Consider the following 55,529-nt stretch of genomic DNA (forward strand, 5'->3'; position numbering starts at 1 on the left):
CCGCCACGATCACCTACGACCCCAACGCCCGCCCCGCGCTCATGGGCGACCCCGCCGACGCCCGCGCCCGGATCGAGGCGCTCGTCGCGCTCGCCGACGTCGTCAAGGTCAGCGACGAGGACCTCGCCTGGCTCGTGCCCGGGACGGACCCCGTCGCGGTCGCGCGCGACTGGCTCGCGCTCGGCCCCGCGCTCGTCGTCGTCACCTACGGCGGCGAGGGCGCCCTCGCCCTGACCGCGGCAGGCGAGCAGCGCGTCACGGCCCCGCGGGTCGAGGTCGTGGACACCGTCGGCGCGGGCGACTCCTTCATGGGCGCGCTCCTGGACGGGCTCTGGGACGCCGGCCTGCTCGGCGCCGACCGCCGCGACGCCCTGCGCGCCGTCGACACCGCCACGCTCACCCGCCTCCTCGAGCGCTGCGCCGCCGTCGCCGCCGTCACCGTCTCGCGCGCCGGCGCCAACCCACCGCGCCGCGCCGAGCTCACGACCGCCTGAGCGGCCGAGCATGGGATCTCGTCACCGCGAGCTCTCGGCCCTCCACGACGACGTCGTGACGCTCGCCCGGTCCCGGTGTGAGCGGCCGGCTCTGCCGAGGGAATCACGTCAGGCCGTGGTGGGCCCGGAGACGTTCACCAGCCACCCGACGCCGAACCGGTCGGTGAGCATGCCGAACTCGTCTCCCCACGGCGCGGTCTCCATCGCCATGACCTCCCGCGCGCCGTCGGAGAGCGCGGCGAACCACGCACGGAGGCGCTCGCGGTCGTCGGGGCCGCCGAACAGCGCGACCGACGCGTGGTCCGTGAGCGTCGTCCCCGGCGGCACGTCGGACGCCATGAGCGTCCCGACGCCCTCGATGGGGAGCTGGGAGTGCATGACCTTCGTGGCCTGCGCGGGATCGTCGACGGGCCCGATCGAGTCGTAGGTGCTGATGTCCGGCGCGACGCCGAAGACGGTACCGTAGAACTCGACGGCCTCGCGGGCGTCGCCGTCGAAGTTCAGGTAGGGGCTGAGCTGAGCGGCCATGATGACCTCCACGTCGTGGGTGCGGACCTGACTCGTGTAGGGACCGGTGGCGACGCCCGGACTGAGCGGACCGCCGCTCCGTCGGTCGGCTAAGGTGTGCGCGGCCCGACGGCGCGGCCACCGGACCGCGGGCCGCTCACCCGCGTGCGGCCCACGGACCGAGGAGCGCGACAGGGGGAGCGGGCGTGCAGCGCAACCTCGTCCACGTCTTCGACGTGACGGGCGCGGACCCGGCGCTGCTCGACGACGACCCGACCGTCCGCCGGTGCCTCGACGCGATCGTCCGCCACGCGGGCATGACGCCGCTCGGGGAGGCCTCCCACCGCTTCGAGCCGCAGGGCACGAGCGTCGTGATCCTCCTCGCCGAGTCCCACCTCGCCGTGCACACGTGGCCCGAGCACGGCACCGCCTACGTGACGCTCACGACCTGCCGCGCCCCGGCGTCCGCCACGTTCACCGACGACGTGCGCACCCTGCTCGCCGACGCGCTGGGCGCGGCCGACGTCGCCGTGCGGAGCCTCGTGTGAGCCGGACCCGACCGCGGCTCGCGATGCGGGTCGGCGAGGACCTCGTCGGCACGCCGCCCCAGCGCGCCACGCCGCGCGCCGTCGCCGTCCTGTCGACCGTGCACGGCGGCACCACGTTCACGTGGGAGGAGTGGCAGCTCCTCGGCCACGACGGCTCGGACGTCTGGGTCGAGTACGACCACGACACCCGCGACGTCACGCTGCTGCACCCGACCGAGGCGTGGCCGCCCGTGGTCGACCTCTCCGCGCTGCACACCGGGCGCACGCTCGCCCTGCGCCTCGACGGCCGGCAGCACTCGCTCGTCGTGCGCGAGCGCGGCACGGGTCGTGTCGAGCACGTCGAGGGGCAGTTCGCCGAGCCGTTCGTCGTGGGGCAGCAGGTCGAGTACGTCGACCTCTCGGCCCACGGGACGATCGTCTCGATCGAGCGCACGACCGGCCCGCTCGGTCCCGTGACCGCCGTCTACCGCGGCCGGCGCCTCGACGCCGCCGAGCAGCGCCGGCTCTTCGGTCGTCGCGTCGCGCCGCGCACGCTCCCCGGGGGACGGTTCGTGGCCCTCGCGGTCGCCGGCGTCGTGCTCGTCGGGCTCTTCGCGTCGTGCACGGCGCGGGCCGCGTCCGGCGACGGGGCGTGCACGCCCCGCACCGTCGAGACCGTCGCGCCCTCAGGCCAAGTGACCACCACCGAGCAGGGCAGCACGTGCGTGCGCCGCACCGTGTACGGCGGCGGTGGCGGGGGTCTCGGCAAGTGACCCGCCCGACCGTCGGAGGCCCTTGCGGGCGGGACGCCGTGCCCGGCCGCCGACCGCCGTTCCTGCCCGACGCACCCGACCGCCCCACGACCTGACTCCGGGAGACACCGTGATCGCAACCGCCGCCGCCCCGCTGGCGTTCCTCTGGTCCTTCTTCTCGACCATCCTGTACTCGGCGCTCGGCATCGTCCTGCTGCTCGTCACGCTCGTCGTCGCCAACAAGGTGTTCCGGCTCAACCTGCACCGCGAGCTCGTCGACGAGCACAACGTCGCGTTCGGCGTGATGATCGCGGGCCTCGCCGTCGCGATCGGCCTCATCATCGCGGGGACGATCAGCTCCTGACCGTGCTCGACCAGGAACAGCTCCCGCCCCGCGCGCCCGCGGCCCCCGAGGACGGCGTCGCCCCCGCGGCCGGCCGCGCCGGGCGCGCGCACCGCATGGACCGACCGACGGTGTTCGCCGCCGCGCTGCTCGTCGCCGTCGGCGGCCTCGTCTACGAGCTCATCCTCGGGACGGCGGCGTCGTACCTGTTCGGCGACTCCGTCGTCGCGTTCTCCGTCGCGACGGGGCTCACGCTGTTCGGCATGGGCCTCGGCTCGCTCCTCGCGCCGCGGCTCCAGCGCACCGCGGGCCTGAGCTTCGTCCGCAACGAGCTCGTGCTCTCGCTCCTCGGCGGGACGTCGGTGCTCGCGCTGTTCTGGGCGTACGCGTCGACCGAGCTCGCGTGGGTCGTGTTCGTGATCCTGTCGCTCGCGATCGGCACGGCGATCGGCGTCGAGATCCCGCTGCTCGTCGCGGTGCTCAAGGAGCGGGGGAGCGAGGGGTCCGTCTCGCTCCTGTCGAAGGTGCTCGCGCTCGACTACTTCGGGGCGCTCGCGGCGTCGCTGCTGTTCCCGTTCCTCCTGCTGCCGTACCTCGGGCTCGTCCGCACCGCGTTCGCCGTCGCCGTGCTCAACGTCGCCGTCGCGGCCTTCATGCTCGCGCGCATGGGCCACCCGCCGCGCTGGACCGTCCTCGCCGGCGTGACGCTCGCCGTCCTCCTCGCGGGGTTCGCCGCGTCCACGTGGCTCGAGACGCGCATCAGCGCCGGGATGTACCAGGACCCGGTCGTGGCGCAGGAGCGCAGCGCGTACCAGCAGGTCGTCGTCACCGAGTACCGCGGAGACACCCGGCTCTACCTGGACAACCAGCTCCAGTTCTCGTCCGTCGACGAGGCCCGCTACCACGAGACCCTCGCGCACGCGGCGATGACGTCCGTGGCCGCGCCCGCGTCCGTCGCGATCCTCGGCGGCGGCGACGGACTCCTCGCACGCGAGGTGCTGCGGTACGACTCGGTGCGGGAGGTCACGCTCGTCGACCTCGACCCCGCGGTCACCGACCTCGCGCGCGAGAACCGGCTCCTCACCGACCTCAACGAGCACGCGCTCGACGACCCGCGCGTGACGGTCGTCAACGCCGACGCCTTCCGCTGGGTCGAGGACACCCCGCAGGCGTTCGACGTCGTGCTCGTCGACCTCGTGGACCCGTCCACCGAGCGGGTCGCCAAGCTGTACTCGCAGGAGTTCTACGGCATGGTCGCCGCGCACCTGCGGCCGGGCGGCGCGTTCGCGACCCAGGCGACGTCGTCGTACTTCACGCCGGACGCGTTCTGGCAGGTCGTGTCCACCGTCCGCGCCGCGGCGCCCGACCGGGCGGTCGTGCCGCTCACGATCAACGTCCCGTCGTTCGGCGAGTGGGGCTTCGCGCTCTCCCTCCCCGAGGACGGGGCGGTTGGCGGGGCCGGGGCGCCCGACGACGTCCCCGGGCTCTTCGCGCGCACGCCGCTTCCCGAGGGCCTGCGGTTCCACGACGCTGCGTCGCTCGCCGCGACCACGCACCTGCCCGCCGACAATCCGCCGCGCGACCTGCCGCCGTCGACCCTGCTCTCCCCGACGGTGCAGCGCACGTACCAGGAGGACATGCGCGCCTGGCGCTACTGAGCCGCGTGCGCCACGGCTGGGAGAGGGTGTGCGTCGTCGCTGCAGTGTTCCGCACGCGCTCGTCCCGTGCACAGATCGAGTTGGAGCCACCGGCGCGGGCCATTCCATGCAGAACGTAGGCCAGGGCACGATCGGTGAACTCCTGATTCCCCTGCCGCCCATCGAGGAGCAGCGAGAGATCGTCGCGCGGATCGAGGCGAGGACTGCACGGATCGATCGGCAGATCCACGTCGTCCGCCGCGAGATCACGTCGCTCGAGGAGTTCCGAACGCGGCTTAAAGTCGGATGTGGTGACTTGACAGGTCAACGTGAGTTCGATCGCGGCCGTGCTACCACCGATCGACCCCGCCGAGGGGTTCGCTGCACCGTTGGGTGCATCTGACCTGGCCAACAAAGATAGCGATTCGACCGCCGCGGACCGATACCCGAACGTCCATCTGGGAGCGCACGCGTAGCGCCGGGAGTTCATCGGGTCAAGCCTCGCGCGATTCCACGGCGTCCAGGAATCGGTGCATCCCCGAGGAAGGGTTGTTGCGAGGGAATGGCGTCCCGTCCCTTTCGTGCCGCGTGTCGAGTGCGCGGGCACGTCGAGCGGCGTCGTGCCGTAGCGGGAGGATCACCGCGGGATCGAGGGCTTTGCCATTGACGCCGTGGCAGGCATTGGCCGCGGTCTCCGCATCATGTGTCGTCGTACCGGGGCGGTTCCAGTCCCGGTGGTGCAGCACGAGCCAAACCTCGAAGCACGGGTTGGAGACCGCCACCCGGATCCCGTACGCCTCCGCGAGACGTAGTGCTTCGTCAAGATGCGGATGCTGGTGCGGGTGTTCGACGTCGAACAAGCACCACACCTCGTCCACCTCCTCGCGGCTCGTGTACGGGATCGCCGCTTGCACGAGTGGGAGCGGTACGTCGCGCTCAGGAGCGAGTTCGATCGTGAGTGCGGTACGACCGCCGATCTCCGGCACGCGCTTGAGCCCACGAACGTAGGCAGGTTCGGAGACCTTGCCCTCGCACAGCACCACTATCGTTCGCCGCTCGGCTCGCGCGCCCGCCGAACGGCGTAGCGGCTTGCTCGGCCTCCTGCGTCGACCCGCCACCCGCGTCAGCCGATCAGACCGAGAGTGCGCAGAAAATCAGTGTGGTCGACGTCGGGCAGCCCGCCGAAGCGTCCCCCCAGGTAGCCGCGAGCGAGATTCTGTGACGTGCGTACTCGCTCTCCGGCGAAGTTCGAGAGTGCGCCAAGACGTGTAGACCCATCCGGTCGCTTTTCCGTCAACCACACCTCGTCGCGGTTGAGCTCGTTTAGCAGACTCGTGTCGTGAGAGGTGAAGACTAGTTGGGCGCCATGCGGGTTTGTGGCTGGCTCGCGGAATAGTCGCAGCAACTCTGCGGAGAGGGTCGGGTGAAGGCTCGCGTCGAGTTCGTCAAACACCACGATCGACCCGCGTTCTAGGGCGTGAAGAATCGAGGGGATGAGATGGAACCAAGCTTGAGTTCCTGCTGACTCCTCGGAAAACTCTAACGGTCGACGATCGTTGCCGGCGCGATGTAGGAGTGTCGGCCGTCGCCTAGTCCGGGAGTCACCGTCCTCGTAGGTGACCGTTTCTTCGATGTAGACAACGTCGTCGACACCCAGATCCGCCAACCGGAGAAGGGACACCGCCCGTGCTCGCCTGCTGGTAAACATTTCCTCGTCGTCCCCGAAGAGTGAGGGTTGGGCGACCGCTCGCCCAGCGTTGAACACGCTCTCCGCGGCGCGCGCGCCAACTCCGTACGTGTAGCCGCGGAAGTCGCGAGGGCCTTGGCGGAATCCGGCTCTGACTCCATGCACTTGCAGGCGTGAGATCGCCTCGGTTACCGGTGCTACGGCATCAACGTCGAACCGGCGCATCAGGGACAGCGTCAACGTGCGTTCAGTGAGCAACTGCCGAACTGCGGAGAGTTGCGTTGCCCCGCGGGGGACCTCGAGGTCGTTGCCCTCGCGCTCGAAGATACGCCGCGACCGCTTCTTGGGGTACTCGAACAACGCCTCGTACTGAACCGCGTCCGGCGTGAGTTCCAGGAGGTACTCGTAGCGAATTCCGTTCGACTCGAGGTCGAGGGTGAAAGACGTGACGCGGTCCGTCTGGTCCGTGAACGCGAACTGCTCGACGGGGATCGAATCCTCCCATCCGCGTAGCGAGAAAAGAACGGCCGCGCGGAGCCAGGCGAGGGCCTGCACGACGCTCGACTTGCCAGAGGCGTTCGGGCCGTAGATACCGGCGAGCGTCACGAGACTCTCGCCCAGCGCGGCGTGCTCGCGAGCACCCGGGCGGTCACGGTCGATCGCAACCATCGACAACTGGACGGGGGTATGGATCGACCGGAAGTTCTCGACCTCGAACCGGATCAGCATGCACCAAGCCTACGCATCATCGGCAGTTACAGCACCAGTTCCGTCGACTCTCCACAGAATCGACCGGCTGTGTGTCATCCTGGTCCGGGTCCGATCGCGCCAGCGAGGCAGGAGGCAGGGTGGAGCAGGGGTGTTACCGATGTGGTAACGGGGTTTGCTATGCTTGAGGTGACGTACGCCAGCGCGCACTTCGAGCGGGTCTGCACCGACGAGCGCGCGATGCGCAAGGAGGTGGGGGCTGAGGTCGCGAAGGCACTGAGGAGAAGGCTCGCCGAGCTGCGCTCTGCTGAGACGATGGCTGACGTCCTCGACGGGCCAGGCAGGTGGGAGCAGCTCACCGGCGACAGGCGAGGCACGTGGTCGGCACGGGTCTCCGCAAACTGGCGGCTCATCGTCGAAGTGGCCGGCGCCGACTCGACGTCCGTCGTCGTCGTCCGGCTCGAGGACTACCACTAGTGATGACCCAGGGGAGGGGCGCCATGACTGCACAGCCGAATTACGCCGTTCCGACCGGCGAGTTCATCCAGGAGTGGCTCGAGGAGAACGGCATCAACGCCGCTGAGCTCTCTCGGCGTCTCGGAGTCTCCCGCAAGCACGTCAGCGAGCTTCTACGAGGCAAGGTGACGCTCTCGCACGAGCTGGCTATCGGGCTGGAGAACGTGACCGGTGTCCCTGCGCGACGGTGGAACCAGCTCGAAGCCCTCTACCAGGAGGACAGGGCTCGCCTGGCGGTCGACGCCGTGCTCACCGGCCAGCATGCGCGCGCCACGGCATTCCCGCTGTCCTACCTCCGCCGACTCGGCTTCATCGACGCTCCAGCCCGGGACAAGGCCGGCACGGTCCGCCAGCTCGCACGGTTCTTCAAGGTGGCAGACCTGGATGCCTGGGACCACTCGTGGGCGCAGAGCGCGGTCGCGTACCGCAAGGCGGCGACGCGCAGTGCGTGCTCCGAGCACCTGGCCACCTGGCTGACGGTCGGCGAACGGTGGGTCGATCTCGACGATCTGCCGCCCTTCGATGCCGCGCGTCTCGAAGCCCTGCTTCTGCCGCTGCGCGCTCTGTCGCTCGAACCCCGCGATGCGCCGGAACGGGCTCGCGCGATGCTGGCGACAGTCGGGGTCGCGCTCTGCTATGTCCCACCGGTCCCGGGCCTGGGCGCCTATGGTGCGACTCGTTGGTTGCAGGGGCGTCCGATCGTCCAGCTCTCACTCCGCGGCAAGTCGGACGATCAGCTCTGGTTCACGGTGTTCCACGAGCTTGGCCACGTTCTCCTGCACCCGCATAGTGGGTTGTACGTGAACACGGACGAAGACTCTGCCGAGCACGAGGCCAACCAGTTTGCCGCGGACCTGCTCATCCCGCCTGGTGCCGCCGAGGCGCTCCCACGCAATCGCAGCAAAGCGGCTGTCAGAGAGATCGCCCGGCAGATCGGTGTCTCACCGGGCGTTGTCCTCGGGCGGGTGCAGAGACTAACGGGCGACTACGCTTGGGGGCACGATCTCAAGGTGAAGTATGAGTTCGGGGCCGACCACCACGGATGACTCGAGCGCTGTGACCGGCTGGACCCGTGACCGGCTGGGTTTCCACCTGCGAGTATGGGGCGCCGCCCAGCCGCGGAGGGGGGAGCGGGATGAGCAGGCTCGACGAGGAGTTGCTGGGGGAGCGCGATCGTTGCGGAATGATCTCAAATGAGCCGTACGGGGGCTGGACGCAGGGCGACCCGCAGGATGTGAATGGTGCCTATGCGCTCGACGTCGCTCGGTTCGACCCGTTCCTCGCCGACACACAGCCCCAGGTGCGGGATGCCCTGGACCTGTCCGGGCCGTTCTCGTCCACCGCGCGGCACGGGTTCCCCTCTCGCCTGCAGGGCGAGATCACCCGCCGCGGCGTGGTCGCCATCCCGCGTGACGGGGTCCTGCACCGGGCGTACCACGTCGAGGTCTGCTATCCGTTGCCTCCGCGGAGAATGCCGCTGCTGCGGCACTCCCATGCGCAGAACCGGTTCACCGTCACCCGGCAGGTGCAGTACAGCACCACGAACGAGAACTCGCTGGACCTCGTCACGTTCGTCAAAGGCATCGCCGTCGCCACGTTCAAGCTGAAGAACCAGATCACCAAGCGCAGCGCCTGAGCCTGCCGGTCCGGGCGTCAGCTATCACCCGCCACGGCCTCCAGCGCGTCGAGTGCCGCGAAGGGGTCGTCCGGGCGGGCCGGGTCCGGGCTCGTCGCGACGAGCACGACGCTCGACACCCCGCCCGCGCCGAGCTCGGCGAGCCGGGCGCGGAAGGCGTCCGGCGGACCGACGACGGCGAGCGCGTCGACCCACGCGTCCGGCATCGCGGCGGCGAACGCCTCGGGGGTGTCGCTCGCGTCGCGCAGGGCGCGGAAGTCGTCGGCGAACGGCAGCGGGTCGATCTGCGCCGACCAGTCCGCCTCGCCCAGGACGGCGAGGCTCGGCCGGACGATCGCGCGGGCGGTCGCGACGTCGTCGTGCACCGCGCCGAGCGAGAACGCGACGACGCGGTGCTCCGGCGGGGCGGCGTCGCCCGCGCTCGCCCGCCCGGCGTCGACAGCGGCGCGCGCGACGGCCAGGTACTCGGGCGTCACGGGCATGTCGAGGATCGTCCCGTCGGCGACGCGGCCGGAGACCTCGAGGGAGCGCGGGCCGCGCACCCCGGCAAGCACGGGCGGCGGCGAGGCGGGCGGGGCGTGCAGCGCGACGTCGTCGACCGTCACGTACCGGCCCGAGACCGTGACGCGCTCGCCGTGCAGCAGCGCGCGCACGGCCGACGTCGTCTCCTCGAGCATCGCGAGCGGGCTCGTGGGCCAAACGCCGATCTGCCGCATCCACGCGGGCATGCCGTGCCCGATCCCCAGGTGCAGGCGGCCCGGGTGCAGGGCGGCGAGCGTCGCGGCCTCCATCGCGGCGGTCGACGGCGCGCGCGTCGCGGCGGGGAGGATCCCGATGCCCACGGTGAGGCGCTGCGTCGTCGCCAGGACGGTCGCCGCCTGCGCGATCCCGCCGTGGAAGGTGAGGTCCTCGACGACCCACACCTCGTCCAGACCCACCTCCTCGGCGCGGCGCGCGAACGGCACGATCTGGTCGGCGGGCAGCTCGCGCGGCAGGATCACGCCGAGCGCAGGAGTCGTCGTCGAGGTCGCCATGCCGCGACCGTACCCTGACAGCGCTCCCAGGGGCTGCGCCCGCCACCGGCGACCGCAAAGACCTGGCCGCCCCGGGTGCAGCCCGCCTACCGTCGAGGCATGACCGTGCTCGACGACGACGCCCTGGCCGCCCTCGACACCCACCTGCGGGCGGCGGCCGACGCCGACGCGTTCTCCGGCGTCGTGCGGATCGAGCGCGACGGCGACGTGCTCTTCGAGCGCGCGTACGGCGTCGCGTCCCGGCGCTGGGGCGTCCCGGTCCGTACGAGCACGCGGTTCGACGTCGCGTCCGTGACCAAGCTGTTCACCGCCGTCGCGGTGCTCCAGCAGGTCGGGGAAGGGCGGCTCGGGCTCGACGACCGCATCCACGACCACGTCGACCTCGCGGGCACGACGATCCCGCGCGAGGTGACGCTCCGGCACCTGCTCACGCACACCTCGGGCATCGCCGACGACGCCGACGAGGAGGCGGGCGAGTCGTACGAGGCGCTGTGGGTCGACCGGCCGAGCTACTCCGTGACGCGCACGGCCGACTTCCTCCCCGGCTTCGTCCACAAGGAGCCGAACTTCCCGCCGGGGGAGGGCTGCCGGTACTGCAACGTCGGGTTCGTCCTCGCGGGGCTCGCGCTGGAGAAGGTCACCGGGACGACCTACCGCGGGTACGTCCGCGAGCACGTCTTCGCGCGCGCCGGCATGGACCGCTCCGGGTTCTTCCGCATGGACGAGGCCGAGCCCGACGTCGCGGAGGGCTGGGAGCCCGTCCGCGAGGGCCCGGACGACGAGGGGCCCGTCACCGGCTGGCGGCAGAACATCTACTCCTACCCGCCCGTCGGCTCGCCCGACGGCGGCGCGCACGTCACCGCGCGCGACCTCGCCCGGTTCTGGGCGGCGGTCCGCGGCGGCGAGCTCCTGCCGCCCGACCTCACGCGCGCGTTCCTCACGCCGCAGGTCAAGCACGACGACGGCGACACGGACGAGACGGACGACAAGGACGCCGAGGGCGTCGAGCGCGCGGCGAGCGTGCACTACGGGTTCGGGCTCGAGTTCGAGCTGCTCGCCGACGGGTCCGTGCGCTCCGCGTACAAGGAGGGGATCAACACCGGGTCGAGCGCGATGCTCCGTCACTACCCGGACGCGGGCGGATCCGTCCCGGACGGTCTCCCGCCGGCCGGGGCGCCGGGCGTGACGGTCGTCGTCGTCTCCAACGGCGAGGCGGGCGCCTGGGACCCGGTCCGGAGGATCGACGCGCTGGTGCGCGGCTGACGCGGGCCGGGCAGGGTCCGTCCGGGCGGCTTCGCACGAGACCTCCACACGGTCTCGCCCGCATCGGCCCAGCGGGGTCCCGACGCTCGCCTAGGCTCGGGGACCATGCCCTCCGGACTCTCGACCGCCCTCTCGGCCGCCCTGCCCGCCGCGTCGACGGCGGAGCCCGCGCTCGACGGCGTCGCCGGCTGGGCTGTGAACCTCATGGAGACGCTGGGGCCCGTCGGCGCGGCGATCGCGATCGCGCTCGAGAACCTGTTCCCGCCCCTGCCGAGCGAGATCATCCTGCCGCTCGCGGGCTTCACCGCGAGCCAGGGCAGCTTCGGGCTCGTCGAGGCGATCGTGTGGACGACGGCCGGGTCGGTCGTCGGGGCGCTGGCGCTGTACCTCGTCGGGGCGCTCGTCGGGCGCGAGCGCACGCGCTGGGTGGCGGAGCGCCTGCCGCTCGTCAAGGTCGCGGACGTCGACCGCACCGAGCAGTTCTTCCTCAAGCACGGCGGCGCGACCGTCTTCTTCGGTCGCTTCATCCCGATCTTCCGCAGCCTCATCTCGATCCCGGCCGGGGTCGAGCGCATGCCGTTGTGGAAGTTCCTCGGCCTGTCCGCGGCGGGCAGCCTCGTGTGGAACACGATCTTCGTCTACGCCGGGTACGCGCTCGGCGAGCAGTGGCACGTCGTGGAGGAGTACGCCGGCGTGCTCCAGAAGATCGTGATCGTGGTCGTCGCGGCCGCGGTCGCGTGGTTCGTCGTGACGCGCGTCTGGCGCTGGGTGAACGACGACGAGCGCCCCGCCCACGCGCGCGGCGCGCGGTCGTCGTCGCCCGCCCGGGACGAGGCCTGATCCTGCGCACCGCCTGACGGTCCGGACCGGGGGCGCCCCGACGCGGCGTCTCCGCGCTCGTGTCGCGGCAGCGCCCGGGGCCGGCCGCCCGCGCGGTCGGGGCACGCCTGACGGATGATCGGAGCGTGCCCGACGAGACCCCCCGACCGAGCGCGTCGCCGAGCCCGTCACCGAGCGCGTCGTCCGGCGCGTCGCGGGCCGCGCCTGCCGCCGGGGCCGACGACGCTCTCGTCGCGACGGGGCGGCACTCCCCGCTCGCTGCCCAGCGGCACCGGGTCCGCGTGCGCCGGGTCGCCGCGACCGTCGTCGTGGTGCTCGCGGTGCTCTCGCTCGCGGGCCTCGTCGCGCGGCGGCTCTGGGAGCGGCTGACCGTCTTCCAGGACTTCCTGCCGGGCGTCGAGGCGAGCAGCCGCGCGTCGAGCATCCTGCTCGCCGCGGTCGTGCTGCTCCTCACGGCGCGGGGTCTGCGCAACGGCCACCGGCTCTCGTGGGTCGTCACGTGCGCGGTGCTGGGCCTGACGGCGGTCGCGCACCTGGTGCACCACCGGCACGCGCTGCCCGCGGTCGTCGTGCTGCTCGCGGTCGGGTGGCTCCTCACGCAGTGGCGCGCGTTCCCCGTCCTGCCCACGCGGCGCGCGGTGCGCCGGGCGGTGCTGCTCCTCGTCGCGATCGGCGTCGCGCTCGTCCTCGTCGTGGTCGCGGTCGCCGTGGTGCTCGCGGCGCGCGACGCCGACGACGCCGAGCTCGAGGCCGCCGCACGAGTGCTCGCAGGGATCGCGACCGTGCTCAACCTCGTGCTCGTGGTCCTCGTGCTGTGGTGGCTGCTCTCGCCGCGAGCCCCGCGGCCCGCGACGCCCGCCGAGCACCTCGCCGAGCGGGAGAAGGCGCGCGCCGTCGTGGCGGCGCACGGGGGCGGCACGCTCGACTACTTCGCCCTGCGCGACGACAAGGACTGGTTCTTCGTCGGCCACGGGGTCGTGGCCCACTCGGTCCGCAACGGCGTGTGCCTCGTCTCGCCCGACCCGGTCTGCCCGCCGGCCGAGCGCGAGCTCGTCTGGGCCGAGTTCCTCGACCACGTCGCGCGCAACGGCTGGAAGGTCGCGGTCGTCGCGGCGGGGGAGCCGTGGCTGCCCGTCTACGAGGCGTCGGGCCTGCTCCCGGCCTACCTCGGCGACGAGGCGACCGTCGACTGCCCGTCGTTCACGCTCGAGGGCAAGGCCCACAAGTCGCTGCGCCAGGCCGTGAACCGCGTCGCACGCGCCGGCTACACGACGACCTTCCACGACCCCACGACCCTCGACCCCGCGCTGCGCGACGAGATCGCCGCGATGAGCGACGAGTCCCGGCGCGGCGAGGACGAGCGCGGGTTCTCCATGACGCTCTCGCGCCTGTTCGACCCGCGCGACACCGGGCTCATGCTCTCCGTCACCCGGTCCGCCGAGGGGCGCGTGGACGCGTTCTGCCAGTGGGTGCCCGCGAGCGACATCGACGGCTGGTCGCTCGACGTCATGCGGCGCCGCCTCGACGTCCCCGACCTGCCGAACGGCCTCGTCGACGCGACGATCGTCGCGACGATCGCGGAGCTCGTCGCGCGGGGCCAGCGCGGGCTGGGCCTCAACTTCGCCGTCCTGCGGGAGCTCATGGAGGGCGAGCGCGACTCGCGGCTCGACCAGCTCGTGCGGCCGGTCGTCAAGAGGTTCTCCGAGGGCACGCAGGTAGAGACGCTCGCGACGTTCAACGACAAGTTCGACCCCGGCTGGACGCGCCGCTACGTCGTCCTCGACTCCGCGGAGCAGGCCGCCGCGCAGGCGCTCGTCATGGCCGGCGCCGAGGGGGTGACGGAGATCCCCCTGATCGGCCGCTTCCTGCGCGGGGTGGGCTCTGCGCCGGCGGAGCCCGCTCCCGAGGCGCCGCCGGGCCCGGCCGCCGCAGCCGGGGGCGAGACCTCGTGATCCTGTCGCTCCTCGCCGCCGTCGCCGCGAGCGTCCTGTACGCGGTGAGCACCATCATGCAGGCGGTCGCGACGCGCCGGGCGCACGGCCTCGCGGTCGTGGCGCAGCCGCTCGTCATCGGCGGGCTCGTGGTCGACGGCGTCGCGTGGCTCCTCTCGCTCCTCGCCCTCGACCACCTGCCGCTGTTCGTCGTGCAGGCCGTCGTCGCGGCGTCGCTGGTCGTCGTCGTGCTGCTCGCGCGGCTCGTGCTCGGCGCGACGCTGCGCCGTTCGGACCTCGTGGCGATGGGCGTCGTCGTGCTGGGCCTCGTCGTGCTCGCGCTCGCGGCGGGGGAGCAGCCCGCGACGCACCCGCCGGCAGGCTTCGTGACGTGGGTGAACGTCGCCGGGGCCGCCGTCGCGGTGGGCACGGCCGCCGCGTACCGGCGCGGGCACCCCGTGCTCCTCGCCGTGCTCGGCGGCCTCGGGTACTCGGTGGCGGCGGTGGCCGCGCGCGGGGCCCACGCGTCCGGCGACCTCCTCGACACGGTGTTCCAGCCGCTGGCGATCGCGATCGTGCTCGGCGGCGTCGCCGGCGCGCTCGCGTACCTGCGCGCGCTCGAGCGCGGCGCCGTCGGCACCGTCGCCGCGACGGTGTCCGTCCTCGAGGTGCTCGTGCCCGGGATCGTCGGGCTCGCGGTGCTGGGCGACGTCGTGCGGTCGGGCTGGGCCGTGCCCGCGGTGCTCGCGACGCTCGCCGCGGTGGGCGGCTGCGTCGTCCTCGCGACGAGCCCGGCGAACGCCGCGGCGGAGGAGTCGGTCCCGACGCCCGCGGCCCCGGACACGACCTAGGGTGGCCGAATCGACCCGCCGAACCCGGGGTCGCTCCCCACGCGCACGGCTTCCTGAGGAGCCGTCCCGGGTTCGGCACCGAGGGAGGAGAACGATGCGCACACCCCTGGACGTCCTCACGCTCGACGAGCTGCGCCGTCGGACGTCGGTGAAGTGGCGCGCGTTCGACCCCGACGTGCTGCCGCTGTTCGTCGCGGAGATGGACGTCGCGCCGTGCGAGGCCGTGGTCGACGCCGTCACCGCGGCCCTGCGCGCGGGCGACACCGGGTACGACGTCGGCACCGCCTACGGCGAGGCGTACGCGCGGTTCGCGGAGCGCCGGTGGGGCTGGTCGTTCGACGCGTCGACGTCGCGCACCCTGCCCGACGTCATGCTCGCGATCGTCGAGGTGCTGCGCGTGCTCACGGCACCGGGCGACGCGATCGTCGTGAACCCACCCGTCTATCCGCCGTTCTACGGGTGCACCGCGAACGAGGGGCGGCGGGTCGTCGACGCGCCGCTGGGCACCGACGGGCGGCTCGACCTCGGCGCGCTCGAGCGCGCGTTCGCCGACGCGACGGGCGTCGCCGCGAACGGGAGCGGGCCCGGGAGCGGGCGCCGCGCCGTCTGGCTCGTGTGCAACCCGCAGAATCCCACCGGGACGATCCACACCCCCGCGGAGCTGGACGCCGGGCTCGCGCTCGCCGCCCGGTACGGGGTGCGCGTCGTCGCGGACGAGATCCACGCGCCGCTCACCCGCCCGGGCCTCGACGGCCGCCCGGCGACGACCCACACCCCGCTCCTCGCCGTCCCGGGCTCCGAGCGGGCCGTCGCGATCGTCTCCGCGTCCAAGGCCTGGAACCTGCCGGGGATCAAGGCGGCGGCGGCCGTCGCCGGACCGGACGCCGCCGACGACCTGCGCCGGATCCCCGAGGAGGCGAGCCACGGCGTGCAGCACGTGTCGGTGCTCGCGCACGTGGCCGCGCTCGACCACGGGGAGGCGTGGCTCGACGCCGTGCTCGCGGGCGTCGAGCGCAACGCGTGGCTCCTCGCCGACCTGCTCACGGAGCACCTGCCGGAGGTCGGCTACCGCCCCGGCGAGGCGACCTACCTCGCGTGGCTCGACTGTCGGGGGATCGACGGCGTCCCCTCCTCCGACGGCGCCCCGGCACCGGCGCGGGACCCGCGCGGCTGGTTCCTCGACCGGGCGCGCGTCGCGCTGGAGGACGGGCGCCGGTTCGGCCCCGGCGGCGAGGGCCACGTGCGCCTCAACCTCGCGACCGGCGTCGACGTGCTCACCGAGGCTGTGGAGCGCATGGGCACCTCCCTCGCGCGATCCTGACGCCCGGCGCCCCGGCGCCCCGGCGACCGACGACTTCGCGCCGCGCGCACGGTCATCACCTCGACCGACAGCCCGACCAGCACCCCGACCCCCGGAGGCACCATGCCGTTCGATCCCGTCCCCCTCGACCGCACGTTCACCGCGCCCGTCGGCGTCGACGTCAAGGGCGACACCTGGCCCTGCGTCGAGGTGCCGGAGGCGCGCGAGATCTTCGGGTCCCTGCGGTCGGTGCGGGTCGACGCGACCGTCGACGACGTCCCCCTGCGGAACGTCGGGCTGATGCCGACCGGCGCGGGCGGCCTGATGCTGTCGCTCAACGCGGCCGTGCGCAAGCGCCTCGGCAAGGACGTGGGCGACACCGTCACCGTGCGCCTCGAACGACGTCTGAGCTGAGGCCCGCCCGCGACCCGTCCCGCGCGACGACGCCCGTCGCGTCGGGCGGGATGGGCAGCGCTCCCCATCGCGGCGGACGTGCGCGCCGCGTAGCGTCGGCGTGCGACCGTCGAGACGAGGCTGTCGACACGTGCGCGTGAGGGGACACGCGCAGGTGCGGGGAGGAGACGGCATGAGCGGCTTGTGGGGCGCCGACGTCCGGGCGCTGCGCGCGCTCGCGTCGACCCTGCGCGGGGGTGCGGACGCGCTGCGCGCCCACCGGGCGCAGGTGACGTCCGTCGTCGACGCCGCGACCCGCTGGGAGGGCCCCGACGCCGCGGAGTTCCGCGGCGACTGGGCCGCGAGCCTCGGACCCTCGCTCGCCGCCGCCGCGACCCTCCTCGACACCGCGGCCGACCAGCTCGCCGCCGACGCCGACCAGCAGGAGTCCGCGAGCAGCGACGGCGGCGGCACCCTGGGCGGCCCCGGCGGCGGCCCCACGTCGGGACCCGGCGGCCCCCGGCAGAGCGTCCCCACGCCCACCCCCGCCGAGTACGCCGCGATGGACGCGAGCGAGCGCGCGGAGTGGCTCGCGAGCGCGACGGACGCCCAGGTCGCCGCGCTCTACGCGCAGCTCGTGCGGCTCGGCGTCGACCCGGACTCGCCCGGCTTCTCGGACCTCGTCGTCGCGCACTGGACGCGCGTCGCCGCGGCCGAGGCGGGCTTCGACTTCGCCGACTGGGACCCGTCCGCCGGGGCGTCCGCGAACCGCGAGATCATCGAGGGCGTCTACACGTACTACGGCGAGCTCTACCTCGACCAGCCGTGGATGCAGTGGGCCGGCATGGCGGCGATGATCGGGCCGTCGTTCGCCGCCGGGTTCTTCGACCTCGACATGATGCGGCAGCTCGCGCAGGACGTCGCGACCGGTGCGCGGGCCCTCCCGCCCGGCGTGGACCGCGCGGCCCTCGAGGCGATCGCGACCATGACCGACGCCGAGCTCGGGTTCTACGAGAACCAGTTCCTGTCGATGCAACGCGAGATCTTCGTCGACCAGGCCGTCATGCACGAGGCGTACCTGAACGGCGGCATGGAGGAGATGGAGCGGCTGCTCGAGGCCGGCGTCATCGACGACGCCGCGTACCAGGCGTGGGCGGACATCGAGGCCGGACGGGCGGGTGACGCGCAGGCGCTCGCGGACGGCAACACCGCGCTGCTGTGGCGCGAGCAGAACCAGATCATCGCCGACGACTGGCAGACCATGCGCGGCCACCCCGTCACGGGCGAGGCGTTCACGTACCTCATGACGCTCGTCGGCGAGCCGTCGATCCCGGGCGCGGGCACGTACGCGCAGTACGACCCCTTCACGGTGAGCGTCGAGACGCCCGGCCCGGAGAACCTCGGCATCCCGTTCACGGGCATCTCGTTCGACAACCCCGTGCAGGGGACCGTGACGGTCGAGACCCCGCTCCCGGGCGGCAACATCGCCGACCAGGCGACGCGCTGGGAGTACATCGCGAACGACACCCTGCCCGCCTACCAGCAGCTCGTCACCCAGCACCCGGACCAGGCGGCGCAGATCATCGGCACCGACGTCTCCGACCGGATCGACGACTACCGGCTCACGAACCCCGCACGCATCGGCCGCATCCTTGACAGACTGACCGAGTGGGACGTGGACGTGGACCAGTGAGCCGGCTCGGCCTGGCCGGGCGGCGGCGGACGGCGACTCGGGCCGCGGTCGTCGTGCTCGCCGGCTCGCTCGTCCTGACGGCGTGCACCGTGACGTTCGGTGGTCCGGACGACGCGACCACGAGCCCGGGCGGGACGAGCACGGCGACCGGAGGGACGGCGTCGGGCGACGAGGCCGGGACGACGACGATCGAGGACATCGAGAGGGGCGAGCCCATGCGCTGGGACGTGAGCAGGCCGATCACCGCGGAGTCCGTGGGGCTGGGCGAGTCGCAGGCCGTCGTGCGGGTGCCCGACGGCGCGGCGCAGGTCGAGCTGACCCTCCCGGACGGGACGTGGTCCACGACGGCCGAGGAGCTGACGATCCAGCCCCGACGGGGGTACGTGAGCACGATCAACGTGTTCCGCACCTTGTCCGGCGGCCAGGCGGTCCACGACCAGCTCGTCGCCGACGCCGAGGTCCTCGGCTTCCCCCGGTCGCAGGTGGACCGCTGGCTCGACGAGCTCCCGGCGTCGCTCGACGCGTTGCGCACGGGCGGGACGCGCGAGCGCACGGGCATCAACGGCTCGAACGGCGACGTCGTCACGTCCGTGCAGATCAGCCACGAGCCCGGGCCGGGCGGCGACGAGAGCATCCGGCTCTGGTACGCGATCAGCCCGGTCACCCCGGACTGACGGCTCGGCCGGCCTCCTCCGCGTGCCCGGCGTGAAGAACCGGGGGACGAACCGGGCCGGTTCGTCCCGAGCGCCCGGGACGTCCGGGGCGTGAGGTAGCGTCCCTCCCGTCCCGAACGGCACGGAGCAGGGGAGCAGCGAGTGAGCAGCGTCGCGCACGACCACGGCCGGACGACCACGCAGGGCCGGCCGCGCGTCCGGCACCGGGCAGTGCGCTGGGCGAGCGCCGCGGTGCTCGCGCCCGTCCTGGCCCTCCCGCTCGCCGCGTGCACGCCCGACCGGCCGGAGGCGCAGGACGCGGCGGACGCGCTCGCGCAGGCGATCCAGGCGGGCGACGTGAGCGGTCTGGAGTTCCGCAACGGCGCCGCGAAGGACGTCCAGGCCCACCTCGAGGCGGTGCTCGAGCCGCTCGCGCCGTACGAGCGCACGGTCGAGGTCTCGACGGTGGACGTCGTGGAGGAGGGCGACGACGCGGGCGACCGTGCGACGGCGACGCTCGCCTACCGCTGGGAGGTCGCCGGGGAGCAAGCCTGGGAGTACACGACGACGGCGGAGCTGACGTTCGCGGAGGCGGCCGACGGCGAGGACGGACCCGGGGCGTGGGACGTCGTGTGGGAGCCGGACGTGCTCGTCCCCGAGCTCGGCCAGGGCGACCGGCTCGCGGTGAAGCGCGTGCCCGCCGTGCGTGCGGGCATCCTCGGCGCGGGCGACGTCCCGATCGTCCAGGACCGGCCGGTCTACCGGATCGGCGTCGACAAGACCCTCGTCGCCTCGGGAGCGTGGGACCGCGCCGCGCGCGAGCTCGCCGCGATCGTCGGGCTCGACCCCGAGGAGTACGCGCAGCGCGTCGCCGGGGCGGGGGAGAAGGCGTTCGTCGAGGCGATCACGGTCCGTACCGAGGACACGGCGGGGGTCGACGTCGACGCGGCGCGCGGGGTCGACGGCGTCCGCGTGCTCGACGACGAGCTCCCGCTCGCGCCGACGCGCGAGTTCGCGCGCCCCATCCTCGGGCGCGTGGGGGACGCGACGGCGGAGATCGTCGAGGAGTCCGAGGGGGCGATCGCCGCCGGCGACCAGGTCGGTCTCTCCGGCCTCCAGCGCCAGTACGACGAGCAGCTCCGGGGCGTCCCGGGCCTGTCGATCGAGGTCGTGCCGGGCGAGGGCGACGCCGACGGCGAGGTGACCGAGGTCTTCTCGGTGGACCCGGTGGACGGCGTCCCCCTCAGCACGACCCTCCGGCCGGACATGCAGGTCGCCGCCGAGGCGGTGCTGGCGGGGCAGGGGCCGAGCGCGATCGTCGCGATCCAGCCCTCGACCGGAGCCGTGCTGGCCGCGGCGAGCTCGACGGCGGGCGAGGGCCTCTCGACCGCGACGACCGGCCAGTACGCGCCCGGCTCGACCTTCAAGGTCGCGACGACGCTCGCGATGCTGCGCGCGGGGCTCACGCCCGACACGACCGTCGCGTGCCCGCCCACGATCTCCGTGGACGGCCGCGAGTTCCAGAACGTCCCGGGCTACCCGACGGCGGCGCTCGGCGACGTGCCGCTGCGCACCGCCTTCGCCAACTCGTGCAACACCGCGATGATCGGGCAGCGGGACACGGTGACGCAGCAGGCGCTGCACGACGCCGCCGCGTCGCTCGGGCTGGGCGTCGAGTCCGACCTGGGCGCCCCCGCGTTCTTCGGCGACGTCCCGACCGACTCGCAGGGCACCGAGCACGCCGCGTCGATGATCGGGCAGGGCAAGGTCCAGGCCTCCCCGCTGGCGATGGCGACCGTCGCGGCGAGCGTCGCCGCCGGGCACACGGTGGCGCCCGTGCTGGTCCACCCGGACGTGCAGACCGTCGCCGACGAGCAGCCCGCGAGCACCCTCACCGAGGAGGAGGCGGCGACGCTGCGGGACCTCATGCGCGCCGTCGTCACCGAGGGGTCGGCGTCGATCCTCCAGGACCTGCCGGGGGAGCCCGGCGCCAAGACCGGCACCGCGCAGTACGGCGACGGCAGCCAGTCCCACGCCTGGATGATCGCGACCCAGGGGGACCTCGCGGTCGCCGTGTTCGTCGAGACGGGCGACGGCGGCGCCGTCACCGCGGGCCCGCTGATGCACGCGTTCCTCGACGCGCCCAACGCCTGACCTCGCGAGAGAGCGACGCCCGGCCCCGGACCCTGGAAGAACGGTGCCGGGCGTCGCTCTCTCGGCGGGGGATCGCTATCTCGCGGAGGCGGGGGAATAGGGTCCCCGGTCGGGTCGTTGTGCACCAGCGGGTATGATCGGTTGCCGCGGGCGTCCGTCTGCCCGCTTTCCAGCGAGAACCCACCGTTCCGGGAGAACCTTCGTGTTCGTCAGCGTGCCTGCCTGGCAGCTCACCCAGCGCCGCGACGTCGACCTCCGTCGAGTCGCCAGCGCGCTGTGTCGCTGACCCCCCGTCGCCGCTGACGCCTCTCCGCCTCCGCACACCCGTCAGGACCCCGGGTCGCCTCGCGACCCGAGCCGCTGACGTGCGTGGCGCGCCCCGCACCGTCAGGACCTCACGCCGTCCGGCCTGATGCCCTGCCCGGGCCGTGCTGCTGCCGGCGCCCCGCGACGACGTCCCGAGCCCCTCTCCCGAGAGCGGGCGCTCGTGCGCCCGCGACACCCGAAAGGTCCCCTGTGTCCTCGACCCCCTCACCGGCCTCCTCGAAGGCCGGCTCGCAGCAGGTGAGCCAGGCCCCGGCCGCCGCACCCGCGACGAAGAAGCGCCGGTTCCCCTCGTTCAGCGTCCAGATCCTGCTGGGCCTCGCGGTCGGCGTCGGCCTCGGTGCCCTCGCCCTCGCCATGGGCCCGCAGGACGCGGCCGGCGAGGTTCCCAACGGCCTGACCACGACGCTCGACACCGTCGGCTCCTCGTTCGTCACGCTGCTCAAGGCCGTCGTCCCGCCGCTCATCTTCACCGCGATCGTCGCGTCGATCGCGAACTTGCGCACCGTCACCAACGCGGCGCGCCTCGCCGGCCAGACGCTCCTGTGGTTCGCCATCACCGCGGCGATCTCCGTGGCCGTCGGCATCGGCCTGGGCCTGCTGTTCAACCCGGGCCAGAACGCCTCGGTGTCCGTCGACGACGCCTACGAGGCGGGGCGCACCGGCACGTGGCTCGACTTCCTCACCGGCCTCATCCCGGGCAACGTCCTGGGCATCGGGGCGTCGACCCGCCTGACGACGGGGGACGACGGCGCGCTCACGGGTGCCGCCGAGACCTCGGTGAACTTCAACGTCCTGCAGATCCTCGTCGTCGCGCTGGTGATCGGCATCGCCGCGCTCAAGTCGGGCAAGAAGGCGGACCCGTTCCTCGCGTTCAACCGCTCCGCGCTCGCGATCGTGCAGAAGGTGCTGTGGTGGATCATCCGCCTTGCGCCGATCGGCACCGCCGGCCTCATCGGCTACGCCATCGCGGCCTACGGCTGGACGTCGCTCGCGTCGCTCGCGTGGTTCGCCGTCGCGATCTACGTCGGCCTCGCGGTCGTGCTGTTCGTCGTCTACCCGATCCTGCTGCGCACCAACGGCCTGAAGATCTCGAGCTACTTCCGGGGCGCATGGCCCGCGATCCAGCTCGCGTTCGTCTCGCGCTCCTCGATCGGCACGCTGCCCGTGACGCAGCGCGTCACCGAGCGCAACCTCGGCGTGCCGAGCGAGTACGCGTCGTTCGCGGTGCCGCTGGCCGCGACCACCAAGATGGACGGTTGCGCCTCGATCTACCCGGCCATCTCGGCGATCTTCGTCGCGCAGATCTTCGGCATCGACCTGTCGATCACCGACTACCTGCTCATCGCGTTCGTCTCCGTCGTCGGCTCCGCCGCGACCGCGGGCCTCACCGGCGCGATCGTCATGCTGACCCTCACGCTCTCGACCGTCGGCCTGCCGCTCGCGGGCGTCGGCCTGCTGCTGGCGATCGACCCGATCCTCGACATGGGCCGCACCGCGGTCAACGTCGCGGGCCAGGCGCTCGTCCCGACGATCGTCGCCAAGCGCGAGGGCATCCTCGACCTCGAGAAGTACGAGTCCGCCAGCGCGGAGGACCTCTTCGTGGACGAGGACGACGCGTCCGAGACGACCGCCACCGAGACCTCGGCGACGACCGAGACCGAGGAGGCCACGCCGTCGGCCACCAAGGAGCCGGCAGGCGCCTCCGCCTGACGCGCCCACGCGCCGTCGAACACGACATGGGTGCCGTTATCCACGGGATAACGGCACCCATGTCGTTCTCGGCGTCAGGGCTGGGGGCGACCCTCGCGCAGGACCGCGAGGCGCGAGCGGTACTCCTGCTCGTCGATCTCGCCGCGCGCGTAGCGCTCGCCGAGGATCGCGACGGGGTCCGGGCCGGTGGCGCGCCAGCCGTTCGGGCCGCCCGGGCCCCAGCCGCGGCGTGCGCGGCGGGCGACCAGGAAGATCACGGACGCGAACAGCAGGAACCACAGCAGCGGGAAGACGAACCACCACGGTCCGGGTCCCCAGCCGGCGTGCGCCACGGACGCGACGGCCTCCGTGGGGACCACGGCCCCGGTGAGTGCGGTGAGCATGACGACCTCCGGTGTCGGTGCGCCCCGCCGGGCGGCGGGGGCGGCCGTGATCCGGCCGCACCTCCAGGCTTCCCGGTGCCCGACGCCGCGTCGTCCCCCGTGCGTGCCGACCTCGCTCGTCCCGCGGTGCCGGTCCGGGCGGCCCCTCGCGCCCGGCGGTCAGCCCACCCAGCCGGGCCGGACGAGCCCGGACTCGTAGGCCGCGACGACGAGCTGCGCGCGGTCGCGCGCCCCCACCTTGGCCATGACGCGCGACACGTGCGTCTTCACGGTCGACTCCGACAGGTAGAGCGTGCCCGCGATCTCGTCGTTCGAGAGCCCGCCCGCGACCTCGACGAGCACCTCGCGCTCGCGCGGCGTGAGCTCCTCGACACCGGGGACCGGCCCGACGGTCCGCGTCGCGTCCGCGACGCGGGAGAGCAGGCGTCGGGTCACCGTGGGCGAGAGCAGGGCGTCGCCGCGCGCCGCGACCCGCACCGCCCGGACGAGGTCGACGGGCTCGGTGTCCTTGACGAGGAACCCGCTCGCGCCGCCGCGGATCGCGTCCGTCACGTACTCGTCGAGCTCGAACGTGGTGACCACCACGACGTGCACGTGCGACGCCGCACGGTCGGCGACGATCCGCCGGGTCGCCTCGAGCCCGTCGAGGCCGGGCATCCGGATGTCCATGAGCACGACGTCGGGCAGGTGCTCCAGCGCGAGCCGGACGGCGTCGTCCCCGGTCGCGGCCTCGGCGACGACGCGCATGTCGTCCTCGGAGTCGATGAGCGCACGGAAGCCACCGCGCACGAGCGCCTGGTCGTCGGCCAGCACGACGTCGATCATGGTGCCTCCTCGTGCCGCGGGGGTCCCTCGTCGGACCGCCCGGTGCTGCCCGACCGGGGCGTGGTGCCCGGCCAGGGAAAGACTGCCCGCACCCGGAAGCCGCGTCCAGCGGTACCTTCCTCCCGCTCCGACCCCAGCCCCGGTGTCGGACCGGGCACCGACCCCGCCGCGAGCGACCCGCCGACGCTCTCCACGCGCTCGCGCATGCCCCGCAGGCCGTAGCCCGGCTCGGCGTCGGAGGGTGCGCCCGCGCCGTCGTCGGTGACGGTCACCGTCACGCGGCGCGAGGTGCCGTCCCCGTCCGCCCGGGTGTCGCTCCGGTCGGACCCGGACCCGTCACTCGCATCGACGACGACGCGGACGTCGACGTGCGTCGCGCCGTGCGCGTGCCGCCGCACGTTGGTCAGGGCCTCCTGCACCACGCGGTAGACGACCCCGGCGAGCCGGTCGGGCAGCCCGGCGGTGGCGGGATCCACGGCGAGGGCGACCGCGAGCCCGCCTCCCTCCGCCCGCTGCACGAGCCGGGGGAGCGCGGCGAGGTCCCACGTCGGGGCGAGCGGGGCGTCGGCTGCGACCAGGTCGTGCGCCGCGGCCGCCTCCGCGCGCGGCTCCCCCCGGACGACGCCGAGCACCGCACGGACCTCGTCGAGGGCCTCCGTGCTGGTGGTGCGGATCGCCGTCAGCGCGCTGCGGGCCCGGTCGGGGTCGCGGTCCAGCAGGTGCAGCCCGACGCCCGCCTGCACGGTGATCGCGGAGAGCGAGTGCGCGAGCACGTCGTGGACCTCGCGCGCGATGCGCAGCCGCTCGTCCGCGACGGCCGTGCGCTCCCGCTCGACCCGCGCGACCTGCTCGGCCTGCCGTGCGGCGGCGATCCGGGCCGACCGGTCGCGGATCGAGCCCGCGACGAGCAGCACGACGACGGTCCACGCCGCCCCGCCGAGGAGCGTCGCCCGCGGCGGGGCGTCGGGGCGGAGGGCCGCCGCCGCGACGACGGCCCCTGCGAGCAGCACGGCCCCGCCCCACGCCACGCGCCGCGCGCGCTCCGCGGGGCCGCTGAGGAGCACCCCGACCAGCACGCCGACGGGCCCCGCGAGGACCGGACCCCACGCGTACCCGGCGACGAGGAAGACCCCCGCGGCCGCGACCGACACCGCGACCGCGGCGACCGGACGCGGCACGAGGAGCACAAGAGCGAGCGGGGAGACGAGGAGGAGGGCGACGGCGGCGAGGTCGAGCGGGCGCGCGCCCGGCTGCCCGTGCGTCGCACCCACCGACCCGGCGACCGAGACCACCGCGAGCACCACGGCGAGGAACGCCCGGGGGCGGCGACGATCGAGCGGGCCCATGCGTCGCACGCTACGCCGCGCCCGGCCGGACCGCGTCCGACCGGGGTGCCGGGCGCCGTCGTCCCGGGGTGCCGTGCGGGCGAACCTGCACCCCCGGCGGTCCTGTCCGAGGTGTCACACCCGAAGCCCCGCCGGTGAGGGCGATCCTGCTGCTCGCGATCTGAGCGCCGGTAGCCTGCGACCCATGGCAACGCACGATCCGCACGCGGACCCCGGGCTCGTCGAGGACGAGGACCGCGCGGCCGACGGCGGCGGGCCCGCACCGGCTCGCCCGGCCCGGACCGCGGAGCGCATCGTCCTCGGGCTCTACGTCCTGGTGCTCGTGTGGGTCGTGCTGCTCAAGATCCACACCGGCGACCTCAGCGACCTCGTCGGTCGCCGGTCGGTCAACCTGGTCCCGATGGGCGGCACGGCCAGCGGCGGCCTCGGCTGCCGAGAGCTGGCCGTCAACGTCCTCGTGTTCGTCCCGCTCGGCGTGCTCGTCCTCCTGGCGGCCCGGCAGCGGCACTTCGCCAGGATGCTCCTCCTCGTCGTCGGGGTGTCCGTCGTCTTCGAGGTCGTCCAGTACGTCGCCGGCATCGGGGCCAGCGACGTCACCGACGTCCTCACCAACACGGCCGGCGGGCTCGTGGGCATGGGCCTCGCCTGGCTCGGCCTGCGCGTGCTCGGCGACCACGCCCGGCGCCGCGTCCTCGTCGCCCTCGTCGTCGTGCTGGTCGCGCTGGCGGCGGGGTTCTTCACCTGGCTCGGGGTGACGGGCGTCCGGTTCCGGCTGTAGCGCCGCCGTCCGTCTAGCCGGTCGGCTCGCGCACCGCGGCGAGCACGACGGGGTCGGCGCAGCCGCGCGCGAACCCGGCGATGCGCCGGTCGATGTCGCGCCCGAGCACCCACGAGCCGACGCGTTCGGCGAGCGGGGCGAGCCAGCGGGGGCGGCACCGGAAGGAGTAGCGCCAGGTGGCGCGCGTGCCGCCGGACGGGTCGGGCGCGAACCGCCACCCGCCCGCGAGGTTCTCGAAGAACCAGGACCCGCGGACCATGCGCATCCCGACGTTCGTCGGCGGGTTGTAGGAGACGTACTCGCTCACCATGGACAGCCCGCTGCGGTGCCGGGTGAAGGTGCGCACGCCCTTCGCGGGCGCCGTGGCGCCGTCGAGGAAGTGCTGTCGCCGGACGAACGGGTCCCAGCGGAGGCGGACGTCACCGGTCGTCTGGGAGACGGCGAACGCCGTCGCGGGGTCGACGGGGACCACGAGGGAGGACTCGACCACGGGCATGGTCGGATGCTCCCACGGGCGCCGCCGTCACGCCCCGCGCTCGGGGGGGCCGCGCCGCGTCCGGGTCCGGACGCGCGGACGGCCCGCCCCGGTGAGGGACGGGCCGCCCGGACCGCGGCGCGGGGGTGTGCGAGGGTCAGGACGCGAACGCGTACCCGGCCTCCGTGCACTGCGCGCGGAAGGCGTCGAGAGACTCCTGGAGCGACGACGTGTCGATCGTGGCCTCCTGCACGGCGGCCTCGAACGGGGCCTTGATCCCGTTGAGGTTCTCCTGGAGGTCGGGGTCCGCGAAGTTCTGGACCGCGATGAGGCGCTCGCGCGTGGTGTAGATCGCGGCGGCGGCGGCCTCGTCCTCGGGCGTCTCGAGCAGCGGCGTCGTCTCGGTGACGAGGCGCTCGGCGGAGTACTCGCCGCCGTAGAACATGTTGCACGTCGTGGTCACGGACACGACGGCCGGCGTGACCTCGGGGGCCGCCTCGGTCGTGGTCGTGGTCTCGGGGGTCGCGGTGTCGTCGCTCGCCGGGTCGGTCGGCGAGGCGCAGGACGCCAGCAGGAGGGCACAGGAGAGCGCCGCGGTAGCGGCAAGAAACTTACGCATGCTAACGATTTCACACTCTCGCGCACGCGGGGCGCAAGAAGATTCGCGGGCCGCACGCTCAGGAACGGCGGAATCCTGCGGTTCCCGGGGCAACCTTGTGCCCAGCGTCACAACCTTCCGGGACCGAGGTCCCGGTCACGGGACGTCGAGGACGACCTTGCCGCGGACGTGCCCGTCGGCGACGAGCCGCAGCGCCTCCGCCGCCTCCGCGAGGGGGAACCGTGCCGAGACCTCCGCCCGGAGCCGCCCGTCCTCCGCGAGCGCGAGAACCTCGTCGAGCGCGCCCTTCGCGTCGACCTTGTCCACGACGCCCGCGGCGCGCGACGCGTCGGACCCGACGATCGTCACCGCGCTCGGCGGGTCGTCCGGGGTGGCGGGCGCCAGGTCCTCGCCCAGCAGCGCGACGGTCGCGGCGAGCGCGTCCGCGGTGCCGACGAGGTCGACGACGACGCTCACCGCGTCCAGGCCGTCCGGCAGCGCCCGCACCGCGTCGACGAGACCGGGCCCGTACGCGACCGGGGTCGCGCCGAGACCGCGCAGGTAGTCGTGGTTCGCGGGCGACGCCGTCCCGACGACGCGCGCGCCGAGCGCGGTCGCGATCTGCACCGCCGCCGATCCGACGCCCCCGCTCGCGCCGTGCACCAGGACCACGTCGCCCTCGCCGACGTCGGCCTGGACGAGCGCGGAGAACGCGGTCGCGGCCGCGACGGGCAGCACGGCCGCCTGCTCGAGGGGGACGGACGCGGGCTTGCGGCGCACGTGGTCGGCGCGGACGAGCGAGAGCTCGCGCTGCGCGCCGGTCCCGTGCCAGACGACCTCGTCGCCGGGAGCGAGGTCGGGCACGTCGGGCCCCACGGCGTCGACCACGCCGGCGGCCTCGAACCCGAGCACGCCGGGCACGCGGCCCCCGAACGCGCCGGCGAGCCGCTTGAGGTCCGCGGGGTTGACCCCGACGACGCGGTTCGCGACGCGTACCTGGCCGGGCCCGGGCTCGCCGACGTGCTCGTCGTCGACCCGCAACGTCTCCGGCCCGCCGAAGGACTCGAAGACGACGACCGTGCTCATGCAGACCCCCTGTGGTCTCGCCGTCGGACGTCGGTCGCGCGCCGCGGGGGCGAGACCGCGCGGCGGGCCCGGGGGGAGCCGGGCGGTTCCACTCTTCCACCCGTCGACCGCCGCTGTCATGCGCCCACCACGGGCAGGACTCCCCGTCCGGGACGGTTTCACCCCCTCCGCGACGTTGAGGGGACGAGATGACGACACCACGAGACCGCCGAGCGCCCGCCCGGGGCGACGCCGCGCGCGTGCGCCTGCTCGCCGTGCGGGCCGACGCCGCGGCACGCCTCCGCGCGCTGCGCGCCGAGGTCGCGGGGATCGTCGAGGCGTCGCGCGACTCGAACGCGGACGACGAGCACGACCCGGACGGCGCGACCATCGCGTTCGAGCGCGCCCAGGTGGACGCGCTCGCGCGCGACGCGGCGGCGCGGGTGGAGGAGGCCGACGCCGCCCTGGCCCGGCTCGACGCGGGCTCCTACGGCGTGTGCGAGGCCTGCGGGCAGCAGATCGCCGCCGGGCGCCTGGAGGCGCGCCCGACGGCGAGGACCTGCGTCGCGTGCGCGGCCCGCTGACCCTGACCGCCTGAACCGGCCCGCGTGACCGGTCAGAGCTGGCCGTGGCCCTTCTTCGAGGGCACGCCCGCGATGAGGCCGCCGTCCACGACGAACTCCGACCCCGTGGAGTAGGACGACTCGTCGCTCGCGAGGAAGAGGATCAGCCGGGAGACCTCCTCGGGCGCGGCCGGCCTGCCGAGGGGGATGAGCAGGTCGTCGGGGTTGAGCGAGGCCGTCATGGGCGTCGAGATGAACCCGGGGTGCACCGAGTTGACGCGGACGCCGTACGGGCCGAGGTCGAGCGCGACCGACTTGGTGAGCCCGCGGACGCCGAACTTCGACGCGACGTAGCCGTGCAGCCCGGCGCTGCCGCGCATGCCCTCGACGGACGAGACGTTGATGATCGACCCCGCGCCGGCCTTCGCCATGACGGGCGAGACCGCACGGATCCCGAGGAACGTGCCCGTGAGGTTGACGTCGATGATCGTGCGCCACGCCGCGGTGTCGAACTCGGTGATCGGGCCGCCGTTCGCGATGCCCGCGTTGTTGACGAGCACGTCCACGCGACCGAACGCCGAGATCGTCGCGGCGACGGCCGCGGCCCAGTCGTCCTCGCTCGTGACGTCGAGGTGGACGTAGCGCGCGTCCGGGCCGAGCTCGGCGGCGAGCGCCTCGCCCTTCTCGTCGTCGAGGTCGGCGATCACGACCTTCGCGCCCTCGGCGACGAGGGCGCGGGCGTGCGTGACGCCCATGCCGCCGGTGCCGCCGGTGATGATCGCGACCTTGTCCTGGACCCTTCCGGGAGTGCTGCCCATGGTGGGGCTCCTTTCTGAGGGCGCGACGGTGTCGGCCCGCCTCGTGAGCGGGTCCGGCGTCGTCGCGCGGTGTGGTGTGCACCTGCCCGCCGGCGGCACGGTCGACCGGCGGAGGGGACGGCTCGTCAGGTCGACGGCGTGGTCCACCAGGCGGGCAGGGCGTCTCGGGCGACCCGGGGGAAGAACCCCGGGTCGCGGGGTGGAGGAGTGGCGAGCCAGACCTCGAGGGCGCCGACCGTGCCGAAGCCGACGTACGTGGCGAAGGCACGAGCCGTCGTCGCGACCTCCGCGTCGGTGCCGGCGCCCGTGGGCAGGAGTCCGGGATGGGCGCCGAGGTGCTCCACGAGCGTCTCGGTGACGTGGCCCGCGAGCAGCCGGAACAGCGGGGCGCTGAGCCCGCCCTCGAGCGCCCGCTCGTAGACGGGCAGGTGCGCCTCGACGTGCTCGACGAGCGCGTGGCTCCAGTGGTCGACGACGTCGCGCGACCGGGCGGGGACGTCGTCCGCCGTCTCGGCCACCCGGACGTCCTCGAAGAACCGGTCGCGGATCGTGTCGAGCTCGGCGGCCAGCACGCGGACGAGGAGGTCCGCGGGGCTCGGGGCGTGGTCGTAGAACGTCACGCGGTTGATGCCCGCGCGGGCGGCGACGGCGGAGACGGTGAGGTCGGCGACGTCCCGCTCCGCGGCGAGGTCGAGGATCGCGTCCCGCAGGAGGGCGGCGGTCCGCGCGCTGCGCTTGTCCACGGTCCACCACCTCCGATCGCGTCGTCCGTCGTCATCGACGATACGCCGAGGAAACGACTTAGGCAACAGGTGTCGCTTAGGCCCGTCCGGTCGGGAGGCGACCCGCAGGCGACGGTCGTACCGTCGGGAGAGCGGCCGCAGGTCCGCGGCCGCCACACCCGAGGGGGCGGACGGACATGGTCACCAACACGCGCCGTGCCGAGAGGCACCACGGAGAGCCCGACGTCGTCGAGCTCAACCCGGTCTTCGCCAGGCCCGGGGAGGCGACGACGCTGCCCAAGTTCCGCTTCCCGGACGACGAGTCGCTCCAGGAGACCGCGTACCAGATCGTGCACGACGAGGCCATGCTCGACGGCAACGCGCGGCTCAACCTCGCGACGTTCGTCGGGACGTGGATGGACGAGCGCGCCGCGCGGCTCTACCTCGAGGCCGCGGACAAGAACATGATCGACAAGGACGAGTACCCGCAGACCGCCGCGGTGGAGACGCGCTGCTGGACCATGCTCGCCGACCTGTGGCACGCGCCGGACCCGGAGCACACCATCGGCACCTCGACGATCGGCTCGTCCGAGGCGTGCATGCTCGGCGGCCTCGCCCTCAAGCGCCGCTGGCAGCACGCGCGCCGTGCCGCGGGCAAGCCGGTGGACCGGCCCAACCTCGTGCTGTCCAGCGCGGTCCAGGTCTGCTGGGAGAAGTTCTGCAACTACTTCGAGGTCGAGGCGCGCTACGTCCCGATCTCCGAGGAGCACAAGGTCCTCGACGGCCACGACCTCGAGAAGTACGTGGACGAGAACACCATCGGGGTCGTCGCGATCATGGGCGTGACCTACACGGGCATGTACGAGCCGGTCACGGAGATCGCGGCGGCTCTCGACCGGATCCAGGAGTCCACCGGCCTCGACGTGCCGATCCACGTCGACGGAGCCTCGGGCGCGATGGTGGCCCCGTTCGTCCAGCCCGAGCTCGTGTGGGACTTCCGCGTCGCCCGGGTCGCGTCGATCAACACGTCGGGGCACAAGTACGGCCTCGTGTATCCCGGGCTCGGGTGGGTCGTCTGGCGCGACACCGAGTCCCTGCCCGAGGACCTCGTGTTCCGGGTGAGCTACCTCGGTGGGGACATGCCGACCTTCGCCCTCAACTTCTCGCGACCCGGTGCGCAGGTGCTGCTGCAGTACTACCTGTTCCTGCGCCTGGGACGCACCGGGTACGAGGCGGTGCAGCGGACGTCGCGCGACGTCGCCCTCTACCTCTCCGGGGAGATCGCGAAGATGCCCGCGTTCGAGCTGTGGAACGACGGCTCGGACATCCCCGTGTTCGCCTGGCGCCTCAGAGCGGGTCACACCGAGAACTGGAACCTGTACCACCTCTCGGAGCGGCTGCGGACCAAGGGCTGGCTCGTCCCCGCCTACCCCATGCCGGACGACCTCACCGACGTCACCGTCCAGCGCGTCGTCGTGCGCAACGGCTTCAGCCACGACCTCGCCTCGGCGTTCCTCGCGGACCTGCGCGAGGAGGTCGCCACTCTCGACGCCCTCACGAGCCCCATGCCGACCGAGGGCCAGCGCTCGGGCTTCCACCACTGAGGGGCCGGCGAGCAGGAGGGAACGGACCATGGCACAGGGGGCAGCACAGGATCCGCCCGGGGGCTCGGGACCGCACGTCCGGGCCGACGGCACGCACGCGCCGTCGGCCGCGCACGTCCGCCCGCACCCGTACGGGACGCCCGGCGCGCGGAAGCCGCCGGGTCACGCGGGGCCCGCGATCGGGGCGCCCGCCGCCACGGCGACCGCGTTCATGTCGGTCGTGCAGCTCGCGATGCTCACGGTGGTGGTGGTCGCGTCGCTGCGGTCGCTCCCCGCGATGGCGTCGTACGGGCTCGGCTCGGTGACGCTCTTCGTCGTCCCCGCCATCCTCTTCCTCGTGCCGACGGCGCTCGTCGCGGCCGAGCTCGCGACCGGCTGGAAGGGCGGCGTCTTCACCTGGGTGCGCGAGGCCTTCGGCGAGCGCGCGGGGTTCGTCGCGATCTGGCTGCAGTGGATCCAGAACGTCGTCTGGTACCCCACGCAGATCGCGTTCATCGCGGCGAGCCTGTCGTTCGTCGTCGGCGACCCCGACCTCACCCGGAACGGCCTCTACACGGCCGTCGTGATCCTCGTCCTGTACTGGGGATCGACGCTCATCACCCTCGCCGGCGGCAACCTCTTCGCGAAGGTCGGCTCCTGGAGCGGCATCTTCGGCACCATCCTGCCCGCCGTCCTGCTCATCGTCCTCGGCGCGGTCTGGCTCGGGACCGGTGAACGGTCCCAGACGACGCTCGAGCCGTCGGCGGTGGTGCCGCCGTGGACCGGCATCGCGTCGATCGTGCTCATCGTCTCGAACGTCCTCGCGTACGCCGGGATGGAGGTCAACGCCGTGCACGCGAACGACCTGCGCAACCCCGGGCGCGGCTTCCCGCGGTCGATCGCCATCGCGACCGTGCTCATCCTCGGCGTCTTCATCCTCCCGACCCTCGCGATCTCCGTAGCCGTCCCGAAGTCCGCGCTCGGCGTGACCGACGGCATCAACCTCGCCTTCAAGGCGTTCTTCGACCACTGGGGCATGAGCTGGGGCACCCCGGTGATCTCGCTCCTCATCGCGCTCGGCGCGTTCGCGTCCGTCGTCACCTGGATCGCCGGGCCGTCGCGCGGCCTCCTCGCGGCCGCACGGACCGGGCTCCTCCCGCCCGCGCTGCAGCGACGCAACAAGGCGGGCGTCCAGGTCGGGATCCTCGCCGTGCAGGGCGGCATCGTGACGCTGCTCGCGCTGCTCTTCGTGCTCGTCCCCAACGGCAACACGGCGTTCATCGCCCTCGTCGACATGGCGGCGGCGCTCTACCTGGTCATGTACATGCTCATGTTCGCGGCGGCGATCCGTCTGCGGCGCACGAAGCCGGACGTGGTCCGGACGTACCGGACCCCCGCGATGCGGCTCGTGGCGGGCGTCGGCCTCGTCGCGTGCGCCGCGGCGTTCGTCCTCGCGTTCGTGCGGCCCTCGGGCTTCAGCGGCCTCTCCGCGACCGCGTACCCGCTCGTCGTCGCCGGGGTGGTCGTGGTGCTCGGCGGACCGCCGCTCCTCTTCTACGCCCTGCGGCGCGACTCGTGGGACCGCCGGACCGCCGCCGAGCGAGAGACCGCCGACGACGTCCTGGTCAACCCATCGGAGACCCCTGCCACTCCCGGCGCGCATGCCACCCGAAAGCAGGCGGAGTCCACGTGACGGAGACCCCCGCCCACCGTCCGGGCGGGGGGACGCCCCGGTCGGGGGCGGCGGGTCCGTCCCGCGCCGCCGTCTGACGGTCGGCGAGCCGCCGGTCAGAGGTCGGAGAGGAAGTCGCCGCCGATCCCCGCCTGGGTCTCCAGGAGGTCGCCGGTGTCGCCGAGGACCACCCAGTTCGGCCCGGCGAGCGCCGCCTGACCCTCCACGGGCGGCTCGACCGGCAGGAGGCCGAGGAACTCGCCCTCGTCGACGTCGTCCGCGAAGACGGCCAGGAGCGTGGTGTCGTCGCACTCGCCGAGCTCGACGTCGGGCGAACCGGAGTCCTCGGGCGTGAACGACAGGCACGTCAGCCCCGCGGTCGTCGCGGCCTCGTGGAGCGCGTCGAGCGAGTCGTACTCCACGTCCTTCTCGCCGGGGCCGGGGCCGGAGCACGCGGCCAGGAGCCCGGCGAGCACGACGAGGCCGGCGAGGGGTGCCCGGGCGGGCCGACGGGACGGGGGACCGGGTCGGGTGCGCATGTCTCGATGGTCCGCCGTCGTGCCCGGTCGCGCCACGGGAAGCCCGTGCCGGACCGTCCGGCGCGAGATCGACCCGTACGGCCGAGATCGGCCTTCGGGAGGTCGATCTCGGGCCGCAGGGGTCGATCTCGGGTCAGGCGCGGAAGCGCTCGTCGCGCTCGACGACGCGGCCTGCGCCGCGGCCGTCGGCCGCCGTCGGGTCCCACGTGTACGCCTCGGTGCCCGTGATGAGCACGTGCTCGGCGCGCGACGTCACGTCCAGCGGGTCGCCCGACCACACGACGACGTCGCCGTCGAGGCCCGGAGCGAGGGCGCCGACCCGGTCGTCGAGGCCCAGGAACGCCGCCGGGTTGACGGTAAGGGCGCGCAGCGCGGTGTCGCGGTCGAGGCCCTCCTTGACCGCGAGCGACGCCTGGTGCACGAGGAAGTTGATCGGCACGACGGGATGGTCGGTCGTGATCGCGACGCGCACGCCCGCGCGGGCCAGCGCGCCGAGGTTCGCGATGTCGCGGTTGCGCAGCTCGATCTTGGAGCGCGAGGTGAACAGCGGGCCGAAGATCACCGGCACGTCGCGCTCGGCGAGCACGTCGGCGACGGCGGCGCCGTCGGTCCCGTGGTTCACCACGAGCTTGTAGCCGAACTCGTCCGCGAGGCGCAGGGCCGTCGCGATGTCGTCGGCGCGGTGCGTGTGCTGGTCCCAGTACAGCTCGCCCGCGAGGACGCGCGCGAGGGTCTCCTTCGCGAGGTCGCGGTCGAACGGCTCGCCCTTCGCCGCGGCCGCGTCGCGCTTCGCGACGTAGTTCTGCGCGTCGACGAACGCCGCGCGGATGACCTTCGCGACGCCGAGCCGCGTCGACGGCGTCTTCTTCTGGTCCCCGTACACGCGCTTGGGGTTCTCGCCGAGCGCCGACTTCACGGAGACCGCCTCGCGGATCACCTGCTCGTCGACGGTGCGGCCGCCCCACGTCTTGATCGCGACGGTCTGCCCGCCGATGGGGTTGCCCGAGCCGGGCTTCACGACGGCGCTCGTCACGCCGCCGACCAGCGCGTCGCGGAACCCCTCGTCCTCGACGTTGATCGCGTCGATCGCGCGCAGGGCGGCGCCGTTCGGGTCGGTCATCTCGTTGGTGTCGTTGCCGGCCCAGCCCTCGGCCTCCTCCATGACGCCCATGTGGGCGTGCGCCTCGACGAAGCCGGGCAGCACCCAGCGGCCCCGCGCGTCGAGGGTCGGGACGCCGTCGGGCACGACGACGTCCGCGCCGACCGCGGTGATGACGCCGTCCTCGATGAGCACGGTCCCGTCCTCGATCGGGTCCGAGGCGACGGGCACGACGTAGCCGTGCACGACGGCGACGGTGCGGCGCGCGGTGCGCGGGACGGGGCGGGAGGAGCCGGGGGCGGGGGTGGATGAGGTCGTCATGGTCCCATCATCGCCCCGGGCAAGCGTCGGGGTGTGCGCGGGGGTGGGCGGGGCGCACTAGGCTCCTGAACGCACCACCGCACCGCGCGCGAAGGAGCTCGCATGCACGTCGTCGTCGGGCTGTTCCGGCTGTTCCTCGTCGTCCTCGCCCTCGTCGGCACGCGCGCCATCTGGCGCGACGGCGACATCGAGGGCCTCGTCTACTTCACGAACCAGACCGGCTTCCTCATCGCCGTCGTGTTCACGTGGGCGGGCGTCGCGTCGCTCCTGCGCCGCCGGCAGCCGCCGGGGTGGCTCAAGGGGGGCGTGACGCTCTTCGCCGCGATCACCGGGCTGGTCGCGAACCTCGTGCTCGCGCCCGAGGACCCCGAGGCCCCGGCCGTGTTCCTCGGGCTGACCGACGGCCAGATCGAGCACGAGCTCCTGCCGCTCGCCGTGTTCGTCGACTTCCTCCTGCTCGACGCCCACCGGCGCCTGCGCGGCCTCGACGCCGCGCGCTGGCTCCTGTACCCGCTCGCGTACTTCGCGTTCACGACGATCCGCGGGTTCGTGAGCCCCGGCAGCGAGTACCCGTACGGCTTCGTCGACCTCGACGCGCTCGGGTGGACCGGGCTGCTCGTCAACGTCGTGCTCTACGGGGCGGGCTTCCTCGTGCTCGGCCTCGTCATCGTCGGGATCGACCGGCTCCTGCCCACCGGTCCGGCGATCGGCCGGTACGCGGACCGCTCGCCCGCCCCGGCGTCCCCGGAGACGGCGGGGGCCGAGGGCAGCCCGGACGACGCGCCCGCGTCGCGCTAGGGTGGCCGTCGTGTCCTCCCCGGTCGTCGGTCCGCTGCGCGTCGCGCGCGCCGCGCTCGTGGCGACCCTCGTGCTCGCGCTGACGGCGCTCGCCCACCGCGTCGCCGGGGGCACCCTCCCGGACCCGCTGGTCCTCGCGGCGCTCGCCGCGTTCACTCTCGCCGGCACGACGGCGGCCGCCCGGCTGCGCTTCACGCCCACCCGGCTCGTGGTGCTCCTGGGCGGCGCCCAGGTCGCGCTGCACCAGGCGCTCGTCGTGCTCGCGCCCGTCGGGTCGTGCGTCCCGGTCGGGGTCACGTCCGGACACGGCGGCCACGTCGCGCCGGTGCGCGACGTCGTCTGCGCGGCACCCGTCGGCGCACCGGTCCCGGCCGCCGGCGGGGCGGGCCTCGTGCACCCGGAGCACCTCACGACGTCGGGCGCGGCAGGCCTGTGGATGGTCGTCGCGCACGCCGTGGCGACCGTCGTGCTGGCGCTCGTCCTCGCGCGCGGCGAGCGCGCCCTCGAGCGGTTCCTCGCGTGGGTGACGCCGCGCGGCGCCCTCCCCGCGCGCGTCCTCGTCGTGCCGCGCGCGCGTCCCGGCGTGCCGGGGGCGCGCACCGTGCGCGTCGCGTCCCTGTGGCGTGCGCGCCGTGCCCCGACGCGCGGGCCCCCGACGGCGGACGGCCCGTCGGGAGCACTGCTGCGCCCCCTCGCCGCGTCCTGACGCGGCACCCGACGAGGCCGACCCGGTGACGACCGGGCCACGGGGCACCACCGTGCGGCGATCGCCGCGCCTCGGACGGAAGAACCCTCATGACTCTCTCCCTGCGCCGACCCGTGTCGGCCCTCCTCGCCCTCCTCGCCGCCGCCGCGCTGGCCCTGGGCCTCACCGCCGGGCTCGCGACCCTCACCGCCGCCCCGGCGTCCGCGCACGACCGCATCCTCAGCTCGGACCCGGCCGACGGCGCCCAGCTCGCGACGCCCCCGACCGCGATCACGCTGACCTTCAACACCGAGCCGCTCCCCGTCGAGCCGCAGGTCGTGATCTCGGACTCCGCCGGCACGGTCGTGACGCAGGACGCGCCGACGATCGAGGGCAGCACCGCCACGCTCGCGCTCGACCCGGCGGTCGCGCTCGGTGGCGACACGTACACCGTCGCGTGGCGCGTCGTCTCGTCCGACGGCCACCCCATCGAGGGAACGTTCGCGTTCGCCGTCGCGGCCCAGCCCGAGGCGCCGGTCGCCGAGGAGCCCACGGCGGACGAGGCCACGCCGGAGGAGCCCGCCTCCGAGGAGGCCACCACGGACGCGGCCGACGAGACGACGCCGGAGCCCGCGACGACCCAGGCGACGGACGCAGCGACGGACGCGGAGGACGGCGGCTCGTCGATCGTCCCCGTGCTCGTGGGGCTCGGCGCGCTCGTGGTCGCCGCCGCGGTCGTCGTCGTGATCGTCCTGCGCCGCCGCGGTGCCGCGACGGGCGACGACGCGCCGCACGACCCCGAGGACTGACCGTGCCGGCGCACGCCGTCCTCCCCGGCCCGGGGAGGACGGCGGACGCCCCTGCCGCGCGCACCCCTCCTGCCGCTAGGGTGCGTCCGTGACGTCGCCCGGAGCAGGGGTGCTCCGCGGCGTGCGGGTGCTGCTGCTCGCCGCCGCGGTCGTCGGGCTGTCCGTCGTCGCGCACGGCCTCGCCGGGGGGACCGACCCCGGAGCCGTCCCGCTCGGCGTGCTCGCCGTCCTGACCGCCGTCGCCGTGCGACCCCTCACGCGTCGTCAGGTCGGGCTGCCGCGGCTGCTCGGCCTGCTCGGCGCGGGCCAGCTCGTGCTGCACGTCGTCTTCGACCGCTGCGCCGCGCTGTCCCCGGCCGAGGCGTCCGCGCACGCGCACGCCGCGTCACCCCTGACGATGCTCGGCGCGCACGCCGTCGCGACGCTCGCCGTCGCGCTCGTCCTGCGCTACGGCGACGCCGTGCTGTGGCGCCTGTGGACGTGGCTCGCCGGGCGCCGGGTCCCCGGCCGCCCGCGTGCCGTCGTCGTCCGCGCGGCACCTCCCGCCGTCGGCGCGCTGCCGACGGTCCGCGACCTCCTCGCGCGCGGTGCCGCGCCCGGGCGCGGTCCGCCCGCCGTCGCCTGACCTCTCCCGGACGCCTCCGCGGACCCTCCGCGGCGTCCCGCTCCCGCGCGCCCGCGCGTCCTGCACGCCCGCCCGGCCGGCTCCGCGCGGCCGCGCCGGGGCGTGCCCGTGACGTGCCGTCGCGCGCCGGAGCCCCCGTCTTCCTCTCCCCGAAAGGCACCATCATGCGAAAGACCCTGCGCGCCGTCGGCGCCGCCGCCCTGACCACCGGGATCGTCGTCGTCGGCGCGGGCGCCGCGGCGGCCCACGTCACCGTCACGCCGGACACGACCGACGCGGGCGCGTACGCGCTGCTCACGTTCGGCGTCCCGCACGGCTGCGGCGACTCGCCGACCACGAAGGTCTCCATCCAGGTCCCCGAGCAGATCGTCACCGTGACGCCCACCGTCAACCCCGGCTGGGACGTCGAGAAGGTCATGGCGGCCCTCGACGAGCCGGTCGACGACGGGCACGGCGGCCAGTACACCGAGCGCGTCGCCGAGGTCGTGTACACGGCCAAGGCCCCGCTGCCCGACGGCTACCGCGACGCCCTCGTGCTCTCGCTCCAGCTCCCCGACGCCGCGGGGGACACGCTCGTCTTCCCGACCGTCCAGGAGTGTGCCGAGGGCGAGACCGCCTGGGTGCAGGTCGCGGCCGAGGGCGAGGACGGGCACGACCTCGAGGCGCCCGCGCCGCTGGTCGAGCTGACGGCGGCCGAGGACGAGGGCCACGACGCCCCGGCCGAGACCGTCGCCGACGGGTCGGCGGGTGACACCGCCGACGCGGACGCGTCGGGCGACGTCGCGTCGGCGGGCGCGTCCGACGGGCCGGCCCCGGCGCTCACGTGGACGGCGCTCGTGCTCGCCGCGGCGGGCCTGGTGCTCGGGGCGCTCGGGTTCGTGCGCTCGCGCCCGAGGGCCTGACCCGTGGGCCGCCCCTCGGTGCTGCGCCGGGTGGTGGCCGTCGTCGTCGGTGCCGCGGCCGCGGTCCTGCTCGCGATCCTCGCGAGCGGCCCGGCCGCGGCCCACGCCGTCCTCGTGGGCACCGACCCGCGGGACGGCACCGTCCTCGACGCGCCGCCCGACGCGCTGACCATCACCTTCAACGAGCCCGTCCAGGTCGTGACCGGCGGGACGACGGTCCTCGCCGCGGACGGCTCGCCCGTCGACGTGGACGTCGCCGCGGTCGACGACGCGCTCGTCGTCACCCCCGCCACGACGCTCGACGACGGCACGTACGTCGTGAGCTGGCGCGTGGTGTCCCTCGACACGCACCCCGTCGCCGGGGCCTTCACGTTCTCCGTGGGGGCGCCGAGCGCGACGTCCGTCGAGGCCCGGGTCGCCGAGCCGACGGCGGCGCTCGTCGCCGTCCGCGCGCTCGACCAGGCCGCGGTCTACGCGGGGACGTTCCTCGTCGCGGGACTCGTGGGGTTCGAGCTCCTCGTGCTGCACGTGTCGCCCGGGGCCGCGCCGGTCCTGCGTCGGCGCCTGCAGCGCGTGCGGCGCGGAGCCCTGGCCGTCGCGGCCGTCGGGATCGTGCTCGCGGTCCCGCTCACCCCGGCCTGGCAGGCCGGCGGCGGGCTGGGGGCGCTCGTCGACCCGGCGACCTGGGCGGCGGGCGTCACGACCGACTCCACGCTCGCGGGCGCGCTCGGTCTCGCGGGGCTCGTCGTCACGACTCTGCTCGCACCCCGCGCGGCCAGGGAGACCCGGGCGGCGTGGCCCGCCGGGGTCGTGCTCGGCGGGGCGGCTCTCGCTCTGGGGTCGCTCGTGCTCGTGGGGCACACCCGCACGTTCGGTCCGCCCTGGCTGGTCGTCACGGCGGACGCGCTCCACGTCGTGGCCGGGGCCGCGTGGCTCGGCGGGGTCGTCGGCCTCGCGCTCGTCCTCGCGCCGTCCGCGCACGTCGACACGCGTCGTGCGGGCGTGACGGTCGCGCGGTTCTCGACGCTCGGTGCGTGGGTCGTCCTCGCGCTCGCCGTCACCGGCACCGTCCTCGGGTGGCGCATCCTCGGCACGCTCGACGCGCTCGTGTCGACGACGTACGGCCAGACCCTGCTCGTCAAGGTCGGCGTGGCGCTGTGCCTCGTCGGCATCGCGGCCTGGAACCGGTACCGGCTCGTCCCGGCGGTCGCGGGCGACGACGGTCCGGGCGGGCGAGGTGCCCGGCAGGTCGGTGGGACGGCCGGGGCGGCCGCGCGCCGTCGGCTCGGCCGGACGGTCGCGGCCGAGGCCCTGCTGCTCGTGCTCGTGCTCGTCGTGACGGGCGTGCTCGTCTCGCGCAGCCCGGTCGTCACCGCCGACCCGTCCGCCGAGGAGGCCGCGACCCCGGCCGTCGAGGTGGTCGAGGAGCTCGGCGACGGGACGCTGCGCGCGCGGATCACTCCCGGCCGGGTCGGCGTCAACGCGCTCGAGATCGAGCTGCTCGACGCCGACGGGCAGCCCCTGGAGCCCGTCGCCGTGCCCGAGCTGTCGACGACGCTCGCCGACCCCGCGCTCGGCCCGTTCACCCGGCCCCTCACGCAGACCGGGACGGGCGCGTACGAGGCGACGCTCGACCTGCCGATGGCGGGCGACTGGACCGTGCACGTGAGCGTCCGGACGTCCAAGTACGAGAACCCGATCGTCGAGATCCCCGTGGAGGTGTCCTCATGACCGGTCCCCAGCGGTCGCTCCCCGGGCGGCGCGGGCTGCGCGTCGTCCTCGCCGCCGTCGCCGCGGGCACGCTCGCCGTGCTGACCGCCGGCCCGGCGGCTGCGCACGTGCTCATCGAGACCGTGGAACCCCACGGCGACGGCACGTCGACGCTCACCTTCACGTTCGACCACGGGTGCGACGGCGAGCCCACCGACGCGCTGCGCGTCACGCTCCCCGAGGGCGTCGAGGCGCTCGCCGCCGGCCAGCCGGACGGATGGACCTCGGAGATGACCGACGACGCGGTGGCCTGGTCCGGGGCGCCCGTGCCCGACGGCGAGCGCGCGGCCTACACGCTCGACGTCCGGGTCACGGGGGACGTCGGGCAGGCGTTCGTCTTCCCCGCCGTGCAGGAGTGCCCGTCGGGGGAGTCGTACGCGTGGACGGACACCGACCCGTCCGGCGCCCGGCCCGCGCCGACGTTCGTCGCGACCGCGGCGTCGCTCGCCCCGGCGCCCGTCGTCGCCGGGGCGTCCCCGACGCCGACGGCGCCCCTCGTCGCGGCCGTCGTGGTGGGAGCCGTCGGGATCGGGGCCGCGGGCGGCTGGTCGGCCCGGCGTCGGCTGCGGGCCACCTGAGAGGTCGCTGCGCGGGCGTCGGGACCGCACCCGTCGTACTGTGATCCAGATCACTGTTCGTGAACGTCCCGAACATGCGCCCACCGCCTCTTGCACTGGTGGGGGACGTCGCCGCGACGGGTCACGCGGCGACACCTGGACCGGTGGCGGTCCGCGACGAGAGCTTCGCTGGGGGGAGCTCTCGCGGCGGATCGCCACCGGTTCCTCTGTCTGCGGGCCCCTGCGCGGCGGCGTCAGGCCGCGACCGCGAGGGCCAGCAGCGCGAACGCGGCGACGAGCAGGGCGATGCGGACGAGGTGGTACCGGTCCCAGCGGTGGGCCTGCTCGCGCCAGTCGGCGGGCGCGGTCTCGGGGGTCCACGTCTTGCCGCGGTTGTTGATGGGGACGAGCACGGCGACCGACAGGACGATGCTCAGGGCCAGGATTGCGGCGGCGGTCCAGGCCGCCCACGCCCCGTCGGGCAGCACGAGGGCGGTGGCCGCGGTGAGCAGGAGCGAGCCGAAGTACCAGAACGGCATGGCCCGCCCGAGCATCCGGCCGCCGTCGGCCCGAGCGAGCAGGCCCGCGTTCCCCGGCAGCCGGTCGACGATCGGGTTGACGACGAACGCGACCGACACCTCGACCCCCACCATCAGCCCCACGACCACCACCGCGACGATCGGCAACCACTGCATGGCAGGCTCCTTCGATCCAGGGAACGGGCAGAGAATCTAGCAACGCTAGAAAAACTAGCACGGACAATCTAGCGACGCTAGACTCGTCCCGTGAGCACACCGGCAGCAGCCCGTAAGGCACGGCTCCGCGAGGAGCGGGAAGCGCAGATCGTCGCGGCCGCGCGCGTGCTCGCCGAGGAGCAGGGATGGGAGGCCGTCACCACCCGTCGGCTCGCCGACGCGATCGGCTACAGCCAGCCCGTCCTCTACGGGCACTTCCCGGAGGGCCGGTCCCAGATCGTCACCGCGGTGGCGCTCGTCGGCTTCCAGGAGCTCGCCGTCGCGCTGTCCGCGGCCCGTCCGGCGCCCGGCGCGGGCAGGAGCGGCGAGGACCGGGTCCGCGCGCTCGTGCTCGCCTACCTCGACTTCGCCGAGCGCCACCCGGCGACGTACGAGGCGATGTTCCATCTGCCGATCCGGGCCGCCTTCGCGTCCGAGGAGACGCCGCGCGCGATGCGCGAGGGGTTCGACGCGATCGTCGACACGCTCCTCGCGCTGGACCGCCCGCCGGCCGACCCAGGCACGGCTGCCGAGGTCGTGTGGGGGGCGATGCACGGCGTCGCGACGTTGGAGCGCGCGGGCAGGTTCTCCGTCGGGAACGACGACCGGCGCGTCGGCGAGCTGGTCCGCCGGATCGTCGGCTGACCCCGCGTCACGACGTCCGTCCGTCCGGCACCCGACGAGGGGCGTCGGTCGCGGCCGCCACGGACGCGGTCCGCTGCGCCGGGTGGGTGTGCAGGTGCCAGAGGAGCTCCGCGCACTCCGCCGGGTCGAGGCTCGGGTCGCCGTGCTCGTCGGCACCGGCGGAGACGAGCCGGGCGACCTGGATCCCGTCCGGTGCGAGCGCGTCCCGGAGCATGCCGAGGTACGCGGACACGGCGGCGGCCGCGACGGCCGCCCCGGCCGCGAACGGGCTGCCGGTGAGCGCGTCGTCGTCGGTGATGCCGAGGACGGATCCCCGGCCGAGAACGCGCTGCCCTCCGACCACGTACTCGACCGCGGTGACGAGGCCGACCACGGCCCGGTCGACCGCGTCCTGGATCTCCTCGGGTGACGTCTCGAGGACGTGCTGGCGCGCACCGGGCGCCGACGGTGGGTCGTAGACGAGGACCTCGATCGCCGACAGGTCCTGCGCGGTGCGGTCGAGCGCGAGGACCAGCGCGTCGGCGTCGTGCGCGTCCGCGGCGTAGACCCGCGCCCGCACTCCCTCACCGCGCAGCGCGCAGACGACCGGCCCGAGGCGGTCCAGGGACCGGGAGACGAACGCGACGTCGTGACCCGCGGCCCCGAAGCGCCGCGCGATCGCCGCACCGCGTGACGCGCTCGTCCCGACGATCGCCACGGTCGTCATCCTGTCTCCCTCGCCGTCGTCACCGTGCGCGGGGCCCTGGCCGTCGCGCGTACCGGACGGTAGACAGGTGGAGGGGAGTGCTGGGAGTCCCTGTCAGGACCCCCGACCGCCCGGTGAGACGGCGGCGGACCGCATCGCGGTCGACGCCGTCCTCAGGTGGTCGTCGAGGTGGGCGGTCGGCCGGCCCCCGTGAGGTCCGCGAGCCGGGCCATCCGCCGCGCCGAGGTCGACCCAGGCTCGGGGGAGTAGAGGGTGAGGGTGAGTCCTGGCTCGGATTCCATGGCGCAGGCCTCGTAGGCGATCGTGAGCTCCCCTACCACTGGGTGGCGGAACGTCTTGAGCCCGGTGCCGTGCCGGCGGACCTCGCCCGCGCGCCACCGGGTCTCGAACTCGGCGCTGTGGCAGAGCAGCTCCTCGACCGTCTCGTGCAGGTCGGCGCTGCGCGGGTCGCGCGCGGCCTCCGTGCGCAAGATCGCGACCGGGATGTCCGCGAACACGTCCCAGTCGGGGCAGAAGGTCCGGGCACGGTCGCTGAGGAACGTGAAGCGGGCCATGTTCGGCGTCCCGGGCATGTCGTGCAGGTCCTGGTGGAAGGCGTGCGCCAGGGCGTTCTCGGCGAGGATGTCCATCGCTCCGTTGCGGACGAACGCAGGTCCGGCGGTGAAGGCGTCGAGCACCCACTGGAGGCTGGGGTGCGGCTGCCACGACCGGGTGCTCGTGCGCCGGTCCGCCTCTCCGCCGCGGGCGACGATCTCCGCGAGGTTCGACAGGTGCGCGCGCTCGGCCTCGTCGAGCCGCAGCGCGCGGGCGATCGCGTCGAGCACCTGCGGAGAGACGCGGGAGATGGCGCCGCGCTCGATCCGCGTGTAGTACTCGACGCTCACGCCGGCGAGCGTCGCCACCTCGCTGCGGCGCAGGCCGCGGACCTTGCGCCCCGGGCCGACGGCGATCCCCACCTCCTGCGGGCTGATCCTCTCGCGTCGCGCGACGAGGAAGTCGCGCACCAGCGCACGGGCATCCATGGCTCGAAAGTAGGCCATGGACCACGGCTCGGCAGGGGGCGACGAGAAGAGTGCCTCGGGGCCATTTGCATAGTTGACTAACACAACAATGCTGACAAGCATGCAACTTTCGTCTTGGTGTCGACAAAAGTAAATCTCGAAGGTACGGTCGGTTTTCGTCGGGTACCGGGCATCCCCGGTCCGTCGCAAGCGCAGCCTCAGTGTCGAGGGCTCGCCATGCCTGTACCGGCGTGAGCCACAACGGAGTGGAGGTGGAGACCCCGCGTCCCGCTCGACCGCTGCGGCTGTCTGGTTCCCCCGAACGCCTCAAAGGAGGACGTTGTGCACAGAACTCCACTAGGCCACCGATGGTGGTCTCGTTACGCCGCCGCGGCGGCGTCGGCCGCCGTGCTGGTACCGCTGACCATCAGCGGCGCCTCGGCCCACCCCGGGCACGAGCAGGACAGCGCCGCGGTCACCGCCGCCGCGGACGCCGAAGCGGCTCTCGACTGGGACGGCTACGAGAAGGTGCTGCTGAGCAAGAACACCGGTGAGCCGATCGACCTCGCCGTCCTGCCGGACTCGCGGGTCCTGCACACCTCGCGCGACGGCGTCGTGCGCCTCACCGACTCCGCGACGGGCCTGACCACCCAGATCGCGAAGCTCGACGTCTACGCGAACTCCGAGGACGGGCTCCAGGGCATCTCGCTCGACCCGAACTTCGAGGAGAACCACTACCTCTACCTGGTCTACGCGCCCCGCGTCATGGAGGGCACGTCGCCCTCCGGCGTGGCGTACCCGGAGACGACCCCGTCGGGCAGCGCGCCGAACTCGCTGCCGGCGGGCGAGGACGAGAGCTACTGGGACCGCTGGCTCGGGTACAACCAGCTCTCGCGGTTCACGTGGGACCCGGCGACCGACTCCATCGACCTCTCCACCGAGCGCGCGATCCTCAAGGTCGACGCCCAGCGCGGCCAGTGCTGCCACGTGGGCGCGGACATGGCGTGGGACGCCGACGGGAACCTGTTCCTGTCCACCGGTGACAACACGCCGGCGGGCACGCCCGGCGCCGACGGGTACGCGCCGAACAACAACGCCCCGGGCATGAACCCGGGCTTCGACGACCGTCGCGGCGCGGGCAGCACCAACGACCTGCGCGGCAAGATCCTGCGGATCAACCCGATCGAGGACCTCGCCCCCGGCACCGAGGTGGGCCCGGGGAGCACGTACACGATCCCCGAGGGCAACCTCTTCGACGACCCGCAGTACGACGACGTCCAGGACCTCGTGCGCAACGAGACCTACGTCATGGGGCTGCGCAACCCGTTCCGGATCGACTACGACATCGAGTCCGGCGCGCTCGTGTGGGGCGACTACGGCCCCGACGCGGCGAACGCCAACCCGAACCGCGGCCCCATGGGCTACGTCGAGTGGAACGTCACGACCGAGCCGATGAACGGTGGCTGGCCGTACTGCCACGGCCCGAACGCGAACTACAACGAGTGGGACTTCGCGACGCAGACGCCGGGCGAGTGGTTCGACTGCGAGGCCGGGGCGAAGAACAACTCCACGTGGAACACGGGCCTCGACGTCCTGCCGCCGGCGACGGCGCCGCAGGTGTACTACGGCGACCGCCCCGGCGACCAGCCGGCGCTGCTCGACCCGCTGGTCGAGCTCGGTGGCGGCGGCCAGGCACCGATGGGTGGCCCGATCTACCGCTCGGCCGACTACCCCGACGCGCCGGGCAAGTTCCCCGCGTACTGGGACGGCAAGCCGTTCATGGCGGAGTTCTCGCAGGACTACGTGGTCGCGTTCACGCTGGACGAGCTCTCGTCGGCCGGCCAGGTGACCGCGGTCGAGGACTTCCTGCCCAACGCGCACCTGGAGACGGTCAACCAGCCGATCTGGGACAACGTCATGGACATGGAGTTCGGCCCCGACGGCACGATGTACGTGCTGGAGTACGGCGACGGCTTCTTCCGCCAGAACCCCGACGCGGGCCTGTACCGGATCACCTACGGCTCCGACAACAAGACCCCGCGTCCCGCGATCTCCGCCGACCCGATCTCGGGTGGGGACGCGCCGCTCGAGGTGACCTTCGACGCGTCCGGGACCTCGGACGCGGAGACCCCGAACGAGGGCCTGACCTTCGACTGGGACTTCAACTCCGACGGCGTGTACGACGCCCAGGGCGAGACGGTGACGCACACGTTCACCGAGCGCGGCCAGTTCAACGTGCAGCTGCGCGTCACGGACGAGGGCGGCAAGTTCGGGCTCGCGATCCAGCAGATCACGGTCGGGAACACCGCTCCGGAGATCACGCTGAGCCAGCCCGACGGCGCCATCTTCACCTGGGGCGACGCCGTCCCGTACACCGTCTCGGTGCACGACGCCGAGGACGGCGACAACCCGGTGTGCCGCAACATCCAGTACACCTTCGGTCTGGGCCACAACACGCACGCGCACCCCGAGGTGAGCGGTCGGGCCGCGGACACGGAGGCCGGCTGCGGCTTCACGATCCAGACCAGCCCCGACGCCGTCGAGCACGGTGAGGGCGAGAAGATCTTCGGCACCCTCGTCGTGACCTACAACGACCAGGCGCAGGGCAGCGTCCCGTCGATCCGGGGCGAGGCCACGAACATCCTCAAGCCGGAGGCGCAGCAGGCCGAGTGGTACGACGCGGCCGAGGGCGTCGAGGTCGTCGAGGACCCGGCCGCGCACGCCGGGCGCTACGTCACCTCGTTCGACGCGGGCGACTCCTTCACCTACCAGCCGATGGCGCTCGTCCACGCGCCGACGGGCGAGGCGATCGACGAGATCACCGTCCGCGGCAGCGGCGAGGGCACCGTCACGCTGAGCTGGCAGGCCGAGGGGTCGGAGTCGGCCGAGCCGCTGGCCGACTTCGCCTTCACGGGCGCGGGCTGGCAGGACGTCACGAAGACCCTGGGCAGCGTGCCCGAGGGGTCGGGCTCGATCGTCGTGACGACCACCGGCGGCGTCGACGTCGACCAGCTCTCGTTCGCCGTGGGCGACGGCACGACCGAGCCGGTCACCATCCCGGTGGAGAAGGTCTCGATGCAGCTGTTCTCGCTCAGCTCGTGGAGCCGCCAGATCGGCTGGGAGGGCGTCTACGACCGCCTGGGCGAGATCGGCTTCCAGAACGTCGAGCCCTTCGGGTCGAACTTCACCGGCCTCACGGCCGAGCAGGCTCGTGCTCAGTTCGACGCGGCCGGTCTCCGTGTCCCGTCGTCGCACTACACCGTGAACGAGGGCACCTTCGACGCGACGCTCGCGTACGTCAAGACCCTGGGCCAGGAGTACGTGGGCTCGGGCGGCTTCCCGTCCCCCGGCATCGGTGGGGGCCTGGAGAACGTGCTGGCCACGGCCGACGCCATGGACCGTCTCGGCGAGCGTTCGGTCGCGAACGGCACCGGCAAGCTGTTCGGTCACAACCACGACCAGGAGTTCAACACCAAGTACGAGTACAACGGTGAGCTGACCTCCGCGTGGGAGATCCTCGTGGCGGAGACGAACCCCGAGTACGTCGCCTTCGAGCTGGACACGGCCTGGGCGGCGAACGCCGGCGTGGACGTGCCGGCGCTGATCGACGAGTACGCGGACCGCATCGAGCTCCTGCACATCAAGGACGCGACCAACCTCAACGCGGGTGGGCGTCCGACGTTCACCAACCTCGGTGAGGGCGACATGCCGCTGCAGGACATCCTGCGGGCCGGTCTCGATGCGGACGTGGCGTACTTCGTCATGGAGTACGACGGCTCGCCGGCGAACGACGTGTTCTCCGTCGAGGGCTTCGAGTACCTCACCGGCATCCCCGCCGGTGCGGACACCCCGGAGGTCGACGTGACGGTCGAGCCGCGCTGTATGGCCGGCAAGGTCTACGTCGCGGTGCGTGCGCTCAACGCGGACGACTCCGCGCTGGACGTCGCGATCGAGACGCCGTTCGGCAGCAAGACCTTCGAGGACGTGGCCCCGGGCAAGAACGCCTACCAGTCGTTCAACGCTCGTGCCACGGAGATCGAGGCCGGTGAGGTGACCGTCACGGTCACCGACCCGGACGGAGCGACGGACACGGTCACGGCCGCGTACGACGCGCGGTCGTGCAGCTGATCTGATCCCGAGCGCCGGGTGAGGCGGGCGTCCGACACCGTCTCACCCGGCGACACCGGGGCGCCACGTGGGGCGGCGGCCGATGCCGCCCCACCCTCTCCACGGTGGTGCGCCCCCCGGCGGCGCCGGCACGCCCCGCAGCGGGCGCACCACCTCCTCACGATCCCTCGCGGACGCGGCAGTGTCGCCGCGCCTCCTCGCGACCGAGGGTCGAGACGGCAGGACGACGGGGTCCTGGCAGTCCGACCGCTCCGGAGCGCGTCGGTCACGACGACGTGACCGACGGACCTGACCGACGTCACGTCGGTCCCCACCACTCACATCCAGGAGCACACCCATGACCGCACGTACTCTTCGACGCGCCCTGCTGGCCGGATCGGCGGCCCTCGCGGCAGCCTTCGTCGCCGCGCTCGGCCCTGCCTCTGCGTCGACCGTCCCGGACGACCCCCTCGAGGGTCTCCGGATCGTCATCTCCAACGACGACTCCATGCAGAACTCCCGGCCGAACGGCTCCGACGGGGAGGGGCTGTACGAGCTGCGCAAGGTCTTCTGCGACGCCGGTGCCGACGTCGTCGTGGTCGCGCCCTGGGGTTACCAGAGCGGGGCCGGGACCGCGGTGACGAACAGCGGCACGTTCCACATGCAGGAGGCGGACACGCTCCCCGAGCGCTACGCCGCAGACTGCGGCGACGCGCCGAGCCAGGGTGCCGTGTTCGGGGTGTGCCAGCCGATCGACGGGCGGTGCACGCCGGAGTCGCGCAGCGCCACCCCCGTCGACACGGTCAAGCTCGCCGTCCGCGGCGGCCTGCAGCACGTGCTCGGGTGGACGGAGCGCCCCGACCTGGTGCTGTCCGGCATCAACTCCGGACCCAACCTCGGCTCGTCGGTGAACGACTCCGGGACGGCGGGGGCCGCCCTGTCCGCCCTGTCCGTCAACACCCCCGGCTTCGCGATCAGCGCGTCGGCGACCGGCGCGGACCACCAGGCGGTCTACGAGCGGACCGCGCGGTTCGCCGTCCGGTACGTGGAGGAGGTCGTCCGGCAGGACGCGCTGACCACCGAGTACGTCACGAACATCAACTTCCCGCGTCTCACGGCGGACCAGAGCCCGGCCGGCGTCGTCGTCGCCCCGGTGGGCACCGGCACGACCGCGCGCCACTCCTACAACCCGAGCGGCGAGCGGTCCTTCACCGTCGGCCTCAGCGGGTGCCAGGCCGGCGACACCACGTGCGTCGCGGAGACCCGTCCCGACGCCGACTACCTCATGAACCGGGCCGGCTACATCACCGTCACGCCGCTGACGCCCGACCGCACCCACCTCGCCGCGACGCCCGAGATCGGCTCGGTCATCAGCGAGCTGTCGACGGTGGCGGTACGGGCCAGCGCGACCGGCCGCTGCATCGCCGGGACCGCGTACGTCGCGGCGCTCGTCCGCAACGACGACACCGTGCCCCTCGACGTCACTCTCTCGACGCCGTTCGGGGAGAGGTCCGTGAGCGACGTCCAGCCCGGTGCCGCCGCGTACCAGTCGTTCAGCTCCCGGTCGCGCTCCGTCGAGGCCGGCACGAGCCGGCTCACGGCCTCCGGCGACGGTCGGAGCGTCGAGGTCGACGTCGACTACGCCGCCGTCGCCTGCTGACGACGCCGGGGGTGGAACGTCGTCCGACGCGTTCCACCCCCGGCACCCGGGACCGACCGCCGCGCTTCCTCGGGTGGCGCGGGTGTGCCGAAGCGGCGACAGTGGCCGCAAAACGTAGAGAGCAGGAGACACCCGTGAGCGACGGACGAGTGGTGGTCGTCACCGGGGCGGCACGGGGGATCGGTCGCGCTGCGGCGGTCGCGTTCGCGGGCGCCGGATACCGTGTCGCCGGAGCCGACATCGCGGCGCTGGCGAGCCCGGCGATGGACTACGCCCCGGCTGACCCCGAGGACCTGGCCGAGACCGGCCGCCTCGTCGAGGAAGCCGGGGTCGAGTGGCTCCCGGTGGTCTTCGACCAGCGTGACCGGGCGGCCGTCCGCGCCGGGTTCGCCCAGGTCGTCGAGCGGTTCGGGGGCGTCGACGTGGTCTTCGCCAACGCCGGCGTGCAGGGCTTCGCGTCGCTGCTGGACATGAGCGACGAGCTCTGGGACGACCAGATCGACATCAACCTCACCGGGACGGCGAACGTCGTGCGGGCCTCTGCGCCGCTGCTCATCGAGCGCGGCGGCGGGCGCATCATCATCACCTCGTCCACGCAGGGCCAGCACGGCACGCTCGGGGGCGCCGGCTACTCGGCGTCCAAGTGGGGGCTGATCGGGCTCATGAAGTCCGCGGCGCTCGACCTCGGTGAGCATGGCATCACCGTCAACGCGGTGATCCCGGGACTCGTCGACACCGCGCTGACCCGTCACGAGGACCGCTACGCGCAGATCATCCGCGCCGGCGGGCACGAGCCCACCGGAGACGTCGCCCAGGACGAGCAGACCGCCGCGGAGGCCCAGCGTGCCAAGCTCCCCCTGGGGGTGCCGTGGGTCGAGCCGGAGGACGTCGCACCGCTGGTCGTGTTCCTCGCCTCCGACGAGGCGAGGATGGTCAGCGGTACCAGCTTCGCCGTCACTGGCGGCGACAGCGCCAACATCACCGCATGACGTGACGCCCCGAGCGGTCACCCTGCGTGCCTGAAGGTCACACGGCGTCGCTGCGGGCGCCGAGCCAGGGCGCGAGGACGTCGGTGCGGCCGAGCCAGCGCAGGCCGCCGTCGGCGAGCTCGTCGGGCGTCGCCAGCACGTCGCGGAACGCGTCGAGGAGCCGGCGGCGACCGCCGTCGTCGTCCGCGTCGCCCGCGGCCGTCGCCCCGACGATCACGACGCGCGTGTGCGGCTCGACAGGCCGCCCCTCGGCCGTCGTGGCGTCGTCCCAGGTGCCGAGGGTGCCGATGCAGAGCTGGCCGCCCGCGCCGTCCCACGCGCACAGCGAGTCGGGGCGGTTCGCGACGTGGAACACCCCACGCGACCGGACCCGGCCGGTGCCGAGGTCCTCGATCCGGCGCAGCAGGCGCTCGGGATCGAACGGCCGGGCCGACCACAGCTCGATCGTCCAGCTCCGGTCGCCGGACGGCTCGTCGCGCCGGGGGAGCGGACCCCGCGCGCCGAGGGGGTGGGCGCGGCGCTCGCCGGCGGCGGGGTCGTGCGTGTACCGGGCGAGGTCGTCGGCCACGAGCGCGTGCAGCCCGTCGACCCGCCGGGTGCCGACGCCGCGGAGGCGGTCGACGAGCCCGGACCCGGTGGCCGCGGTCGCGACGTCACCGGTCGTCACCACGAGGTCGGCGTGCTCGAGCTGGGCGGCGAGCACCTCGCCGACCGCCCGCTGGTCGTCCTCCGTCAGCCCGACGCCGCGCTCGGAGACGAGGTCGTCGTCGAGCAGGTCGTGCTCGAGCGTGTCGACGTCGGCGACGGCGAGGACGGTAGCGAGACGGAGGCGCTCGAGCTCGTTGCCGGGCGTGGCCTGCGCGGCGAGCGCCCGCACGACCGGCAGCGACTCCGCAGCCACGGGCAGCGCGAGGACGACGTGGTCCCAGCGGCCGTCGTCGGCGAGCCGGCGCAGCGTCGGGACGGCGTCCTCCCGCACGGCGCACGACAGGCACGCGTGCTCGAGCGGCACGACCTCGTCCTCGATCACGCCGGTGGCGTCCACGACGACGCGCCGCAGCGCGTCCTCGGTGGCCCGGATGTCGTGCCGGAGCGCGACGACGCGCGGCGCCCCGACGACGAGCCCGAACACGGCGCTGTCCCGCAGCACGGGGTCGATCGTCGCGAGGACGCTGAGGGCGACGCGGGTGTCGTCGGGCGACGGGTCCGGCGAGGGGTGCGGCGAGAAGGGCATGAAGCGCTCCGATCCGTGGTCTGGGGCCTCCCGCGCGGCCTCACGGCCGGTCGCGGGAACAACCCGCTCCTGAGAACTGTTCTCGACAGCGGGTCAGCATAGCGTCTTGACGGGAATGATTCTCACTATCTAGTGTCGTCCCCGTCGCCCCGACCGACCCCGAGAGGAACCGCCATGTCCGCCGTCTGCCAGGTGCTCGGCACCGCTCCCGGGTTCGGCCACGCGATCTCGCACTCCCACGTGCGGACCAAGCGTCGCTTCGACCCGAACATCCAGAAGAAGCGCTACTGGGTGCCGTCGCTGGGTCGTCACGTGACCCTGCGCGTCAGCGCCCGGGGCATCAAGACCATCGACCGCCAGGGGATCGACGCCGTCGTGGCGCGGATCCTCGCCCGAGGGGAGAAGCTCTGATGGCTACCCGCACCGACCTCCGTCCCGTGATCAAGCTCCGGTCCACCGCGGGCACCGGGTTCACCTACGTGACCCGCAAGAACCGCCGCAACGACCCCGACCGCATGGTCCTGCGCAAGTTCGACCCCGTCGTCCGCCGCCACGTCGACTTCCGCGAGGAGCGCTGATGGCGAAGCGGTCGAAGGTCGCGCGCAACGACCGGCGCGTCCAGGTCGTCGCCCGCTTCGCCGAGCGTCGCGCGGAGCTCAAGCGCGTCGTCGCGTCGCCGACCTCCTCGCCCGAGGAGAAGGCGGCCGCGGTGCGCGAGCTCCAGCGCCAGCCCCGCGACGCGAGCGCCACGCGGGTGCGCAACCGCGACGTCGTCGACGGCCGCCCGCGCGGCTACCTGAGGAAGTTCGGGCTCTCCCGCGTGCGCCTGCGCGAACAGGCGCACCGTGGCGAGCTGCCCGGAGTCACGAAGTCGAGCTGGTGACGGCGGCCGCCCTGCGCGGCGGCTCCCGTCCCGTCACCGGCCCAGCAAGGAGAACCACCATGAAGAAGGACATCCACCCCGTCTACGGGCCCGTCGTCTACCGCGACAAGTCCGCCGACTTCGCGTTCCTCACGCGCTCGACCCTCGCGGGCGACCACCCGCAGGGCCCCGGCGTCCCGCGCGAGACCGTGACGTGGACGGACGGGAACACCTACCCGGTCGTCGACGTCGAGATCTCGAGCGCGAGCCACCCGTTCTACACGGGCACGCAGCGCGTCGTGGACACGGCCGGCCGCGTCGAGAAGTTCCGCCAGCGCTACGGCGCCCGCGGCGGCGCGCAGGGCGGGGGTGCGCGATGAAGGTCCGCGCCTCGCTCCGCTCGCTCAAGGACAAGCCCGGGGCGAAGGTCGTGCGCCGGCACGGCAAGACCTTCGTCCTCAACAAGGCCAACCCGCGCTGGAAGGCCCGTCAGGGCTGACGCCGGATCGAGGCCCCGGCCCCCTCGGGGGTCGGGGCCTCGCTGTGTCCCGTGGGTGACCGCCCCGCGCCGAGGTCGCTCGAGAGTGGGACAGCGAGGCTGTCGAGCTTTGTGAGAACGATTATCGTTCGTATATAGTCCGAGCGCGGGCGGCCGTCAGGCGCCGCCCAGGACGAGCCCGCCGTCGGACCCGACGGCCTAGAGAGGATCCACCGTGTCAGTCGCCATCCGAGGCAGGGCGTGGGCCGCCGCCCTCGGCCTGCTCGCGCTGCTCGCATCGTTCGTCGTCCCGACGGCCGCCGGAGCGCTCCCGACGGCCTCCGCGCAGACCGTCCCCGATCGTGAGTTCGTGCTCACGCACGGCCACGTGGACGGGTTCGAGACCATCTACGACGCGGCGAGCGGCAGGCTCGTGCTGAGCGTCAAGGACGACACCCGCATCCACGACACCGGCGCCGTCTTCCGCGTGCCGGAGACGACGACGTTCGCCTACCAGGACGAACGGTCACGTACGACGCTGCCCCCGGCGACCGCGGGATGGGCGTTCCTCGGGAAGCACGGCGGCACGACGGCGTGGCTCGGCACCCAGTCCGGCGGGGACCAGACCTACGCGCCCTGGGTGGGGTGGAGCACGGAGCGGCTGCTCACGAGCCTTGCCGGGACGGGCGTCACGCCGGCAGCGGGCACGCCGGTGAGCCTCGACGTGCGCGTCCAGGGCCCGGGGGACGTGTTCTCGTTCCAGAACGACGCGTTCGGCGGGCCGATCAACGTGTACGTGAACACGCTCACGGGGGCCGGCACGATCCCGGTCGCGCAGAACGCCCACGTCCACACGAACTGGGTCTTCACGGCCGAGGGCGACTACACGTTCGTCGTGACCCCGTCCCTGGCCACGGCCGACGGCCGGACGATCGCCGGGTCCTCGGCCACCTACCACTTCCGGGTCGGCGAGCGTGCGCCCGAGCCGGTGACGACGACGGTCGCGGTCACCTCGGACCATGGGTCGTACCTCGAGGGTCAGTCGGCGGTGTTCACCGCGTCGCAGGAACCCGTGACGGAGCTGGCGGTGTACCGGTGGGAGGTCGCGGCGGCGGGTTCGCAGGAGTTCGTCGCGGTGGAAGGTGCCTCGGGCGCGTCGTACGAGCGCGAGCTGACCCTCGCGGACGACGGTGCGCAGGTGCGCGCCGTGCTGCTGGACGGGAA

General features: G+C 73.6%; 58 protein-coding genes (1 of these 58 running past the window's edge). 40 read left to right on the forward strand and 18 right to left on the reverse strand.

Annotated features, from left to right (window positions below):
* On the forward strand, positions 1-494 hold a 494-nt coding region (locus ABWU78_RS07470; protein ID WP_439157991.1), incomplete at its 5' end, for a PfkB family carbohydrate kinase.
* Between the two features lie 108 nt (positions 495-602).
* Here the strand turns inward: ABWU78_RS07470 and ABWU78_RS07475 are convergent.
* Positions 603-1,022 (reverse strand): VOC family protein, encoded by a 420-nt coding sequence (locus ABWU78_RS07475; protein WP_439157992.1) that lies wholly within the window; start codon positions 1,020-1,022, stop codon positions 603-605.
* 185 nt (positions 1,023-1,207) lie between these two features.
* Here ABWU78_RS07475 and ABWU78_RS07480 point away from each other — a divergent pair, with 185 nt between their 5' ends.
* The 4 genes from ABWU78_RS07480 (at position 1,208) to ABWU78_RS07495 (ending at position 4,281) form a co-directional block, all read left to right on the forward strand.
* Positions 1,208-1,549: an S-adenosylmethionine decarboxylase family protein gene (locus ABWU78_RS07480; RefSeq protein WP_439157993.1), complete on the forward strand. Its 342-nt coding sequence runs from the start codon at positions 1,208-1,210 to the stop codon at positions 1,547-1,549.
* Complete coding sequence (locus ABWU78_RS07485; protein ID WP_439157994.1) at positions 1,546-2,301, forward strand: DUF4178 domain-containing protein; 756 nt, start codon at positions 1,546-1,548, stop codon at positions 2,299-2,301. The genes ABWU78_RS07480 and ABWU78_RS07485 overlap by 4 nt, the downstream gene beginning before the upstream one ends.
* A 109-nt stretch (positions 2,302-2,410) precedes the next feature.
* Complete coding sequence (locus tag ABWU78_RS07490; protein WP_047231757.1) at positions 2,411-2,644, forward strand: DUF350 domain-containing protein; 234 nt, start codon at positions 2,411-2,413, stop codon at positions 2,642-2,644.
* Between the two features lie 2 nt (positions 2,645-2,646).
* Positions 2,647-4,281 (forward strand): polyamine aminopropyltransferase, encoded by a 1,635-nt coding sequence (locus ABWU78_RS07495; protein WP_439157995.1) that lies wholly within the window; start codon positions 2,647-2,649, stop codon positions 4,279-4,281.
* Positions 4,282-4,754: 473 nt separating this feature from the next.
* Here ABWU78_RS07495 and ABWU78_RS07500 read toward each other — a convergent pair whose 3' ends face one another.
* A complete protein-coding gene (locus ABWU78_RS07500; RefSeq protein WP_439157996.1) occupies positions 4,755-5,303 on the reverse strand; it encodes an RloB family protein in 549 nt (182 codons plus the stop codon).
* Positions 5,304-5,383: 80 nt separating this feature from the next.
* A complete protein-coding gene (locus ABWU78_RS07505; protein WP_439157997.1) occupies positions 5,384-6,676 on the reverse strand; it encodes an AAA family ATPase in 1,293 nt (430 codons plus the stop codon).
* A gap of 159 nt (positions 6,677-6,835) precedes the next feature.
* Here ABWU78_RS07505 and ABWU78_RS07510 point away from each other — a divergent pair, with 159 nt between their 5' ends.
* The 3 genes from ABWU78_RS07510 to ABWU78_RS07520 all read left to right on the forward strand — a co-directional run bounded on the left by ABWU78_RS07510 (position 6,836) and on the right by ABWU78_RS07520 (position 8,807).
* The gene (locus ABWU78_RS07510) at positions 6,836-7,132 is read left to right on the forward strand and encodes a type II toxin-antitoxin system RelE/ParE family toxin (protein ID WP_439157998.1); all 297 of its coding nucleotides are present in this window, start codon (positions 6,836-6,838) and stop codon (positions 7,130-7,132) included.
* A 23-nt stretch (positions 7,133-7,155) separates the two neighbouring features.
* Entirely contained in the window at positions 7,156-8,217 is a 1,062-nt protein-coding gene (locus ABWU78_RS07515) for an ImmA/IrrE family metallo-endopeptidase (RefSeq protein WP_439157999.1), read from the forward strand.
* Positions 8,218-8,306: 89 nt separating this feature from the next.
* On the forward strand, positions 8,307-8,807 hold the full coding sequence (locus ABWU78_RS07520) for a type I restriction endonuclease (protein WP_439158000.1): 501 nt from the start codon (positions 8,307-8,309) through the stop codon (positions 8,805-8,807).
* A gap of 17 nt (positions 8,808-8,824) precedes the next feature.
* Here the strand turns inward: ABWU78_RS07520 and ABWU78_RS07525 are convergent, their stop codons facing one another.
* Entirely contained in the window at positions 8,825-9,841 is a 1,017-nt protein-coding gene (locus tag ABWU78_RS07525) for an LLM class flavin-dependent oxidoreductase (RefSeq protein ID WP_439158001.1), read from the reverse strand.
* A gap of 99 nt (positions 9,842-9,940) precedes the next feature.
* On the opposite strand from ABWU78_RS07525, the gene ABWU78_RS07530 reads away from it, so the two are divergent.
* From ABWU78_RS07530 to ABWU78_RS07580, 11 genes are all read left to right on the forward strand, one after another.
* On the forward strand, positions 9,941-11,104 hold the full coding sequence (locus tag ABWU78_RS07530) for a serine hydrolase domain-containing protein (RefSeq protein ID WP_439158002.1): 1,164 nt from the start codon (positions 9,941-9,943) through the stop codon (positions 11,102-11,104).
* 105 nt (positions 11,105-11,209) lie between these two features.
* The gene (locus ABWU78_RS07535; RefSeq protein WP_439158003.1) at positions 11,210-11,944 is read left to right on the forward strand and encodes a DedA family protein; all 735 of its coding nucleotides are present in this window, start codon (positions 11,210-11,212) and stop codon (positions 11,942-11,944) included.
* 125 nt (positions 11,945-12,069) lie between these two features.
* Positions 12,070-13,896, forward strand: a complete 1,827-nt coding sequence (locus tag ABWU78_RS07540) for a bifunctional lysylphosphatidylglycerol flippase/synthetase MprF (RefSeq protein WP_439158004.1) — start codon at positions 12,070-12,072, stop codon at positions 13,894-13,896.
* Complete coding sequence (locus ABWU78_RS07545; protein WP_439158005.1) at positions 13,893-14,726, forward strand: hypothetical protein; 834 nt, start codon at positions 13,893-13,895, stop codon at positions 14,724-14,726. Before ABWU78_RS07540 ends, ABWU78_RS07545 begins: the two co-directional genes overlap by 4 nt.
* Positions 14,727-14,820: 94 nt before the next feature.
* Positions 14,821-16,047, forward strand: coding sequence for a MalY/PatB family protein (locus ABWU78_RS07550; RefSeq protein WP_439158006.1), 1,227 nt, complete (start codon positions 14,821-14,823; stop codon positions 16,045-16,047).
* A gap of 102 nt (positions 16,048-16,149) precedes the next feature.
* A complete protein-coding gene (locus ABWU78_RS07555; RefSeq protein WP_253051902.1) occupies positions 16,150-16,440 on the forward strand; it encodes a DUF1905 domain-containing protein in 291 nt (96 codons plus the stop codon).
* Between the two features lie 172 nt (positions 16,441-16,612).
* Entirely contained in the window at positions 16,613-18,112 is a 1,500-nt protein-coding gene (locus ABWU78_RS07560; protein ID WP_439158007.1) for a WXG100 family type VII secretion target, read from the forward strand.
* Entirely contained in the window at positions 18,109-18,786 is a 678-nt protein-coding gene (locus tag ABWU78_RS07565) for a hypothetical protein (RefSeq protein WP_439158008.1), read from the forward strand. Before ABWU78_RS07560 ends, ABWU78_RS07565 begins: the two co-directional genes overlap by 4 nt.
* A gap of 141 nt (positions 18,787-18,927) precedes the next feature.
* Entirely contained in the window at positions 18,928-20,919 is a 1,992-nt protein-coding gene (locus ABWU78_RS07570) for a penicillin-binding transpeptidase domain-containing protein (RefSeq protein WP_353707134.1), read from the forward strand.
* Positions 20,920-21,052: 133 nt separating this feature from the next.
* Entirely contained in the window at positions 21,053-21,205 is a 153-nt protein-coding gene (locus ABWU78_RS07575; protein WP_353707135.1) for a putative leader peptide, read from the forward strand.
* 278 nt (positions 21,206-21,483) lie between these two features.
* Positions 21,484-22,956 carry a dicarboxylate/amino acid:cation symporter gene (locus tag ABWU78_RS07580; RefSeq protein ID WP_439158052.1) on the forward strand — a complete coding sequence of 491 codons (1,473 nt, stop codon included), beginning with the start codon at positions 21,484-21,486 and terminating at the stop codon, positions 22,954-22,956.
* 74 nt (positions 22,957-23,030) lie between these two features.
* Here ABWU78_RS07580 and ABWU78_RS07585 read toward each other — a convergent pair whose 3' ends face one another.
* From ABWU78_RS07585 to ABWU78_RS07595, 3 genes are all read right to left on the reverse strand, one after another.
* A complete protein-coding gene (locus tag ABWU78_RS07585; RefSeq protein WP_253051910.1) occupies positions 23,031-23,339 on the reverse strand; it encodes an SHOCT domain-containing protein in 309 nt (102 codons plus the stop codon).
* Between the two features lie 159 nt (positions 23,340-23,498).
* Positions 23,499-24,164 carry a response regulator gene (locus ABWU78_RS07590; RefSeq protein WP_253051912.1) on the reverse strand — a complete coding sequence of 222 codons (666 nt, stop codon included), beginning with the start codon at positions 24,162-24,164 and terminating at the stop codon, positions 23,499-23,501.
* On the reverse strand, positions 24,161-25,510 hold the full coding sequence (locus ABWU78_RS07595) for a sensor histidine kinase (protein WP_439158009.1): 1,350 nt from the start codon (positions 25,508-25,510) through the stop codon (positions 24,161-24,163). The genes ABWU78_RS07590 and ABWU78_RS07595 overlap by 4 nt, the downstream gene beginning before the upstream one ends.
* Before the next feature lie 184 nt (positions 25,511-25,694).
* Here ABWU78_RS07595 and ABWU78_RS07600 point away from each other — a divergent pair, with 184 nt between their 5' ends.
* A complete protein-coding gene (locus tag ABWU78_RS07600; RefSeq protein WP_439158010.1) occupies positions 25,695-26,288 on the forward strand; it encodes a VanZ family protein in 594 nt (197 codons plus the stop codon).
* A gap of 13 nt (positions 26,289-26,301) precedes the next feature.
* Here ABWU78_RS07600 and ABWU78_RS07605 read toward each other — a convergent pair whose 3' ends face one another.
* The 3 genes from ABWU78_RS07605 to ABWU78_RS07615 form a co-directional block, all read right to left on the reverse strand.
* Positions 26,302-26,784, reverse strand: a complete 483-nt coding sequence (locus ABWU78_RS07605) for an SRPBCC family protein (RefSeq protein ID WP_253051918.1) — start codon at positions 26,782-26,784, stop codon at positions 26,302-26,304.
* 136 nt (positions 26,785-26,920) lie between these two features.
* On the reverse strand, positions 26,921-27,382 hold the full coding sequence (locus ABWU78_RS07610; protein ID WP_439158011.1) for a hypothetical protein: 462 nt from the start codon (positions 27,380-27,382) through the stop codon (positions 26,921-26,923).
* A 135-nt stretch (positions 27,383-27,517) separates the two neighbouring features.
* Complete coding sequence (locus ABWU78_RS07615) at positions 27,518-28,447, reverse strand: quinone oxidoreductase family protein (RefSeq protein WP_439158012.1); 930 nt, start codon at positions 28,445-28,447, stop codon at positions 27,518-27,520.
* Between the two features lie 188 nt (positions 28,448-28,635).
* Here ABWU78_RS07615 and ABWU78_RS07620 point away from each other — a divergent pair, with 188 nt between their 5' ends.
* The gene (locus tag ABWU78_RS07620) at positions 28,636-29,010 is read left to right on the forward strand and encodes a TraR/DksA family transcriptional regulator (protein ID WP_439158013.1); all 375 of its coding nucleotides are present in this window, start codon (positions 28,636-28,638) and stop codon (positions 29,008-29,010) included.
* A 32-nt stretch (positions 29,011-29,042) separates the two neighbouring features.
* On the opposite strand, the gene ABWU78_RS07625 is transcribed toward ABWU78_RS07620, so the two are convergent.
* Positions 29,043-29,807, reverse strand: a complete 765-nt coding sequence (locus tag ABWU78_RS07625) for a glucose 1-dehydrogenase (protein ID WP_439158014.1) — start codon at positions 29,805-29,807, stop codon at positions 29,043-29,045.
* Positions 29,808-29,932: 125 nt separating this feature from the next.
* Positions 29,933-30,550, reverse strand: coding sequence for a TetR/AcrR family transcriptional regulator (locus ABWU78_RS07630; protein ID WP_439158015.1), 618 nt, complete (start codon positions 30,548-30,550; stop codon positions 29,933-29,935).
* 176 nt (positions 30,551-30,726) lie between these two features.
* Here ABWU78_RS07630 and ABWU78_RS07635 point away from each other — a divergent pair, with 176 nt between their 5' ends.
* Positions 30,727-32,133: a glutamate decarboxylase gene (locus tag ABWU78_RS07635; RefSeq protein WP_353707137.1), complete on the forward strand. Its 1,407-nt coding sequence runs from the start codon at positions 30,727-30,729 to the stop codon at positions 32,131-32,133.
* Positions 32,134-32,161: 28 nt separating this feature from the next.
* A complete protein-coding gene (locus ABWU78_RS07640) occupies positions 32,162-33,805 on the forward strand; it encodes an APC family permease (RefSeq protein ID WP_439158016.1) in 1,644 nt (547 codons plus the stop codon).
* Positions 33,806-33,900: 95 nt separating this feature from the next.
* Here ABWU78_RS07640 and ABWU78_RS07645 read toward each other — a convergent pair whose 3' ends face one another.
* Positions 33,901-34,323, reverse strand: coding sequence for a hypothetical protein (locus ABWU78_RS07645; RefSeq protein WP_253051930.1), 423 nt, complete (start codon positions 34,321-34,323; stop codon positions 33,901-33,903).
* Positions 34,324-34,456: 133 nt separating this feature from the next.
* A complete protein-coding gene (locus ABWU78_RS07650) occupies positions 34,457-35,743 on the reverse strand; it encodes an amidohydrolase family protein (RefSeq protein WP_439158017.1) in 1,287 nt (428 codons plus the stop codon).
* A gap of 102 nt (positions 35,744-35,845) precedes the next feature.
* Here ABWU78_RS07650 and ABWU78_RS07655 point away from each other — a divergent pair, with 102 nt between their 5' ends.
* The 7 genes from ABWU78_RS07655 (at position 35,846) to ABWU78_RS07685 (ending at position 41,910) form a co-directional block, all read left to right on the forward strand.
* Positions 35,846-36,541, forward strand: coding sequence for a Pr6Pr family membrane protein (locus tag ABWU78_RS07655; protein WP_439158018.1), 696 nt, complete (start codon positions 35,846-35,848; stop codon positions 36,539-36,541).
* Positions 36,542-36,551: 10 nt separating this feature from the next.
* Positions 36,552-37,247, forward strand: a complete 696-nt coding sequence (locus ABWU78_RS07660) for a hypothetical protein (RefSeq protein WP_439158019.1) — start codon at positions 36,552-36,554, stop codon at positions 37,245-37,247.
* Positions 37,248-37,336: 89 nt separating this feature from the next.
* The gene (locus ABWU78_RS07665; protein WP_439158020.1) at positions 37,337-38,035 is read left to right on the forward strand and encodes a copper resistance CopC family protein; all 699 of its coding nucleotides are present in this window, start codon (positions 37,337-37,339) and stop codon (positions 38,033-38,035) included.
* A gap of 88 nt (positions 38,036-38,123) precedes the next feature.
* Entirely contained in the window at positions 38,124-38,660 is a 537-nt protein-coding gene (locus ABWU78_RS07670) for a hypothetical protein (RefSeq protein WP_439158021.1), read from the forward strand.
* Positions 38,661-38,824: 164 nt separating this feature from the next.
* Positions 38,825-39,562: a YcnI family copper-binding membrane protein gene (locus tag ABWU78_RS07675; protein ID WP_439158022.1), complete on the forward strand. Its 738-nt coding sequence runs from the start codon at positions 38,825-38,827 to the stop codon at positions 39,560-39,562.
* A gap of 3 nt (positions 39,563-39,565) precedes the next feature.
* Positions 39,566-41,293, forward strand: coding sequence for a copper resistance CopC/CopD family protein (locus ABWU78_RS07680; protein ID WP_439158023.1), 1,728 nt, complete (start codon positions 39,566-39,568; stop codon positions 41,291-41,293).
* On the forward strand, positions 41,290-41,910 hold the full coding sequence (locus ABWU78_RS07685) for a DUF1775 domain-containing protein (protein ID WP_353707146.1): 621 nt from the start codon (positions 41,290-41,292) through the stop codon (positions 41,908-41,910). The genes ABWU78_RS07680 and ABWU78_RS07685 overlap by 4 nt, the downstream gene beginning before the upstream one ends.
* Before the next feature lie 233 nt (positions 41,911-42,143).
* On the opposite strand, the gene ABWU78_RS07690 is transcribed toward ABWU78_RS07685, so the two are convergent.
* The gene (locus ABWU78_RS07690; protein ID WP_253051948.1) at positions 42,144-42,584 is read right to left on the reverse strand and encodes a DUF1772 domain-containing protein; all 441 of its coding nucleotides are present in this window, start codon (positions 42,582-42,584) and stop codon (positions 42,144-42,146) included.
* 90 nt (positions 42,585-42,674) lie between these two features.
* Between ABWU78_RS07690 and ABWU78_RS07695 the strand changes: the two genes are divergently transcribed.
* The gene (locus tag ABWU78_RS07695; RefSeq protein WP_439158024.1) at positions 42,675-43,268 is read left to right on the forward strand and encodes a TetR/AcrR family transcriptional regulator; all 594 of its coding nucleotides are present in this window, start codon (positions 42,675-42,677) and stop codon (positions 43,266-43,268) included.
* Between the two features lie 7 nt (positions 43,269-43,275).
* Here the strand turns inward: ABWU78_RS07695 and ABWU78_RS07700 are convergent, their stop codons facing one another.
* Together ABWU78_RS07700 and ABWU78_RS07705 are read right to left on the reverse strand one after the other, a co-directional pair.
* Positions 43,276-43,974: an SDR family NAD(P)-dependent oxidoreductase gene (locus ABWU78_RS07700; RefSeq protein ID WP_439158025.1), complete on the reverse strand. Its 699-nt coding sequence runs from the start codon at positions 43,972-43,974 to the stop codon at positions 43,276-43,278.
* Positions 43,975-44,126: 152 nt separating this feature from the next.
* The gene (locus ABWU78_RS07705; protein WP_439158026.1) at positions 44,127-44,996 is read right to left on the reverse strand and encodes a helix-turn-helix transcriptional regulator; all 870 of its coding nucleotides are present in this window, start codon (positions 44,994-44,996) and stop codon (positions 44,127-44,129) included.
* 387 nt (positions 44,997-45,383) lie between these two features.
* Between ABWU78_RS07705 and ABWU78_RS07710 the strand changes: the two genes are divergently transcribed.
* From ABWU78_RS07710 to ABWU78_RS07720, 3 genes are all read left to right on the forward strand, one after another.
* Complete coding sequence (locus ABWU78_RS07710; RefSeq protein ID WP_439158027.1) at positions 45,384-49,103, forward strand: PQQ-dependent sugar dehydrogenase; 3,720 nt, start codon at positions 45,384-45,386, stop codon at positions 49,101-49,103.
* Positions 49,104-49,440: 337 nt separating this feature from the next.
* Positions 49,441-50,742 (forward strand): 5'/3'-nucleotidase SurE, encoded by a 1,302-nt coding sequence (gene surE / locus ABWU78_RS07715; protein WP_439158028.1) that lies wholly within the window; start codon positions 49,441-49,443, stop codon positions 50,740-50,742.
* A 134-nt stretch (positions 50,743-50,876) separates the two neighbouring features.
* On the forward strand, positions 50,877-51,731 hold the full coding sequence (locus ABWU78_RS07720) for an SDR family NAD(P)-dependent oxidoreductase (protein ID WP_253051960.1): 855 nt from the start codon (positions 50,877-50,879) through the stop codon (positions 51,729-51,731).
* Between the two features lie 37 nt (positions 51,732-51,768).
* Here the strand turns inward: ABWU78_RS07720 and ABWU78_RS07725 are convergent, their stop codons facing one another.
* Positions 51,769-52,965, reverse strand: coding sequence for a GTP-binding protein (locus tag ABWU78_RS07725; protein ID WP_439158029.1), 1,197 nt, complete (start codon positions 52,963-52,965; stop codon positions 51,769-51,771).
* A gap of 174 nt (positions 52,966-53,139) precedes the next feature.
* Here ABWU78_RS07725 and rpmB point away from each other — a divergent pair, with 174 nt between their 5' ends.
* The 6 genes from rpmB to ABWU78_RS07755 form a co-directional block, all read left to right on the forward strand.
* Positions 53,140-53,376, forward strand: coding sequence for a 50S ribosomal protein L28 (gene rpmB / locus ABWU78_RS07730; RefSeq protein WP_021483267.1), 237 nt, complete (start codon positions 53,140-53,142; stop codon positions 53,374-53,376).
* Positions 53,376-53,543 carry a 50S ribosomal protein L33 gene (gene rpmG / locus ABWU78_RS07735; protein ID WP_021483268.1) on the forward strand — a complete coding sequence of 56 codons (168 nt, stop codon included), beginning with the start codon at positions 53,376-53,378 and terminating at the stop codon, positions 53,541-53,543. The genes rpmB and rpmG overlap by 1 nt, the downstream gene beginning before the upstream one ends.
* Entirely contained in the window at positions 53,543-53,848 is a 306-nt protein-coding gene (gene rpsN, locus ABWU78_RS07740) for a 30S ribosomal protein S14 (protein ID WP_439158030.1), read from the forward strand. The genes rpmG and rpsN overlap by 1 nt, the downstream gene beginning before the upstream one ends.
* A 59-nt stretch (positions 53,849-53,907) precedes the next feature.
* Positions 53,908-54,207, forward strand: a complete 300-nt coding sequence (locus ABWU78_RS07745; RefSeq protein WP_353707151.1) for a type B 50S ribosomal protein L31 — start codon at positions 53,908-53,910, stop codon at positions 54,205-54,207.
* Positions 54,204-54,326 (forward strand): type B 50S ribosomal protein L36, encoded by a 123-nt coding sequence (gene ykgO / locus ABWU78_RS07750; RefSeq protein ID WP_021483271.1) that lies wholly within the window; start codon positions 54,204-54,206, stop codon positions 54,324-54,326. Before ABWU78_RS07745 ends, ykgO begins: the two co-directional genes overlap by 4 nt.
* A gap of 214 nt (positions 54,327-54,540) precedes the next feature.
* A protein-coding gene (locus ABWU78_RS07755) for a TIGR03773 family transporter-associated surface protein (protein WP_439158031.1) crosses the window boundary here: on the forward strand, positions 54,541-55,529 show its start. The gene runs 3,142 nt beyond the window's last position; 989 of the gene's 4,131 nt are visible here — the first part of the coding sequence; its start codon is at positions 54,541-54,543; the stop codon falls past the right edge of the window.

This window comes from Cellulosimicrobium sp. CpK407 (assembly GCF_051844275.1).
GTDB classification, from domain to species: domain Bacteria; phylum Actinomycetota; class Actinomycetes; order Actinomycetales; family Cellulomonadaceae; genus Cellulosimicrobium; species Cellulosimicrobium cellulans_G.

Coding starts and splice junctions, on each gene's coding strand:
- ABWU78_RS07475 (WP_439157992.1), bottom strand. CDS start 1,022: ATGGCCGCTCAGCTCAGCCCCTACCTGAACTTCGACGGCGACGCCCGC.
- ABWU78_RS07505 (WP_439157997.1), bottom strand. CDS start 6,676: ATGCTGATCCGGTTCGAGGTCGAGAACTTCCGGTCGATCCATACCCCC.
- ABWU78_RS07510 (WP_439157998.1), top strand. CDS start 6,836: ATGCTTGAGGTGACGTACGCCAGCGCGCACTTCGAGCGGGTCTGCACC.
- ABWU78_RS07515 (WP_439157999.1), top strand. CDS start 7,156: ATGACTGCACAGCCGAATTACGCCGTTCCGACCGGCGAGTTCATCCAG.
- ABWU78_RS07520 (WP_439158000.1), top strand. CDS start 8,307: ATGAGCAGGCTCGACGAGGAGTTGCTGGGGGAGCGCGATCGTTGCGGA.
- ABWU78_RS07525 (WP_439158001.1), bottom strand. CDS start 9,841: ATGGCGACCTCGACGACGACTCCTGCGCTCGGCGTGATCCTGCCGCGC.
- ABWU78_RS07530 (WP_439158002.1), top strand. CDS start 9,941: ATGACCGTGCTCGACGACGACGCCCTGGCCGCCCTCGACACCCACCTG.
- ABWU78_RS07535 (WP_439158003.1), top strand. CDS start 11,210: ATGCCCTCCGGACTCTCGACCGCCCTCTCGGCCGCCCTGCCCGCCGCG.
- ABWU78_RS07550 (WP_439158006.1), top strand. CDS start 14,821: ATGCGCACACCCCTGGACGTCCTCACGCTCGACGAGCTGCGCCGTCGG.
- ABWU78_RS07555 (WP_253051902.1), top strand. CDS start 16,150: ATGCCGTTCGATCCCGTCCCCCTCGACCGCACGTTCACCGCGCCCGTC.
- ABWU78_RS07560 (WP_439158007.1), top strand. CDS start 16,613: ATGAGCGGCTTGTGGGGCGCCGACGTCCGGGCGCTGCGCGCGCTCGCG.
- ABWU78_RS07575 (WP_353707135.1), top strand. CDS start 21,053: ATGATCGGTTGCCGCGGGCGTCCGTCTGCCCGCTTTCCAGCGAGAACC.
- ABWU78_RS07585 (WP_253051910.1), bottom strand. CDS start 23,339: ATGCTCACCGCACTCACCGGGGCCGTGGTCCCCACGGAGGCCGTCGCG.
- ABWU78_RS07590 (WP_253051912.1), bottom strand. CDS start 24,164: ATGATCGACGTCGTGCTGGCCGACGACCAGGCGCTCGTGCGCGGTGGC.
- ABWU78_RS07595 (WP_439158009.1), bottom strand. CDS start 25,510: ATGGGCCCGCTCGATCGTCGCCGCCCCCGGGCGTTCCTCGCCGTGGTG.
- ABWU78_RS07600 (WP_439158010.1), top strand. CDS start 25,695: ATGGCAACGCACGATCCGCACGCGGACCCCGGGCTCGTCGAGGACGAG.
- ABWU78_RS07605 (WP_253051918.1), bottom strand. CDS start 26,784: ATGCCCGTGGTCGAGTCCTCCCTCGTGGTCCCCGTCGACCCCGCGACG.
- ABWU78_RS07610 (WP_439158011.1), bottom strand. CDS start 27,382: ATGCGTAAGTTTCTTGCCGCTACCGCGGCGCTCTCCTGTGCCCTCCTG.
- ABWU78_RS07615 (WP_439158012.1), bottom strand. CDS start 28,447: ATGAGCACGGTCGTCGTCTTCGAGTCCTTCGGCGGGCCGGAGACGTTG.
- ABWU78_RS07620 (WP_439158013.1), top strand. CDS start 28,636: ATGACGACACCACGAGACCGCCGAGCGCCCGCCCGGGGCGACGCCGCG.
- ABWU78_RS07625 (WP_439158014.1), bottom strand. CDS start 29,807: ATGGGCAGCACTCCCGGAAGGGTCCAGGACAAGGTCGCGATCATCACC.
- ABWU78_RS07635 (WP_353707137.1), top strand. CDS start 30,727: ATGGTCACCAACACGCGCCGTGCCGAGAGGCACCACGGAGAGCCCGAC.
- ABWU78_RS07640 (WP_439158016.1), top strand. CDS start 32,162: ATGGCACAGGGGGCAGCACAGGATCCGCCCGGGGGCTCGGGACCGCAC.
- ABWU78_RS07645 (WP_253051930.1), bottom strand. CDS start 34,323: ATGCGCACCCGACCCGGTCCCCCGTCCCGTCGGCCCGCCCGGGCACCC.
- ABWU78_RS07650 (WP_439158017.1), bottom strand. CDS start 35,743: ATGACGACCTCATCCACCCCCGCCCCCGGCTCCTCCCGCCCCGTCCCG.
- ABWU78_RS07655 (WP_439158018.1), top strand. CDS start 35,846: ATGCACGTCGTCGTCGGGCTGTTCCGGCTGTTCCTCGTCGTCCTCGCC.
- ABWU78_RS07665 (WP_439158020.1), top strand. CDS start 37,337: ATGACTCTCTCCCTGCGCCGACCCGTGTCGGCCCTCCTCGCCCTCCTC.
- ABWU78_RS07675 (WP_439158022.1), top strand. CDS start 38,825: ATGCGAAAGACCCTGCGCGCCGTCGGCGCCGCCGCCCTGACCACCGGG.
- ABWU78_RS07685 (WP_353707146.1), top strand. CDS start 41,290: ATGACCGGTCCCCAGCGGTCGCTCCCCGGGCGGCGCGGGCTGCGCGTC.
- ABWU78_RS07690 (WP_253051948.1), bottom strand. CDS start 42,584: ATGCAGTGGTTGCCGATCGTCGCGGTGGTGGTCGTGGGGCTGATGGTG.
- ABWU78_RS07700 (WP_439158025.1), bottom strand. CDS start 43,974: ATGACGACCGTGGCGATCGTCGGGACGAGCGCGTCACGCGGTGCGGCG.
- ABWU78_RS07705 (WP_439158026.1), bottom strand. CDS start 44,996: ATGGATGCCCGTGCGCTGGTGCGCGACTTCCTCGTCGCGCGACGCGAG.
- surE (WP_439158028.1), top strand. CDS start 49,441: ATGACCGCACGTACTCTTCGACGCGCCCTGCTGGCCGGATCGGCGGCC.
- ABWU78_RS07725 (WP_439158029.1), bottom strand. CDS start 52,965: ATGCCCTTCTCGCCGCACCCCTCGCCGGACCCGTCGCCCGACGACACC.
- rpmB (WP_021483267.1), top strand. CDS start 53,140: ATGTCCGCCGTCTGCCAGGTGCTCGGCACCGCTCCCGGGTTCGGCCAC.
- rpmG (WP_021483268.1), top strand. CDS start 53,376: ATGGCTACCCGCACCGACCTCCGTCCCGTGATCAAGCTCCGGTCCACC.
- rpsN (WP_439158030.1), top strand. CDS start 53,543: ATGGCGAAGCGGTCGAAGGTCGCGCGCAACGACCGGCGCGTCCAGGTC.
- ABWU78_RS07745 (WP_353707151.1), top strand. CDS start 53,908: ATGAAGAAGGACATCCACCCCGTCTACGGGCCCGTCGTCTACCGCGAC.
- ykgO (WP_021483271.1), top strand. CDS start 54,204: ATGAAGGTCCGCGCCTCGCTCCGCTCGCTCAAGGACAAGCCCGGGGCG.